Annotated in this window: 40 protein-coding genes and 1 riboswitch (1 of these 41 only partly in view); of the genes, 18 read left to right on the top strand and 22 right to left on the bottom strand. The window is 66.4% G+C overall.

Going from position 1 to position 42,467, the window contains the following annotated elements; all coding sequences use genetic code 11:
- From YWC_RS0120150 to YWC_RS0120165, 4 genes are all read right to left on the bottom strand, one after another.
- Positions 1 to 1,310 carry the 5' portion of a hybrid sensor histidine kinase/response regulator gene (locus YWC_RS0120150; RefSeq protein WP_027867014.1) on the bottom strand. The gene continues 286 nt to the left of window position 1, outside the view, so the window shows 1,310 of its 1,596 coding nt (coding positions 1–1,310); it begins with the start codon at positions 1,308 to 1,310; the stop codon falls past the left edge of the window.
- Positions 1,311 to 1,314: 4 nt separating this feature from the next.
- A complete protein-coding gene (locus tag YWC_RS0120155) occupies positions 1,315 to 2,130 on the bottom strand; it encodes an alpha/beta fold hydrolase (RefSeq protein WP_027867015.1) in 816 nt (271 codons plus the stop codon).
- Between the two features lie 113 nt (positions 2,131 to 2,243).
- A complete protein-coding gene (locus YWC_RS0120160) occupies positions 2,244 to 3,590 on the bottom strand; it encodes a hemolysin family protein (RefSeq protein ID WP_027867016.1) in 1,347 nt (448 codons plus the stop codon).
- A gap of 59 nt (positions 3,591 to 3,649) precedes the next feature.
- Positions 3,650 to 4,558, bottom strand: a complete 909-nt coding sequence (locus YWC_RS0120165; protein WP_027867017.1) for a LysR family transcriptional regulator — start codon at positions 4,556 to 4,558, stop codon at positions 3,650 to 3,652.
- 159 nt (positions 4,559 to 4,717) lie between these two features.
- Here YWC_RS0120165 and YWC_RS0120170 point away from each other — a divergent pair, with 159 nt between their 5' ends.
- The 4 genes from YWC_RS0120170 (at position 4,718) to YWC_RS0120185 (ending at position 7,813) form a co-directional block, all read left to right on the top strand.
- The gene (locus tag YWC_RS0120170) at positions 4,718 to 5,764 is read left to right on the top strand and encodes a DUF475 domain-containing protein (RefSeq protein WP_027867018.1); all 1,047 of its coding nucleotides are present in this window, start codon (positions 4,718 to 4,720) and stop codon (positions 5,762 to 5,764) included.
- A gap of 114 nt (positions 5,765 to 5,878) precedes the next feature.
- A complete protein-coding gene (locus tag YWC_RS0120175; RefSeq protein ID WP_027867019.1) occupies positions 5,879 to 6,454 on the top strand; it encodes a TerD family protein in 576 nt (191 codons plus the stop codon).
- 55 nt (positions 6,455 to 6,509) lie between these two features.
- Positions 6,510 to 7,205 (top strand): TIGR00266 family protein, encoded by a 696-nt coding sequence (locus YWC_RS0120180; protein ID WP_027867020.1) that lies wholly within the window; start codon positions 6,510 to 6,512, stop codon positions 7,203 to 7,205.
- Positions 7,206 to 7,228: 23 nt separating this feature from the next.
- On the top strand, positions 7,229 to 7,813 hold the full coding sequence (locus YWC_RS0120185) for a TerD family protein (RefSeq protein ID WP_027867021.1): 585 nt from the start codon (positions 7,229 to 7,231) through the stop codon (positions 7,811 to 7,813).
- Positions 7,814 to 7,864: 51 nt separating this feature from the next.
- Here YWC_RS0120185 and YWC_RS31725 read toward each other — a convergent pair whose 3' ends face one another.
- Positions 7,865 to 9,934: a PAS domain-containing sensor histidine kinase gene (locus YWC_RS31725; protein WP_051306601.1), complete on the bottom strand. Its 2,070-nt coding sequence runs from the start codon at positions 9,932 to 9,934 to the stop codon at positions 7,865 to 7,867.
- A gap of 186 nt (positions 9,935 to 10,120) precedes the next feature.
- Here YWC_RS31725 and YWC_RS0120195 point away from each other — a divergent pair, with 186 nt between their 5' ends.
- The 3 genes from YWC_RS0120195 to YWC_RS0120205 are packed head-to-tail and all read left to right on the top strand — an operon-like array spanning position 10,121 to position 12,662.
- Positions 10,121 to 10,519 carry a GntR family transcriptional regulator gene (locus YWC_RS0120195; protein WP_027867022.1) on the top strand — a complete coding sequence of 133 codons (399 nt, stop codon included), beginning with the start codon at positions 10,121 to 10,123 and terminating at the stop codon, positions 10,517 to 10,519.
- Entirely contained in the window at positions 10,516 to 11,265 is a 750-nt protein-coding gene (locus YWC_RS30125; protein ID WP_036215152.1) for an ABC transporter ATP-binding protein, read from the top strand. Before YWC_RS0120195 ends, YWC_RS30125 begins: the two co-directional genes overlap by 4 nt.
- Positions 11,262 to 12,662 carry a hypothetical protein gene (locus tag YWC_RS0120205; protein WP_027867023.1) on the top strand — a complete coding sequence of 467 codons (1,401 nt, stop codon included), beginning with the start codon at positions 11,262 to 11,264 and terminating at the stop codon, positions 12,660 to 12,662. The genes YWC_RS30125 and YWC_RS0120205 overlap by 4 nt, the downstream gene beginning before the upstream one ends.
- 7 nt (positions 12,663 to 12,669) lie before the next feature.
- Here YWC_RS0120205 and YWC_RS0120210 read toward each other — a convergent pair whose 3' ends face one another.
- From YWC_RS0120210 to YWC_RS0120230, 5 genes are all read right to left on the bottom strand, one after another.
- On the bottom strand, positions 12,670 to 13,560 hold the full coding sequence (locus YWC_RS0120210; RefSeq protein ID WP_027867024.1) for a bile acid:sodium symporter family protein: 891 nt from the start codon (positions 13,558 to 13,560) through the stop codon (positions 12,670 to 12,672).
- 172 nt (positions 13,561 to 13,732) lie between these two features.
- A complete protein-coding gene (locus YWC_RS0120215; protein WP_156923812.1) occupies positions 13,733 to 14,707 on the bottom strand; it encodes a hypothetical protein in 975 nt (324 codons plus the stop codon).
- A gap of 50 nt (positions 14,708 to 14,757) precedes the next feature.
- On the bottom strand, positions 14,758 to 16,023 hold the full coding sequence (locus YWC_RS0120220; protein ID WP_027867026.1) for a GGDEF domain-containing protein: 1,266 nt from the start codon (positions 16,021 to 16,023) through the stop codon (positions 14,758 to 14,760).
- Between the two features lie 123 nt (positions 16,024 to 16,146).
- On the bottom strand, positions 16,147 to 17,907 hold the full coding sequence (gene ggt, locus YWC_RS0120225) for a gamma-glutamyltransferase (protein WP_027867027.1): 1,761 nt from the start codon (positions 17,905 to 17,907) through the stop codon (positions 16,147 to 16,149).
- Positions 17,908 to 17,926: 19 nt separating this feature from the next.
- Positions 17,927 to 18,328: a hypothetical protein gene (locus YWC_RS0120230; protein WP_229413148.1), complete on the bottom strand. Its 402-nt coding sequence runs from the start codon at positions 18,326 to 18,328 to the stop codon at positions 17,927 to 17,929.
- A 181-nt stretch (positions 18,329 to 18,509) separates the two neighbouring features.
- Between YWC_RS0120230 and pstS the strand changes: the two genes are divergently transcribed.
- The gene (gene pstS / locus YWC_RS0120235) at positions 18,510 to 19,547 is read left to right on the top strand and encodes a phosphate ABC transporter substrate-binding protein PstS (protein WP_027867029.1); all 1,038 of its coding nucleotides are present in this window, start codon (positions 18,510 to 18,512) and stop codon (positions 19,545 to 19,547) included.
- A 59-nt stretch (positions 19,548 to 19,606) separates the two neighbouring features.
- Positions 19,607 to 20,245 (top strand): winged helix-turn-helix transcriptional regulator, encoded by a 639-nt coding sequence (locus YWC_RS0120240; protein ID WP_027867030.1) that lies wholly within the window; start codon positions 19,607 to 19,609, stop codon positions 20,243 to 20,245.
- A gap of 1 nt (position 20,246) precedes the next feature.
- On the opposite strand, the gene YWC_RS30130 is transcribed toward YWC_RS0120240, so the two are convergent.
- Entirely contained in the window at positions 20,247 to 21,764 is a 1,518-nt protein-coding gene (locus YWC_RS30130) for a CocE/NonD family hydrolase (RefSeq protein WP_036215155.1), read from the bottom strand.
- A gap of 144 nt (positions 21,765 to 21,908) precedes the next feature.
- On the opposite strand from YWC_RS30130, the gene YWC_RS30135 reads away from it, so the two are divergent.
- Together YWC_RS30135 and YWC_RS0120255 are read left to right on the top strand one after the other, a co-directional pair.
- Positions 21,909 to 24,638: a bifunctional diguanylate cyclase/phosphodiesterase gene (locus YWC_RS30135; protein ID WP_051306602.1), complete on the top strand. Its 2,730-nt coding sequence runs from the start codon at positions 21,909 to 21,911 to the stop codon at positions 24,636 to 24,638.
- 4 nt (positions 24,639 to 24,642) lie between these two features.
- Positions 24,643 to 24,834, top strand: a riboswitch (yybP-ykoY riboswitch).
- The gene (locus YWC_RS0120255) at positions 24,835 to 25,398 is read left to right on the top strand and encodes a manganese efflux pump MntP (protein WP_027867031.1); all 564 of its coding nucleotides are present in this window, start codon (positions 24,835 to 24,837) and stop codon (positions 25,396 to 25,398) included. It abuts the riboswitch before it with no gap.
- Between the two features lies 1 nt (position 25,399).
- Here the strand turns inward: YWC_RS0120255 and YWC_RS30140 are convergent, their stop codons facing one another.
- Together YWC_RS30140 and YWC_RS0120265 are read right to left on the bottom strand one after the other, a co-directional pair.
- Positions 25,400 to 25,942, bottom strand: a complete 543-nt coding sequence (locus tag YWC_RS30140; protein WP_051306603.1) for a gluconate 2-dehydrogenase subunit 3 family protein — start codon at positions 25,940 to 25,942, stop codon at positions 25,400 to 25,402.
- Positions 25,939 to 27,660 (bottom strand): GMC oxidoreductase, encoded by a 1,722-nt coding sequence (locus YWC_RS0120265; protein ID WP_051306612.1) that lies wholly within the window; start codon positions 27,658 to 27,660, stop codon positions 25,939 to 25,941. Before YWC_RS0120265 ends, YWC_RS30140 begins: the two co-directional genes overlap by 4 nt.
- Positions 27,661 to 27,801: 141 nt before the next feature.
- Here YWC_RS0120265 and YWC_RS0120270 point away from each other — a divergent pair, with 141 nt between their 5' ends.
- From YWC_RS0120270 to YWC_RS0120285, 4 genes are all read left to right on the top strand, one after another.
- Positions 27,802 to 28,119 carry a hypothetical protein gene (locus YWC_RS0120270; protein WP_027867033.1) on the top strand — a complete coding sequence of 106 codons (318 nt, stop codon included), beginning with the start codon at positions 27,802 to 27,804 and terminating at the stop codon, positions 28,117 to 28,119.
- A 138-nt stretch (positions 28,120 to 28,257) separates the two neighbouring features.
- Positions 28,258 to 29,817, top strand: coding sequence for a TerC family protein (locus tag YWC_RS0120275; protein ID WP_027867034.1), 1,560 nt, complete (start codon positions 28,258 to 28,260; stop codon positions 29,815 to 29,817).
- Between the two features lie 31 nt (positions 29,818 to 29,848).
- A complete protein-coding gene (gene htpX, locus YWC_RS0120280; protein ID WP_027867035.1) occupies positions 29,849 to 30,721 on the top strand; it encodes a protease HtpX in 873 nt (290 codons plus the stop codon).
- The gene (locus YWC_RS0120285) at positions 30,718 to 31,335 is read left to right on the top strand and encodes an exopolysaccharide biosynthesis protein (protein ID WP_051306604.1); all 618 of its coding nucleotides are present in this window, start codon (positions 30,718 to 30,720) and stop codon (positions 31,333 to 31,335) included. Before htpX ends, YWC_RS0120285 begins: the two co-directional genes overlap by 4 nt.
- On the opposite strand, the gene YWC_RS30145 is transcribed toward YWC_RS0120285, so the two are convergent.
- The 5 genes from YWC_RS30145 to yghU all read right to left on the bottom strand — a co-directional run bounded on the left by YWC_RS30145 (position 31,332) and on the right by yghU (position 36,908).
- Complete coding sequence (locus YWC_RS30145) at positions 31,332 to 34,235, bottom strand: response regulator (RefSeq protein WP_051306605.1); 2,904 nt, start codon at positions 34,233 to 34,235, stop codon at positions 31,332 to 31,334. The two genes, YWC_RS0120285 and YWC_RS30145, sit on opposite strands and share 4 nt — an antisense overlap.
- Positions 34,236 to 34,317: 82 nt before the next feature.
- Entirely contained in the window at positions 34,318 to 34,533 is a 216-nt protein-coding gene (locus YWC_RS32955) for a hypothetical protein (protein WP_156923813.1), read from the bottom strand.
- Between the two features lie 207 nt (positions 34,534 to 34,740).
- Positions 34,741 to 35,328, bottom strand: coding sequence for an exopolysaccharide biosynthesis protein (locus YWC_RS0120300; RefSeq protein ID WP_229413149.1), 588 nt, complete (start codon positions 35,326 to 35,328; stop codon positions 34,741 to 34,743).
- Positions 35,329 to 35,490: 162 nt separating this feature from the next.
- Positions 35,491 to 35,970 carry a VOC family protein gene (locus YWC_RS0120305; protein ID WP_027867038.1) on the bottom strand — a complete coding sequence of 160 codons (480 nt, stop codon included), beginning with the start codon at positions 35,968 to 35,970 and terminating at the stop codon, positions 35,491 to 35,493.
- Between the two features lie 101 nt (positions 35,971 to 36,071).
- Entirely contained in the window at positions 36,072 to 36,908 is an 837-nt protein-coding gene (yghU, locus tag YWC_RS0120310; protein WP_027867039.1) for a glutathione-dependent disulfide-bond oxidoreductase, read from the bottom strand.
- Positions 36,909 to 37,015: 107 nt separating this feature from the next.
- Between yghU and YWC_RS0120315 the strand changes: the two genes are divergently transcribed.
- Entirely contained in the window at positions 37,016 to 37,441 is a 426-nt protein-coding gene (locus tag YWC_RS0120315) for a GNAT family N-acetyltransferase (protein ID WP_027867040.1), read from the top strand.
- Between the two features lie 188 nt (positions 37,442 to 37,629).
- On the opposite strand, the gene rpoH is transcribed toward YWC_RS0120315, so the two are convergent.
- From rpoH to ftsY, 4 genes are all read right to left on the bottom strand, one after another.
- Complete coding sequence (rpoH, locus tag YWC_RS0120320) at positions 37,630 to 38,520, bottom strand: RNA polymerase sigma factor RpoH (RefSeq protein WP_036215164.1); 891 nt, start codon at positions 38,518 to 38,520, stop codon at positions 37,630 to 37,632.
- A gap of 477 nt (positions 38,521 to 38,997) precedes the next feature.
- Positions 38,998 to 39,912 (bottom strand): permease-like cell division protein FtsX, encoded by a 915-nt coding sequence (ftsX, locus tag YWC_RS0120325; protein WP_027867042.1) that lies wholly within the window; start codon positions 39,910 to 39,912, stop codon positions 38,998 to 39,000.
- Entirely contained in the window at positions 39,909 to 40,571 is a 663-nt protein-coding gene (locus YWC_RS0120330) for a cell division ATP-binding protein FtsE (protein WP_027867043.1), read from the bottom strand. Before YWC_RS0120330 ends, ftsX begins: the two co-directional genes overlap by 4 nt.
- A 15-nt stretch (positions 40,572 to 40,586) precedes the next feature.
- Positions 40,587 to 41,726: a signal recognition particle-docking protein FtsY gene (gene ftsY, locus YWC_RS0120335; protein ID WP_027867044.1), complete on the bottom strand. Its 1,140-nt coding sequence runs from the start codon at positions 41,724 to 41,726 to the stop codon at positions 40,587 to 40,589.
- A 24-nt stretch (positions 41,727 to 41,750) separates the two neighbouring features.
- Here ftsY and YWC_RS32960 point away from each other — a divergent pair, with 24 nt between their 5' ends.
- Together YWC_RS32960 and YWC_RS32200 are read left to right on the top strand one after the other, a co-directional pair.
- Positions 41,751 to 42,167 carry a hypothetical protein gene (locus YWC_RS32960; protein ID WP_156923814.1) on the top strand — a complete coding sequence of 139 codons (417 nt, stop codon included), beginning with the start codon at positions 41,751 to 41,753 and terminating at the stop codon, positions 42,165 to 42,167.
- Between the two features lie 126 nt (positions 42,168 to 42,293).
- On the top strand, positions 42,294 to 42,467 hold a 174-nt coding region (locus YWC_RS32200; protein WP_169728140.1), incomplete at its 3' end, for a helix-turn-helix domain-containing protein.

The raw sequence follows: 42,467 nt of genomic DNA on the forward strand, positions 1-42,467 counted from the left end.
CTGTGGGCCGCGCGCACCTCGCAGCCGAACAGTTCCAGCGCCATCAGGAGCATCTCGGCGGCGTCGGCATTGTCGTCCACCACCAGGATGCGCGCCGGCGCAGGCAGGGGCGCCGCCGCCGGTTCCGGCAGCGCGGCAAGCTGGGCGAGCGGCAGGCGTACCGTGAAGCAGCTGCCCCGGCCTTCGCCCTCGCTCTCGGCGGCGATGCTGCCGCCATGCAGGTCCACGATGCCGCGCACCAGCGACAGCCCGATCCCCAGGCCGCCGCGAGAACGCTGCAGCGCCGGCTCAAGCTGCGAGAACATGTCGAACACGCTCGCCAGCGCGTGGCGCGGCAGGCCGATGCCGTTGTCGCGCACCGCCAGCAGCGCCATGCCGTCGTCGATCGCGAGCGAGAGCGCGATGCGCCCGCCGTCGGGGGTGTACTTGGCGGCGTTGGTGAGCAGGTTGACCACCACCTGGTTGATGCGCGTGGGATCGGCGTCGACCGTGACCGGATGCGGCGGCAACTCGACCGACAAGCTGTGCCCGGCCTGCTCCATCAGGCCGGCGGTGTCGCACACGGCGGCGCGCGCCAGCAGGGCCAGGTCCACGGTCTCGCGCCGCAGTTCCATCTTGTCCTGGGTGATGCGCGAGACTTCCATCAGGTCGTCGACCAGGTGGGTCAGGTGGTGCAGCTGGCGGTCGAACACCGACAGCAGGCGCGCGCTGGTGTCCTCCGCCATCGTGGAATGGCGCATCACCTCGAGGGCGCTGCGCAGCGGCGCCAGCGGGTTGCGCAGCTCGTGCGAGAGCGTGGCCAGGAATTCGTCCTTGCGCCGGTCGGCCTCGGACAGCGCGGCGTTCAGGGCCTGCAGCTGCAGCTCGGCGCCGCGGCGCGCTTCCAGCGCTTCCTCGGCGGCGCGGCGCGCGTTGCGCAGCTCGCGTTCGTAGGACTGGCGCTCGGTGGCCATGAACAGGGCCCACTGGTCGCGGATGGCATCGCCCATCGGGCCGGCTTCGCGCCGCCGGACGATGTTGACCAGCATCGGCAGGCGGGTGCCGTCGCGGTGGCGCAGGTCGATCTGCAGTTCGGCCACCGAATCGCGCGCCTGCAGCACCGGCTCGCAGTGCGTGTGGTGGAACAGGCGCGCGCCGACGGTCATCAGGTCCTGGATGCGCACGATCCCGGCCAGTTCCGGCAGCGTGAAGCCCAGCCAGGCGCAGGCGGTCGCGTTGGCGTGCAGCAGCAGGCCGTCGGCGTCGGCCAGCAGTAGGCCGCAGGGAGCGTCGTCGTACAGCGCGTCAAGGGAAGTGGCGGCGCTGTCCATGGCTTCAGTCCAGGGTGGCGGCCAGGAAGGCGTCGATCGCGCGCGAGCTGGCGGTCGGCGCGCTCATGTGCGGGCAATGGCCGATGTTGTCGATCACGTGGAGCTGGGAGCGGGGCAGGTGCCGGGCCAGGTGCTCGCCGGCGCTGCGTGGGGCGATCAGGTCGTCGCTGCACTGCAGGATCAAAGCCGGCGTCGTGGAGCGGGGCAGGTCGGCGCGGTGGTCGGACAGGAAGGTGACGCGCGCGAAGTGCTTGGCGATGTCGGGATCGTTGCGGCAGAAGCTGTCGGTGAGTTCCTGGCGCAGGGCAGGGCGGTTGGGCGCGCCCATGATGGCGGGCGCCAGGCTGCTCGACCAGCCCATGTAGTTCGCTCCCATGGTTTCGAGCAGTTCGGCGATGTCCTCGCGCTCGAAGCCGCCGACATAGCCGGGATGCTTGCTCAGGTCATTGATATAGCAGGCCGAGGGCGCCACCATCACCTGGGCCACGAAGCGGCCCGGATCCTCGATGGCGGCGAGCATGCCGATCATGGCGCTCACCGAGTGGCCGACCAGGATCACCGGCCCGGTCGCGAATTCGTCGAGGATCTCCAGCAGGTCGCCGGCATAGCCGTGCAGGCCGGCGTAGCGCGTCCGGTCGTAGGCGGAGAGGTCTGAGCGGCCGCTGCCGACCAGGTCGTAGGTGATGACGCGAAAGCGGTTTTCGTAGACGGGCGCCAGGTAGCGCCACATGACCTGGTCGCAGCCGAAGCCGTGCGAGAACAGCATGGTGGCCCCGCCCTGGCCGGAAACATGCACGTTGTTGCGTACTTGCAGGGACATCATGGCTCCTCGTGGTCGCTACCGCCGGGAATCCCGTCGTCCACGAGTATGCGTCAGGAGTATTGCAAGCGCAACAACTTTGTATACTTCAATGCTGGAAAGGTTTCAAGCCTTCAGTCGCGTTCGTCGTGCCCGTCCTCGCGCTCGCCCTTTGGAAAGACCTTCACCAGGAGGATGCGCGGACCGTTCATCTTCTTGACCACCACGTCGAACTGCGGGAAGCCGATGCGCTGCCCCTGCTTGGGGATGTCGCCCAGCTTGGCCATCAGGAGGCCGCCCACCGATTCGACGTCGTCCAGGCCCATCTCCTCGTTGTCGATGTCGATCCCGAGCAGGCGCTCGAGCGAGAAGATCGGCAGGCTGGCCTTGCCGATCCAGGTGCCGTCGGGCTGGGACATCCAGTCGTTCTCGTTCATGCGGAACTCGTCGCGGATCTCGCCCACCATGGCGCCCAGCAGGTTGTCGAGCGTGATGAAGCCGACCGGTCGCTTGCCCTTTTCGCCGATCAGGGCGAAGTGCGGGGCGCCGCTCTTGAAGCGCCGGAAGATGTCCTGCGCCTTGGTGCGCGCCGAGATGGTCTCGACCGGGCGCAGGTGCTGGGTCAGGTCGGTGATGGCGCGCCCGGCCTGCTGGGTGAAGAACAGGTCCTTCAGGTGGATCACGCCCAGCACTTCCTCGCCTTCCTCGTCGAAGTAGGGGTAGCGCGAGAAGCGGTTGCGGCGCACCGTCTCCATGTTTTCCTCGAGCGAGCGGCTGGCATACAGGGCGCTGACCTCGTTGATCGGCCGCATCAGGTCGGACACGGCCAGCTGGGTGAAGTCGAGCGACTGCGCCAGGATGTTGCGTTCGTCGTTCGTGAATTTCTCGCCCGGCGCGCTGGTGTTGGAGCGCAGGATCATCTTCAGCTCGTCGGTCGAGTAATGGGTGTCGTGGCTGCCGCTGCCGGCAAGGCCGGCCACGCGCAGCACCATGTTGGCGCTGGCGTTGAGCAGGGCAATCGCCGGATACATTGCCCAGTAGAAGGCGTACAGCGGGATGGCGCACCACAGCGCCACCTCTTCGGGCAGGCGGATGGCGAGCGACTTGGGCGCCAGTTCGCCCACCACGATGTGCAGGAAGGAGATGACAGAGAAGGCCACCACGAAGGAGACGCCGTGGATCAGCTCGGGCGAGGTCACGCCCAGCAAGGCGAATACGGGTTCAAGCAGGCTGGCAAAGGCCGGTTCGCCGACCCAGCCCAGGCCCAGCGAGGCCAGGGTGATGCCGAGCTGACAGGCGGAGAGGTAGGCGTCGAGCTGGCCGTGGACCTTGCCGAGGATGCGTCCGCGCAGGCCGGTGGTCCTGGCGATGGCGTGTACGCGGGTCTTGCGCAACGTGACGATGCTGAATTCAGCCGCCACGTAGAAGCCGTTCAGCGCCACCAGGAACAGGGCTAGAACGACGAACAGAAAGTTTTCCATTGAAGAGATTTAGTTAAAAAATGGCAATAGCCGACATCATTGTACCGCTCATGCCTTCCTCATGTGCCGGCCAATACCCCCTTGTGCACTGCGGACAGGATGGCTTCGACGGCCGGATGCTTGATCTTGCGCTCGTTCGAGATCGCATAGAAGTGCTCGCGCACCTGCGGCACCCGCCCCACCAGCAGCGCGTTGAACTGCTCCTCGAGGTCGTGGACCAGGGCGGCCGGAGCGAAGAACAGCCCCAGTCCGCGCCGGCCGAAGGTGTTGAGCAGGGCATTGTCCATGAACTCGCCGACGATGTCGGGACGCACGCCCTGCAGCTCGAACCATTCGTCGATCTTGCCGCGCAAGGCATTATTGCGGGTCGGTAGCAGGAAGGGCGCGCCGTTCAGCGAGCGCGGGAAGTCCGCGCCCCAGTCCTTCACCAGGCCGGGCGCGCCGACCACGATGGTCTCGCTGTCGCTCAGCAGGTGGCTGAACACGCGCAGCGTCGTGCCCGAGCGCACCGCGCGGTCGGTCAGCACCACGTCGAGCTTGTGCAGGGCCAGGTCGGCCAGCAGTTCGTCGAATTCGCCTTCGTAGCAGACCATGCGCACCGGGCGCGGCAGCTGGGTGGCGATTTCCAGCAGCCGGTAGGCGGTCAGCTTGGGCAGCGAATCGGAAATGCCGACCGTCAGGCGGGTGCGCGCGCTATCGGACTCGGCCAGCGCTTCCTGCATCTGCTCTCCCAGAAGGAAGATCTGGTCGGCGTAGGACAAGGCCAGGCGCCCGGCCTCGGTTAAAGTCAGTCTCCGGCCCTGCTGGGTGAACAGGGACTTGCCGAGGGACAGTTCGAGCTGTGCCAGCTGGGTACTGACGGTCTGGATCGCCAGGCCCAGGCGTTCGGCGGCGCGCGTGATGCTGCCTTCCTTGGCGACGACCCAGAAGTAGTACAGGTGGCGGAAATTCGGAGGCGTATGGTTCATATCTTCTGTTTTTGCGAAGTAATTCTTCGATTATCTTCGCTTTTTCAATATTCGCCCAGCCCTCATACTGCGTAGGTCTTCTGGACGAAAAAAGATACTGACACAACAACTCATCGCATATTCAAAAAACTTAACTGAAAAATAAGGGGAAACGACAACATGAAGCACTTTACGTGGTCATTCATCGTGACCGCAGTCTGTATGGCATTGGCAGGCTGGTGGGGTTACGACCATGGTGGCGTCGCCGGCATGATAACGGCGCTGGGCGTGACGGCAATCCTGTCGGTCATGGAAGTCTCACTGTCTTTCGACAACGCGGTGGTGAACGCCTCGGTGCTGAAAGGCTGGGACGAGTTCTGGCTCAAGCTGTTCCTGGGCCTGGGCATGATCATCGCCGTGTTCGGCATGCGCCTGGTATTCCCGCTGGTGATCGTCGCCGTGGCGGCCGACCTGGGCATGATGGAGGTCTGGAACCTGGCCTTGACGAATCCGAAGGAGTTCTCGGGTCACCTGACCGAGCACCATGCGGAAGTGGCGGCCTTCGGCGGCATGTTCCTGCTGCTGGTGTTCCTGAACTTCATGCTGGATGACGAGAAGGAAGTGCACTGGCTCGGCAACATCGAGCGCAAGATCGGCTCGCTCGGCAAGGTGTCCTCGATCTCGGTGCTGGTGGCGCTGGCTGCGCTGATGTACTCGACCAGCTGGATCGCCGAAGGCCAGAAGATGATCGTCCTGATCGCCGGCCTGTGGGGCATCGTGGTGTACATCGGTGTCGACATGATTTCCGGCCTGCTCGAAAAGAGCGAGTCGGATGCGGGCAGCGACGTGGGCGAGATGGTCAAGCGCGGCGGTATCGGCGGCTTCCTGTACCTCGAAGTTCTGGATGCATCGTTCAGCTTCGACGGCGTGATCGGCGCTTTCGCGATCACCAGCGACGTCGTGATCATCATGCTGGGCCTGGCGATCGGCGCGATGTTCGTGCGTTCGATGACGGTCTACCTGGTGCGCCAGGGCACGCTCGACGAGTTCGTCTACCTGGAGCACGGCGCGCACTATGCGATCGGTATCCTGGCCGTGATCATGCTGGTCAGCATGCACATGCACGTGCCTGAGCTGATCACCGGCGGCGTTGGCCTGGCCTTCATCCTGGCCTCGCTGTGGAGCTCGATCCAGCACAAGAAGAAGCACGCGGCACTCGAAGCCTAAAACAAGGGGCAGGCCTGGCCTGCCCTGCAAGAACCGCACGGCGAGTGGCAGAACACCAGCTCGCTGTGCTACTACCCCCGGTGTTCAGAAGTATTTTTTAGGAGAGTCACAATCATGGCAATCAGTCTGCAAAAAGGCGGCAACGTCAACCTGTCGAAAGAAGCTCCTGGCCTGACCCAGCTGAAGGTCGGCCTCGGTTGGGACACCCGCGCCACCGATGGCGCAGCGTTCGACCTCGACGGCGCGGTGTTCCTGCTGAACTCGTCGGGCAAGGTGCGTTCGGATGGCGACTTCATCTTCTACAACAACCTGAAGTCGGCCGACGGCTCGGTGGTCCACTCGGGCGACAACACCACCGGCGCAGGCGAGGGCGACGACGAAACCGTGTCGATCGACCTGAGCAAGGTGCCGGCGGACGTCGACAAGGTCGTGCTGGCCGTGACCATCCACGACGCCGAAGCGCGCCGCCAGAACTTCGGCATGGTCGGCAAGGCCTTCATCCGCTGCATCAACGCCGCCAACAATAGCGAGATCGCGCGCTACGACCTGTCGGAAGACAGCTCCACAGAAGCGGCGATGATCTTCGGCGAGGTGTATCGTAACGGCGCCGACTGGAAGTTCCGCGCGATCGGCCAGGGCTTCGCGGGCGGCCTCGGGCCTCTCGCCAAGAACTACGGCGTCAACGTTTAAATAACAATGCTCGCGGCCCGCGCCAGGTGCGGGCCGCTTACGAAAGGAAGTCCACATGCCAGTATTTACCGTGACCGGGGACGTCGATCCCTTCCTGCATGTCTCGATGCGGCGCGGCGAAACCATCTATTGCGAATCGGATGCGATGGTGATGATGGAGTCGACGCTCGACCTGAAGGGCAAGATGAAGGGCGGCCTGGGCAGCGCGCTGATGCGCACCTTCGCCAACGGCGAGTCCTTCTTCCAGCAGCACATCGAGGCGACCCGCGGCGACGGCGACTGCCTGCTGTCGCCGACCCTGCCGGGCGCGATGCAGACCATCGACTGCGGTCCGAACCAGTACATCATCAGCGACGGCGCGTTTGTCGCCGCCACCTCGGGCGTGGACCTGAAGGTGCGCACCCAGAGTCTCGGCAACGCCCTGTTCGCGCAGAGCGGCGGCTTCTTCGTCACCGAGACGACCGGCAGCGGCCAGGTGGTGGTGTCGGGCTTCGGTTCGATGTCGATGCTGGAGGTGGAACCGGGCAAGGACGCGATCATCGACAACTCGCACGTGGTCTGCTGGGACAGCGGGCTGCGCTACGAGATCTCGATCACGACCGGCCAGAGTGGCGGCTTCCTGGGCAACCTGATCAACAGCCAGACCAGCGGCGAGGGCATGGTATTGCGCTTCTCGGGCAAAGGTCGGGTGTATGTATGTTCGCGCAACCGGATGGCATTCAAGGCCTGGATGCAGACGCCGGCGCGCTGAAGTTAACAACAAGGGAGAACGATATGTCAGTAAACCTGAGCAAGGGCCAGAAGATTTCGCTGGACAAGGAAGCCGGCGGCGCACTGAGCCGCGTGACGATGGGCCTGGGCTGGGACGTGGCCAAGTCGAAGGGTTTCTTCGGCTTCGGCGGCGGCGCCGGCCAGCCGGTCGACCTGGACGCATCGGTCGTGATGTTCGACGAATCGAACCGTCCGATCGACGTAGTCTGGTTCCGCCAGCTCAAGAGCAAGGACGGCAGCATCACCCACACCGGTGACAACCGCACCGGCGCCGGCGACGGCGACGACGAGCAGATCCAGGTCGACCTGTCGCGCGTGCCCGCCAGCGTGAAGGCGCTGGTGTTCACCGTGAACAGCTTCACCGGCCAGAACTTCTCGACCGTGGAAAACGCCTACTGCCGCCTGCTCAATGCCGGCAACAACCAGGAAGTGGCGCGTTTCAACCTGTCGGTGCAGGGCTCGCACACGGCCCAGATCATGGCCAAGCTGTACCGCCACAACGGCGAGTGGAAGATGCATGCGATCGGCGAAAACGGCTCGGGCCGTACCTTCGACGACCTGATGCCGCTGATCACGCCGCACCTGTGATCGTCGCGTTGACGTATTGAAGAGCCGGGGCTTGCCCCGGCTTTTTTGTATTCACGCCAGCGGCAGCCAGACGGTAAAGGTGCTCCCCTTGCCCGGTCCGTCGCTGTGCGCCTGCACCTCGCCGCCGTGCAGCGCCACCATGGTCCGCACCAGCGCCAGGCCGATGCCCAGGCCGCCCTGCGAACGGTCCGGCGTCCTTTCGGCCTGGGTGAACAGGTCGAACACCTGCGGCAGCAGCCCGCTATCGATGCCGATGCCGTTGTCCTCCACGCACAGCCGCACGCGCTCACCGATGCGCTCCGCGCTGAGAAAGATCGTGCCGCCGCTCGGGGTGTACTTGGCGGCGTTGTTGAGCAGGTTGGCGATCACCTGCACCAGGCGCGTGGCGTCGCCATGCACCCGTGCCGTGGCCAGCTCCGGCGCCACCTCGACCGTCAGGGCATGGCCGCGCGCGGCGACCAGCGGCCGTGACTGTTCCACCGCATTGGCAAGCACCGGCCTGATGCCGACCAGGGCCTGGTCGAGCTTGATCAGTCCGCGGGTGACACGGGACACGTCCAGCAGGTCGTCCACCAGTGAGGTCATGTGCCGCACCTGGCGCGCGATCACGTCGCTCGATGCACGGATGCGCTCCGGACTCGTGGAAATCTTCAGCAGTTCTGCCGCAGAGGAGATCGGTGCGAGCGGATTACGCAACTCATGGGCAAGCATGGCCAGGAATTCGTCCTTGCGCCGCTCCTGCTCGCGCAGCGAACCGTACAGGCGGGCGTTCTCGAAGCCGTTGGCCGCGATCGAGGCCAGTTGCACCAGAATGGCTTCGTCCTGTTCGGTGAAGTCTCCATGAACCTTGTCCGACGCCTGGATCAGGCCGATGTTGTGCCCCTGTCGGTTGATGAGCGGCACCGCCAGCCAGCCGCGCATGGCCGGATGGCCGGCGGCATGCCGGCCAAAACCCTTCCAGGCGGGGTGCGCCTCCAGTTCCGCCTGGGTGAGGCGCATCGGCGTATTGGTGCGGCACACCTCGGCGTAGATGCCGCTGCCCTCGGTACGGGCGTCGAAGGCGCGATACGCCGCATATTTTTCCGACAGGGACACCGCATTGATGGCCTGTGTCCAGTTGTCGCCTTCCGTCAGGGAGACGACCGCCTGGTGGACGTCGAGAAGCGCACGGACCTCCTGCACCAGCACCTCGGCGATGTCGGGTACCGACAGGACCGTGTGCAGCGTGCGCGACGCGCTTGCCACCTTGGCCAGCAGGGCCGACTGGCGCTGCTCGCGGTCGAGCCGCCCGGCCAGGGCCTCCTGTGCCATGACGGTGTCGTGGATGTCGCGGTTGGCGCCGACCCATTCACGCACGCCACCCTGTCCATCGAGGATGGGGATGCCCTTGACCGCGGTCCAGCGGTACACGCCGTCGGCGCGGCGCAGGCGGTATTCGGTCTCGTAGACCGAGCGGCTGGCGACGCAGTCGATCCATATCCGGTAGGCGCGCTCGCGGTCATCCGGATGGACTGCGTCGAGCCAGCCGAATTCCTTCCATTCCTCGTAGGTCTGTCCGGTATACGCGCGCCACGAGGGCGAATCGTTCAGCACGCGCCCGTCGGAGGTATTGGTCCAGACGATCTGCGAGCTTGCCATCGCGAGCGTGCGAAAACGCTCCTCGCGCTCGCGCAATGCCGTCTCGGCCTCGACGTGTTCGGTGATGTCCTCATGCATCAGCATGACTTCGACGACGCGTCCCTCGCCATCCTTGATGGGGTGAGCGCGTGCGGTGACCCAGCGCGAGCGTCCGGGCACACCGATCGCAGTCGTATCGTAGTGGATCGCCGGGATGGTGACGGATTCGCCGTCCAGGGCGCGCCGGAGATAGGGCGTGATGCCCGCCTCGACGACCTGAGGATCGCGCAGCACGTTGTACTCCCTGCTCAGCACGTGGCGTTTCACCTCGCTGCCTTCGTAGATGTGCCACAGCGTTTCCCAGGCCTTGTTCACCCGGATGGTGTAACCCTCCGGGTCGAGCAGCTGGATGCTGCCCGGCCCCTGCTCGAACAGTTCGCGGAAGCGGACCTCGGGATAGGTGGGGGAGGCGGCACTCAGGCCCGTTTCTGGGGTGGAGTACATGGTTCGTTGTTCGTGTCAGGTAGGTGCGCAAGCCGCGGTGCTTGCGGATCCGGCTGCGCATGATGTCACAGTTTTGTTTGTGATGGGACATATACGTATTGCATATCTTTACGCCGGAGCGTTGACAGCGAGAATTCCCGAGGGTAGTGTATTACTCAATTAATACACGTATACGGCCTACACACCATGGCAGTCCACACATCCCAGCTGTTTTCGATCACGCCCGGCTCGACCGAGCCGATCTACCGCCAGCTCGTCGAGCAGGTGCGGCGCCTGGTGGCCGGCGGCCAGATGGCGCCCGGCGACGAGCTGCCGTCGGTGCGCGACGTGGCATCCAGCCTCGCCGTCAATCCCATGACCGTCTCGAAGGCCTATGGCCTGCTCGAGACCGAAGGCCTGCTGGCGCGCCGGCGCGGCCTCGGGATGCTGGTGGCCGAGCGCCCGCGCAGCAGCCGCAGCCAGGCCGAGCGCATGGCGCTGCTGCGCCCGACCCTGGAGCGCGCCGCGCGCGAGGCGCGCGAGCTCGAACTCGACCCGGACACCGTCCTGAATCTTTTCACCCACCTCTTGAAGGAAGCATCGTGACCGCACCCATCATCCAATTGCGCGACGTAGCCAAGCACTACGGCAGCAGCATCGTGTTAAGTGGCCTTCACTGGGACATCGGGCAGGGGCAGGTCATCGGCCTGCTGGGCCGCAACGGCGCCGGCAAGTCGACCCTGATGGAGTGCCTGCTCGGCCTGCGCGAGCTTGACGCCGGCAGCGTGCGCCTGTTCGGCGAGGACGTGGCTGCGCTGTCCGAGGCGACCCGCGCCCGCATCGGCTACGTGCCGCAGAAGCACGGCCTGTTCGAGTGGATGACGCCGCTGCAGATGCTGGACTACTTCAAGGCCATGTACCCGCGCTGGAACGCGGTGAAGGTCGAGGCCTTGCTGGAGCGCTGGGGCTTCGGCCCGCTGGAACTGGGCAAGCCGATCGGCCGCCTGTCGGGCGGCCAGCAGCAGCGCCTGTCGATCATCCGCGCGCTGGCGCACGACCCGGAACTGCTGGTGCTGGACGAGCCGGTGTCGGCGCTGGACCCGGCCGGCCGCCGCGCCTTTCTTTCCGAGCTGGTGGACGGCGTGATCGAGCGCGGCACCACGGTGCTGTTCTCGACCCACATCCTGACCGACCTGGAAAGGGTGGCGCTGGACGTCGCCTTCCTCAAGGACGGCCGCATTGCGCTGCAGGGGCCGCTCGACGATCTGCTGGAAGGAGCGCGCAGCACGACCGACGGGCGCCGCGCCGAGCCGCTCAGCCTGGAAGACCTGTTCATCGAGGTGACCCAATGAACGCGGCGATGACTGCGCGCCTGCGCGACTACCGGATGCTGTGGCGCGCCGCGGTGACGCATGCGAACCCGCGCATGTCGGGCGTGATCCGCTGGGGCGCGATCGTCATCGCGATCGTCTTCGCCGCCGCGCAGGCGGTGAACGAGGGGCCGCGCGCAGGCCTGGCCACGCTGTGGAGCGCGGCTTCCGTGCTTCTCCTGCTGAACTGGGCATGGCGCTTCATGCCGGGCGCCATGAAGCTCAATACGCCGGTGAATGCCTGGCTGGTTCCGCAGATGCGCCGGCGCCTGGTCGAGCTGTCCTGCCTGGTGTGCCTGGCCGGTATCGCCGGCTTCGCCAGCGCGCCCCATGCCGATACGGGCGAGCTCGGGTTCTGGTTGTTGTGGCTGGTGATCTTCGTCGCGGGCATCGGACTGGGCGCGGCAGGACACCGGGCGGCCGAACCGATCATCACGGCGCTGTGCTTCACCTGGTTCCTGGTGGAGTGGCTGCCGGAAGACCTGGTCGCGCTCCTGTCCCATCCTGTGGCCATCGTCCTGGCGCTGCCCATCTATGCAGGCGTCATCGTGGCGGCGGTAAGCGCCATGTTCCCGCAAGGAGGCGAGCGCCACTGGGAGATGGTGGCCAAGCGCCTGCGCTGGGTCGCCTCGTCCGGCCAGCCGGATCCGCTGATCGAGCAGGTGGCCAGCAAGCAGACCAGGGGCTGGTATGGCAGGACGCTGCGCCGCGACAGTGCAAGGCGCGACGGCCGGCGCCTGGCGCTGCATGCGCTCGGCCCCACCCGCCACCTGGCCGAAACCGTGGCGGTGCTGGCCGTCCTGGCCGTGGTCGTGATCTGTACCGGCATCCTCGCCACCTGGCGCGCCGATCGCGAGGTCACGGCGGGCATCGGCTGGCTGTTCGCCTGCACGCTGCTGGTCGTTCCTCTCCTGCACAGCGTGCGCCTGGCCCAGCTGCCGGCGGAACTCGCTGCCGAACAGGGGCTGGTGCGGCTGGCGCCCGCCATGCCGGGCGGAGCGGCAGCGTTCAACGTCCAGCTCGGCCGCAGCCTGCTGCTGCAGGCGCTCGCAGGCTGGGCGCTGGCCACCGGCGCCGCACTGCTGCTGGCGGCCCTCGGGCAGGCGGGACCGGAGGCGCTGCTGCGCGTGCTCTGCGTGGCCTGCATCATCCTGCCGGCGGTGGCGGCCCCGCTGCGCAATCACGCCAGCCGGACCGGCAGCGCCGCCAGCGCGGCGGCAACGCTGCTGCTGGTGTCGATGCTCAACGCATTGAGCGGCATCCCGGCGCTGCCGGTAGCCGCCCTGGCCAGCATCGGCCTCACGGTGGTGGTCGTGGTGCGCGGACTGCGCACGATGCGGCGCGCGCCCTGCGCCTTCCCGGCAGGGCGTATCGACTGAAGAAGCCTCAGGTGGAAGCCGGCGCCGCCGCGCCGGCGGCCTGCTTGCGGCCGAGGATCAGGAAGCCGAAGGCGGTGGCGAACACGTACATGCTGACCGAGTAGATCGCCGCCGGCAGCATCAGCTGGAAGTCGCCCAGCACCGACACCGCCACGAAAATCGCCAGCGTGGAGTTGTGGATGCCGATCTCGTAGCCGATCGCGATGGCGTTCGGCTTGTCCAGGCCCAGCATGCGCGGCACGTAGTAGCCCAGGCCCAGGCTCAGGATGTTGAAGAGGATGACGGCCAGGCCGATCGAGGCGAAGGAGCTCGTGATGGCCGTCCATTCCTTGGCGATGGCGATGATGGCGAGCAGGGCCAGCACGGCCATCGAGAAGCGCTTCATCGGCTTGTCCATGCGCGCGGCGAAGCTAGGGGCGCGGCTTTTCACGAACATGCCGATCGCCACCGGGATCAGCACGATGACGATCACCTCGATTACCTTGGCGGTCTGCATCGGCACCACTTGCCCGCTTTTCGCGAAGGTAGCGATGGCGAAGTTGGCGATCAGGGGCAGGCTGACGATCGACAGCACGGTGTTGATCGCGGTGAGCGAGATGTTCATCGCCACGTTGCCGCCGAACAGGTGGCTGAACAGGTTGGCCGAGACGCCGCCCGGGGATGCCGCCAGCAGCATCAGGCCGACCGCGTACACCGGCGCCACGCCCAGCCCGACGATCAGGCCGTAGCAGATTGCCGGCAGCACCATGGCCTGCAGGACCAGGGCCAGCACCACGGCCTTCGGGTGCTTGATGAGGCGGCGGAAGTCGGCGAGGGTGAGGGACAGGCCCAGCCCGAACATGATCAGCGCCAGCGCGCCGATCAGGAGGGTGGGCAACAGGGTGATGAAGTTGCTCATGCGTTGTCTCCGTTATTGTCGTTGTCGTTGTGGCGCTCGCGCAGGCACGGCAGCCGTCTTGACAGTGTAGTACCTTGCTGAGCTGTACAGACAAAAAAATGCGGCGGCACCGGATGGAGACGGCGCGCCGCACGAAGGCGTGACGGGAATCGCACGCATGGAGACGGGGTGGCTACTGGAGCGCGCTTGCCTCCTCCAGCACGGCATGCCAGTCGATGTTGTACAGCACGCCGATCAGCCGCCCGGCATTGCCGACCGGGTCGATGCGCTTCTGTACGAGGTGCAGCTCGCTGGGGATGAAGGCCCCGACGTAGACGGTCATGAACTGGATGTCCGAGCGCGGCCGCGCATCGTCGAGCAGGTCGGGGTTCACCTGCGTGTCGTCGGCCGGACCGACGAGCAGCGGGCGGTCGGTATTCGGGATCACGAACATGTAGCCGTGGCGCAGCACGGTCATGCCCTTGTAGCTGCCGGACGAGCGGCGAGAGCCGATTTCTTCCGGATTGTTCACGGTGATTTCGAGGACCGGGCCCTCTCCAGGGGTGTGGAAGCTGCCGTCCGGGTAGCGCTTCGTCTTCGGGTCGTCCAGGCTGATCGGACGGGCAAGCATCGAGATGTTGGCCACCAGGGGCCGCTTGCCGCCGTCGTAGCCGAAATCGGCGCTCCAGGTCAGGCTCGCGCCGCGGATGCCGACCAGGGCCGGATGCGCCATCACCCGCGCGATGATCCGTTCGAGCCTGCGCTGCAGCAGGGCGTAGTCCGCCCCCTTCTTGCTGGCGCCGAACTTCGAAGGCACGGGCATGATCCAGCCCGGCGCGTCGAGTTCGGGCGTGCTGCCGCGGGTCACGGCGTCCGGTCGGCTCCAGTAGTCGATGATGTAGTCGGCGTGGAAGGGTTCGCCGTTCTCCAGGCGCATGCGCTGCTCCCTGGCGCCGGCGCGTACATGGGCGGGCCTGGCGGCCGGGGCGGCCGGGGTCGCCGCCGCCGCGGCCTTCGCCGTCGCGTGCCTGGCCGCCGCCTGCACGGTGTCGCCCACCACTTGCTTGGCCAGCTTGTCGAGGAAATCGCTGGCCGCTGCCGGCTGCGCCGCGGCGAGGGTGGCGCAGAGCATTGCCAGCAGGGCAGGGGAAAAGCGTCGCTGAGTCATACCGGTCCGTAGTGTGGATTGTCCGGTACGCACTCTAGCGCTGCGCTGCGCTAGAAAACAGCCCCCGTCGTGGGGGCGGTGTCCGGCGCCGCGCCGGCGACGCTGCCGGCAGCGCCGTGCATATTCGGCGCAGGGCCCGGTTCGGCGCGCGCGAACGACAGCATGCCGCGGCCGCCATGCTTGGAGGCGTAGAGGGCGTCGTCGGCGGCCTGCATCACGCCCTCCAGGGCGGCGCCGTTCAGCGGGAAGCCCGCGGCGCCGATGCTGGCGCCGACCGCGTTGTCGGCCATCCCGGGACGCATGGAGGGGTAGAGGCAGTCGATCAGGCGCCGGCCGACGCTGGTGATTTCGTTGCGCGAGAACTCGCCGTCCATCAACACCACGAATTCGTCGCCGCCCACGCGCGCCAGGAATTCGCCGCTGCGCAAGACCGACTGGAAGCGCCGCGCCACTTCCTTCAGCACCTCGTCGCCGGCGGCGTGGCCGTGGGTGTCGTTGACCTCCTTGAAGCGGTCCAGGTCGATGGCCAGCAGGGTGAAGGGCTTGCCGCTGCGCTGGCTCCTGGCCACCAGGCGGCGCGCCCAGCGGTCGAAGTAGCGCCGGTTCGGCAGGCCGGTGAGGACGTCGTGCGAGGCTTCCATGGCCAGGCGCTTGGCCAGCTCGTTGTTGCGGCGCGCAGCCGCCGACAGCGAGCGCCAGGCATGCACCGTCATGGCAACCACGGTCGACAGCATCAGCACCAGGATCATGGCGGCGCGCAGCAGGCGGCGGTTGAAGTCGTCGATGAGCGCGTCGCGGACCATCCGCAGCCGCGCCACCTCGTCCTGGATCAACCGGCGCGCTTCGCGCATCTTGCTGCGGCCGAAGCCCTCGCGCACGATGGCCAGGGCGGCGGCATCGTCGCCGCGCTTCTTGAGCTGCACGGTGCGCTCGATCTCGTCGAGCTTGCTCTCCGTGACCAGGGCCAGCTTGCTCACGTTGGCGAGGAACTGCGCATCGTGGTAGCCGGACTGTTCCGCCTGCGCCAGGTTGTCACGGACGCTGCCGCGTCCGAGCTGGTAGGGTTCGAGGTAGGCCGGGTCGCCGGTGAGCAGGAATCCGCGCTGCCCGGTCTCGGCATTGAGCAGGTTCATCAGGACGTTGCGGACCTGGATGCGCGCCACGTCGTTCTGCCTGAGCTGGCCCATCGCGTCGCGCAGGTCGACGACCTCGCGGACGAAGAGGATGCTCATCGCCGTGATGAGCACGAACGCGAGGACCAGGGTGAGGGTACTCCGGCGGATCGGCAGGGTGGGCACGACGTAGGAGGTGGACATGACAATATGAACAGTGCTAATACTCGTATGTTATCTCAATGTAAGATCATTCCTACATGAAACTGTATTTTTCCCAAGAAAGATTTTGAACATGTAACAAACGCCCAACGCCAGGGGAGCTTGCTAATGTCCGCGGCGCTGCACCAGGGCCGTGCCGACCCCGTGGCGCTTGCTTTCGCTGACCGCGGTGACGGTGCCGTCCGGGTTGAACACCAGGGCATTCGCGGCGCCGATTTCTTCCGGCTCGGCTTCCCAGCGGTGGCCGAGGCGCTCGAGCGCGCGCGCTTGCCCGCTGCCGGCGAAGCCCGGCTCGATCGAGGTGGCCTCGCCGTTGCGCTCCGAGATGCGCGGCGCGTTCACGGCCTGGTCCATCGGCATGCCGAGGTCGATGTAGTTGAAGATGGTCTGCAGCACCGTCGTGATGATGGTCGAGCCGCCCGGGCTGCCGATGGTGAAGGCCGGCTTGCCGTCCTTGAGCGCGATGGTCGGCGCCATGCTGGAACGCGGGCGCTTGCCGGCTTCGGGCACGTTCGGGTGCGGGCCGCTGAAGTCGAAGTCGGTCAGCTCGTTATTCAGCAGGAAGCCGTAGCCCGGCACGACGATGCCGCTGCCGCCCCAGGATTCGATGGTGAAGGTATACGACACCACGTTGCCGTCCTTGTCCGAGACCGTCAGGTGGGTGGTGTGGGCGTTTTCCAGCTGGAGTTTGGCCGATTGCGGGGATACGGCCTCCCGGCGCAATGGCACGCTCAGGTCGCGCTGGTAGCCGTAAGGATCGCCCGCCGCCACGGTGCGTGCCGCCTGCGCCCCGATCAGCTTGCGCCGCTGGGCCGCGTATTCCTTGGACAGGATGCCGGCCACCGGCGCGTCGATGTATTCGGGGTCGGCCAGGTAGGCGTTGCGGTCGGCGAAGGCCAGGCGGCTGGCCTCGATGTACAGGTGCTCGGCCTGGGCGCGCGGCAGCTTCTTGAGGTCGTAGCCTTCCAGGATGTTCAGCGCTTCGGCCACCGTGGCGCCGCCGCTGCTGGGCAGCGGCATGCCGACGATCTCGTAGCCGCGGTAGGTGCTGCGCAGCGGCTGGCGGATACGCGCCTCGTAGTTGGCCAGGTCGGCCATCGTCATGCGGCCGGGCCGTGCGCTCTTGCCGGGAGCCAGGGGCGGCTTGTTGACGGCATCGACGATGGCGCGCGCGAGCGGCCCTTCGTAGAAGGCCTTGACGCCGCCCTCGGCGATCTCGCGGTAGGCCCTGGCCATGCCCGGATTGCGGATCAGGGTGCCCGGCTGCACGGCCTTGCCATTGCGCAGGTAGAGCGCACTGGTCGGCGCGTATAGCTGAAATTTTCTTTCATTTTGCGCCGTCAAATGACTGAATATTTCAGTCACCGTGTAACCCTTGTCGGCGACCTCGATGGCCGGCGCCAGCACCTGGCTGAAGCGCATCGTGCCGTAGCGCTCGAGCGCCTCGTGCCAGCCGCGCACGGTGCCGGGCACGCCGACCGAGGCGCCGCTCGCCACCGCCGTGTCGAAGTCGATTGGCTTGCCGTTCTCGAGGAAAGCCTGGGGCGTGAAGCTGGCCGGGGCCGTCTCGCGGTGGTCGATGCTGATGACGCGCTTGTCCTTGGCCAGATAGATCAGCATGAAGCCGCCGCCGCCGATGCCGCAGCTGAACGGATCGGTGACGCCCAGCGTGGCCGCGGCCGCGACCGCCGCGTCGACGGCATTGCCGCCCTTGTTCAGGATCGCCATGGCCGACTGCGAGGCCTGCTCGCTGATGGTGGCGACCGCGCCGCCGGTGCCGGTGGCCACCGGCGTCTTCGCCGTGGCCGCGGCTGGGTGCAGGACGATGGACAAAGTCAGCCCGCAAGCGAGCAGGGTCGCCTTCATGGGATCTTCCTTCGAGCGCCTAGTAGGCGTACATGTTGAAGGTCACCGGATACGAGCTTGGTGCGGCGCCCGCGATGCCGCGCGGCGGCTGCGGGGTCAGGTGGTCGAGCTGGATGAGCGAGCCGCGCAGCGCCGGCGACATGTAGCCCGGCCGCCCCGGCACCAGGTAGAAGCCCTGCGCCACGTTACCGATGCGCATCGTGAAGCGGTAGGCCAGCTGGCCTGGCCAGATGCAGCGCGCATTGTCCGGGCAGCGGCTGTCTTCCGCGCCTTCGTAGGTGATGGTCAGGCCTTCGCCCAGCGGCAGCACCTGGCGCTCGGTCAGGGTGTAGCGCGCTTCGGGCAGGCGTTCGGGGGCGGCACAGCCGGCCAGCACAGCGGCGGCGCAGCCGAAGGAGAGAACACGGAGCAGGGGATGCATGCGATGTCCACCGGGTTGTTTTTTTGGAATCCTCATCATAGCAAACCTGCCCGCCGCGGTCGCGCACGTGCAGTCATGGAAGGGTCACATTGCGGTCACATTGTTGTCACATCGGCGCACTAGACTTTGCCACGTGGTCCAAAACACACCTCCATCAACCAGGAATAGGAATAAGAAGCCAATGTTCAAGAAGATCCTCGCCGCAGCCGCCACGACTGCCGCCGTGTTCGCGATGTCGACCTCCCACGCCGCAGACATGACCGGCGCCGGCGCGACCTTCCCGTACCCGATCTACGCCAAGTGGGCCGAGTCGTACAAGGCTGCCACCGGCAATGGCTTGAACTACCAGTCGGTCGGTTCGGGCGCGGGCATCAAGCAGATCAAGGCCAAGACCGTGGACTTCGGCGCGTCGGACATGCCGCTGAAAGCCGAAGACCTGGACGAAGCCGGCCTGATGCAGTTCCCGGCCATCATGGGCGGCGTGGTCGCCGTGGTCAACGTCGAAGGCGTACAGCCGGGCCAGCTCAAGCTGACCGGCCCGGTGCTGGCCGACATCTACATGGGCAAGATCACCAAGTGGAACGCGCAGCCGATCGCCGCGCTGAACCCGGGCGTGAAGCTGCCGGAGGCCGACATCACCGTCGTGCACCGCGCCGACTCCTCGGGCACCTCCTTCCTGTTCACCGACTACCTGGCCAAGACCAGCCCGGACTGGAAGAACAGCATCGGCGCCGGCACCACCGTGAAGTGGGCCGTGGGCGTGGGCGGCAAGGGCAACGAAGGCGTGGCCGCCAACGTGCAGCGCATCAAGGGCGCGATCGGCTACGTCGAGTGGGCCTACGCCAAGAAGAACAAGCTGGCGCACACCCAGCTGAAGAACAAGGACGGCGCCTTCCTGCAGCCGGACGACGAGGCCTTCAAGGCCGCCGCTGCCGGCGCCGAATGGACCAAGGCCCCGGGCTTCGGCGTGGTGCTGACCGACGCGGCCGGCAAGCAGAGCTGGCCGATCACGGGCGTCTCCTACATCCTGATGCACAAGACCCAGGCCAATGCCGCCAAGGGCCTGGAAGTCGTGAAGTTCTTCGACTGGGCCTTCAAGAACGGCGCCCCGGCTGCCGCCGAGCTGGACTACGTGCCGATGCCGGCATCGGTCGTCAAGCTGGTGCAGGCCAACTGGAAGGCCAGCCTGAAGGATGCATCGGGCAAGGCGATCTACTGATCTCCTGACTCCGTCACGATTCCGGCAGCTGGGCTGCCGGATTTTCTTTGGACCCCATGATGACAACGGCTAACACGATCGTCCTGGTCGTCGACGACAAGCCGGCCATCGCCGAGCTGCTCAAGTATTCGCTGCACGAAGACGAGTGGGTCTGGCACAGCGTGCCGAGCCTGGCGCAGGCCTGGGATTTCATCGGGCGCGAACGCCCCGAACTGCTGCTGCAGGAATCGATGCTGCGCCAGGAAGGCGGCCTGCGCCTGCTGGCGCGCCTGCGCGGCGATCGCCGCCTGCGCGAGAAGCCGGTGATCCTGCTCGCTGCCGAATGCACGGACGGCGAACGCACGGCGCCGCCCCCGCTCGCCGAATTCATCCCCCAGCCGCCGCCGGACGAAGCGCCGGACGAGCGCCTGCTGTGCCTGGGGCGCCTGGTGCTCGATCCGCTCAGCTGCAGCGTGCGCGTCGGCAACCACAAGGTCGAGGTGCGGCACGCCGAATACCGGCTGCTGCGCTTCCTGCTGTGCCACCCGGGCCAGGTGTTCTCGCGCGCCCAGCTGCTCGAGCAGCTGTGGGCCTCGCACGACAGGCTCGACCAGCGCACCGTGGACGTCCACGTGCTGCGCCTGCGCAAGGCGCTGGGACGCGCCAAGTCCCTGCTCAAGACCGTGCGTGGGGCCGGTTACATGCTGTCCGCGGCCTAGCTCAGTTTCCGGCGCGCAGCGCCTTGATGCGCGCCACCGCGTTCAGCTGGTTCTTGTCCACCGCGACCGCCTTCTCGTAGGCCGCGATCGCCTGTTCCTTCTCTCCCAGCGCCTCCCAGGCCTCGCCTTCGCTGTCCCACGCGTTACCGTATTTCGGCTCGATATGGGTGGCCAGCTTGAACAGTTCGACCGCGCCGCGCGCATTCTTCCCGCCCAGCAGCTGGTAACCCAGGGTATTGAGGTTGAGGGGACTCAGCGCGAAGTCGGCGGATGCCTCGCGCATGCGCGCATGGATGGCCTGGGCATCGCGGTAACCGGCTGCGGCGAAGGCACGCAGGAAGCCCGCTTCGCTCGGCACCGTGGCGGCTGCCGGCTGGAAGCGCATCGCCATCACCTGCGGCGCGATGCCGTTCCTGGCGGGCGACTGGCGCAGGAAGGCCATCGCCTTGTCGTCCTGCTTCAGGTAGGCATCGAGGAAACGGTGCACGTACAGGGCGACGGCGCGGTAGGCCTGCTCGACGTCGGCGCGCCGGTAGTCGCCGAATTCGTCGTCGCGGGCCAGGCGGAATCCGTACAGGGAACTGAAGTGCCCGTGCTGCATCGGGTGCATGGTGCCGAAATAGACGTCCGAATACTTCATGCTGTTGAGATAGCTCGCGACCGGCCTGTTCTTCTTCTGTTCGAGTTCTTCGAAGGGCAGGGAAGCGGCGCCCAGGGACAGCATCGGCACCGCAGTGCGCGCCGGCCGCACGTCGCCGGCGGCGCTCCAGATCTTCTCGTAGAAGCGGATCGAACCGTCCAGGCTCACCAAGGCCTTGATGCGGCTCGAGCGCGCGGGGGCGAACACGTTGGACAGGCCGCCCCAGCTGAAGCCCACCACCGCGACCTTGTCCATGTCGGCCTGCGGCAGGCTGCGCGCACCGTTGACCAGGAAGGCGATGTCCGCCGCCTGCGCTTCCACGCCTTCGACATCGTCGGTCATGACGATCGCGCGTGCGCCCAGGCTGCGGCTGGCGATGACCACGTAGCCCTGGCTGGCCAGGTACTCGCACAAGTCCAGGTTCTCGTCCGCCGGGGCGGCGAAACTCGGCGCGTAGACCAGCACCGGGTACTTGCCGGCGGCGGGGACGGCGTCGCGCACGGCCAGGGTCGCGGCTTCGTACCAGGACTTCTGCGGACCCGCCAGCCAGGCGGCCCGCTGCTTCGCGCTGTCCGCCGCCGGCAATCCGAAGTTCACGTCGGACAGGGCGGCCTGGCGATAGTCCACGACCCGCATCGGCGCGGCGCCGGTGCGCTTGGCCGGATACCAGACCAGGGCCTGGATCGGCCGCGCCGGCGGCGCGGCCACCGGCTTGCCGAACGCGTCGACCTGCTCGTCCATGGCACGGCTGTAGTCGTAGTGCTGCACCACGCGCAGGCCGACCGCGTGGGGGCCGGGCTCGGGCGTGAGGCTGGCTGTGCCGGCGTAAACGGGGACATGGGCGCTGGCGGCCAGGATCAGGATGGCGAACTTTTTCATCGGGTTCAGGAGGCGTTGGAAACGACGCTCATGCTACGGTCAGTTTGCCGCTGAAAATGCGCGGTTTGTCACTTTGCCTATGTCATCGGGATGACATGTTTGCTAAGTAGACTTGCGGCAACTTTGCATCTCGACCCAGCCTGCATGAGCATCCACGCCGCCGTCCGCACCGCTTCCCGCACCAACCGCTATCTCGTTTTCATCTGGCCGCTCCTGGCGCTGCTCCTGTGCGCGGCGCTGTGGATCGCCACCGTCCTGCGCGCCGAGGCCGAGCGCGCGCGCGCCGACACCCAGGCGCGCAAGGACGCCGGCGCCTATGCCGAGGCCTACGAGCAGTACATCACGCGCTCGGTCGGCCAGATGGACCAGGTCACGATGCAGCTGAAGTTCAGCTGGGAGAAAGGACGCGACCCTGGCCTGCTCGACGAACTGCGGCGCGACGGCATGTTCACCGACGCCGCCTTCGGCGTGGTCGCGATCGTCGACCGCGACGGCATGGTGCAGGCCTCGACCCGCCCCGCGCTGCTCGGCAGCGACCTGTCCGCCGCGCCGTATTTCGTCCAGCACCGCAACCACATCTCGACCGCCTTGCGCGTCGGCGCCGCGCCGCCGCGCTTCGTCAAGGAAGGCGAGGGCGGCGAAATGGTACTGTTCACCCGCCGCCTCGACACCCGCGACGACGAATTCGACGGCATCGTCCTGATGGCGGTCGATGCGCGCTACTTCACCTCCTTCGTCAGCCCGGCCACGCTGGGTGCGGGCGGCGTGGCGGCGCTGGCCGGCAGCGAAGGGCGCCTGCGCGCCGAGCAGCACAGCGACGGCAGCGCCTTCCGCGACGGCGGCGCCAGGCTGCTGCCGGCGCGCGCGGACCTGTGGGCGGGCGACCACGGCGTGCGCCTGGTGCAGGGGCAGGATGGTTTCGCTGACGGCCAGGCGCGCGTGCTCGGCTGGCGCCACTCGAGCGCCTATCCGCTGGTGGCCCTGGTCGGCCTGTCGCATGCCGTCGCCCTGGACGCCGCGCAGGCGGCCTGGGTCGACAGCCGCAACCGCGCCATCGCCATCGGCGCCTGCCTGCTGCTGTTGGGAGGCATCGGTTCGGTGCTGGCGCGCCGCGCGGTGCTGCGCGAGCGCGAGCAGGAAGAAGTGCAGCGCGCCTACCGCACCGCCACCGAAAGCGGCAATGACGGCTTCTACATGGCCGCCGCCGTGCGCGACCGCGAGGGCGACATCCTCGACTTCCGCATCGTCGACTGCAACGAGCGCGGCGCCTTCTTCTACGGGCTGACGCGTGCCACGCTGGTGGGCAGCAGCCTGTCGCAGGTCGACAGCGCCCTGTTCGGGGAAGCGCTGCTCGACACCTACCGCAAGGCGATGGACAGTGGCTTTTACGAGGACGACCGCCGGATGCCGCTCGACAACCGCCTGAACATCAGCTGGGGACGCCGGCGCCTGGTGCGGGTCGGGAACGGGCTGGCGGTGACGCTCCAGGACATCAGCGAGCGCAAGGCCCACGAGACCCAGCTGGAGCGCCTGGCCAACGAGGACGTGCTGACCGGCCTGGCCACGCGCCACGCTTTCCTGGCCGCGATGCCGGCGATCCTGGCGCAGGCGCGCGGCAGCGAGGCCGGCCTGGCCTTGCTGTTCATCGACCTCGACGAATTCAAGCAGGTCAACGATACCCACGGCCACGCCACCGGCGACCTGCTGCTCAAGAGCGCGGCGGGACGCCTGCTGTCGCTGCTGCGCCCGACGGACCGGGTGGCGCGCTTCGGCGGCGACGAGTTCCTGGTGCTGCTGCATCCCTGCGAGGGCGAGCGCCAGGCCGCCTCGGTGGCGGCGCGCATCGTCGAGGCCTTCGGCGTGCCTTTCCTGATCGGCGACGAGCTGCACGCGGTGGGCGCCTCGATCGGCATCAGCATGTTCCCGCGCGACGGCCAGGACGCCGAGACCCTGGTGCGCCACAGCGACATCGCGATGTACGCCGGGAAGAACGAGGGCAAGGGCCAGTACCGCTTCTTCGACCCGGCGCTGTCGAACGGCTTGACCGCGCGCGCCCGGCTGAAGCAGCGCATGCTCGAAGCGATCGAGCACGACCAGTTCCTGCTGCACTACCAGCCGCGCGTGGACGCCCGCAGCGGCGAGCTGCTGAGCATGGAGGCGCTGGTGCGCTGGCGCCATCCGGAACTGGGCCTGGTGGCGCCGGGCGAGTTCATCCCGCTGGCGGAAAGCACCGGCCTGATTCGCAACATCGGCGAGATCGTGATCGACAAGGCCTGCGCCCAGCTGGCCGCCTGGCGCGAGGCGGGAGCCCGGCTCGTGCCGGTCTCGATCAACGTCTCGCCCAAGCAGTTCCTGCGCGGCGGCGTGCAGCGCCACTTGAGCTGCGCGATGGCGCGCCACTGCGTGCCGGCCAGCCTGATCGAAATCGAGATCACCGAGTCGGCCATGATGGGCGACCACGACGACATCCTGGCCGAACTGGCCGCCCTGCGCGCCCTCGGCGTCAAGCTGCACGTGGACGATTTCGGCACCGGCTACTCTTCGCTGTCGCAGCTGCAGCGCCTGAAGATGGACGTGCTGAAGGTGGACCGCGCCTTCACCACGGAACTGGGCAACTCGAAGGAGGGCAGGGTGTTCTTCCAGGCGATCGTGTCGATGGCCCACGCGCTCGGCATGGCGGTGGTGGCCGAAGGCGTCGAGACCGAGGAGCAGCTCGACATCCTGCGCGGCCTGGACTGCAACGAAGTGCAGGGCTATTACATCGCGCGTCCGGTGCCGGCCGGCGAGATGTTGCAGATGATGGGGCGGCGCTTCCTGCTGGCGCAGGACGCAGCAGCGCCCGGTTCGCTTGCGCCGGAGGTTGTTTCCTTCTAGAATGCCCACACCCTGTGGGGAGTAGCCTCCTCCTGCGCAATGCGGGAGGGCCCGTGTCAACATACTCGCTTCGCTCAGTTTCTGATGCCGGAGCGTGGCGCGGGCGACCTAGCGGTTGGCGAGACCATCGGCCCATCCGCGCCATTGTCGGGCGTGCGGGTGCGCCTTTGTGTTTTTGTCCGACCGGAACCCCAGCATGACCTTCACCGCCCTCGTATTCCTCGCCCTCGCCATGTCGACCGACGCCTTTGCCGCGGCAATCGCGAAAGGCGCCGCCCTGCGCAATCCCGGCCTGCCGCAGGCGCTGCGGATCGGCCTGCTGTTCGGCTGCATCGAGACCATCACCCCGCTGATCGGCTGGGCCCTCGGCTCGCTGGCCGCCGACGCCATCCGCCAGTGGGACCACTGGATCGCCTTCTTCCTGCTGCTGGGCCTGGGCGGGCGCATGCTGTGGCTCTCCTTTGGCGACGAGGAAGAGGAAGAAGAGCGCGCCGGCTCGCAGAACTTCCTGGTGCTGGTGCTGACCGCGGTGGCCACCAGCATCGATGCGATGGCGGTCGGGGTCGGGCTGGCTTTCGTGGACGTCTCGATCGTGCATGCGGCGGTGGCGATCGGCATCGCCACCACCGTGATGGTCACCATCGGCGTGCTGCTCGGGCGGCGCCTGGGCGCGGCCGTGGGACGCAACGCGGAGCGCATCGGCGGGGTGGTGCTGGTGCTGGTCGGCACGACCATCCTGATCGAACACCTGTCGCAGTGAGTCAGGTCGCCCAGCGCCTGTCGCCCTTCGCATACCGGATCCGGCGATACGTGCCCGGCACCGGATCGTAGCGCAGGGCCTGGGTAGCCCCGATTTCCGAGGTCAGGTAGCCGTGCACGGTCAGGCGCTTGAGCATGGCGACCATGCCGGCGCCGGCCGGCTCGAGGCTCCAGCGGGTCAGGAAAGCCAGCTTCTGCGCCTCGCTCAGCGCGCCGAAGCCCTTGCCATGTTCCTGGGTGCAGGCTGCCTCCAGCGCATCGAGCCCGCGCACGAAGGCGTGCGCCTCCTCCAGCGGCCAGCAGGTATTCACCGTGGCGAGCATGTACAGGCCGATCGCCGCCGCACGCGCTCCGCCAAGGCCGGGTGTCGCCGGCACGATGGTCTCGCCCAGGTCGTCGAGCAGCAGCACGTCGCGCGCAGCGAGCGCGCTGCGCTGGGCGTCGCGCCGCAGGACAGGCAGGCTGCAGCCGCCGGCAAGGCCGGCGCCGCCCAGCGCCATGGACAGCAGCACGCGGCGGCGCCGGCTGTCCGGCGGCGCGCTCACAGGTTTCCTTTCTTGAGCTGGTCCACGGCGAAATGCGCGGCCCGGGCGGTCAGCGCCATATAAGTGAGCGAAGGATTCGCGGTTCCGCTCGAGGTCATGCAGGCACCATCGGTGACGAAGACATTCGGCGCACCCCATACCTGGTTGTGGTCATTGAGCACCGAGGTGCACGCATCGCGGCCCATGCGGGCCGTGCCCATTTCGTGGTTGCGCAGGCCCATGTTGTCGTGCGCCTCGTGCGTGGTGATGTTGGTGAAGCCCGCACGTTCGAACATCTCGCTGCCCGCGGCCAGCATGTCGCGCGTCATCGCATGCTCGTTGTCGCCAAAAGCGGCGTCGACGTCGAGCAAGGGCATGCCCCAGGCATCGCGCAGGCTCGGGCTCAGGCTGACCTTGTTGCTGTGGCAGGGCAGGCATTCGCCGATGCCGCGCATGCTGATCTGCCATGGACCGGGATCGCGCAAGGCTTCCTTGAGCTCCGCTCCCAGGCCCGGGGGCGTAGCACGCGGCGTGCGCGTGCTGCTGCCCTGGTAGGCGAAGCCGCGCAGGAAAGCGCTGCTGCGGTCGGACCCGAGATTGCGAAAGCGCGGCAGGTAGACGCCGCCGGGACGGCGCCCCTGGTAGTACTGGTCCTGGAACATCGGAATCTCGGCGCCGATCGTGGCATTGCAGTTATGGTCCATCAGGTTGTGTCCCAGCTCACCGCTGTCATTGCCCATGCCCCGGGGGAAGCGGCTGGAGGTGGAGTTCAGCAGGATCAGCGTCGTGTTCAGGGTCGACGCATTGACGAAAACGAGCTTCGCAAAATACTCGGTACTCGCCCTGGTGTTCGCGTCGATGACGCGCACGCCCCTGGCCTTGCCGCTGGCGGGATCGTGGATGATGGATTCCACCACCGAGTGCGGGCGGATGGTCAGCAGGCCGGTCCGGGCCGCCGCCGGCAGGGTCGCGCTATTGCTGCTGAAGTAGCCGCCGAATGGACAACCGCGCACGCACAGGTTGCGGTTCTGGCAGCTGCCGCGGCCGAGGTGCGGCACCGACAGGTTGGCCATGCGCGCGATGATCAGGTGGCGGTCTCCATAATGCCTGGCGAGCTGGCGCTTGAAGTGCTCCTCGACGGGCGTCATCGGCAGGGGCGGCAGGAATTCGCCGTCCGGCACCTGGGACAGACCATCGCGCGTGCCGCTGACGCCCACGAATCGCTCCACATGGCTGTACCAAGGGGCGAGGTCGCGATAGCGGATTGGCCAGTCGACGGCGATGCCTTCCCTGGCGTTGGCCTCGAAATCCTGCTCGCTCCAGCGCTGGGTCCAGCGCCCCCAGGTCAGCGAGCGCCCGCCCATCTGGTAGCCGCGGATCCAGTCGTAAGGGCGGGTTTGCACATACGGGTGTTCCTTGTCCTTGACGAAGAAGTGCTCGGTCGCTTCCTGGAAAGAAGCATGGCGGCTGGCGATCGGATTGTCTTCCCGCATCTTGCGGCTCAGCTGATTCCGGTTGGGCAGCTCCCACGGTGCACTCAGCGCGGTCGGATAGTCCGCGATGTGTTCCACCGTCCGGCCGCGCTCGAGGACCAGGGTGCGCAGGCCCAGTTCGCACAGCTCCTTCGCCGCGAAGCCGCCACTGATGCCCGAGCCGATCACGATGGCATCGTAGGTATGGACATCGGCTGCCTTGATGTTGAGTGCCGGTGCGGCGGGGGAGGCTGGGGTCGTGTTCATCAAACGTTTGTCGTCGGGAAACCTGATGCAGTGTACGGCCTTGCCGCCCTCGGGAAAAGCGGATTCTGCCGCCTTTTCCCAGCCGTGCGGGCAGCGTTCGGCCGCGTGATATACTGGCATCGTCATGCTTTCCCCCATTGTATGAGACGACTCTTCGTCATATTCCTGATCCTGCTGTTCCCGCTGAACGTCCTGGCGCTGTCGATGTCCGTGTCGACCGCGCAGCCCGATGGCACGCACACGCATGCGAGCATGACCAGCAGCGATGCCTTCCAGGGCAACGCCAACGCCGACATCGATCCCGACGAGCCGCCCTCGGTGGCCGACCTGCATGACCTGGTGCACCAGGACACCCGCCTGAACCTGGCGGGCCTGCGCGCCGCCGCGGTCCCGCAGCACGCCGCGCCGCCTTACCGCCTCTCCCTGCCGCCCCCCGACAAGCCACCCCGCCGCGCCTGACGCGGGAGCGTGGCTCCCCTCCTGTCGTCCGTCCGGTTCGCCCTGGACGGCGCCCGCGCGCGCCTGCCTGCCTCCGGACTTCTTCCACCTGCCCTAGCCGGTGGACCCCGCTTCTTCACGTTTATTAAGGCAAGCAAGATGGAATGGCTAATGGACCCCTCGATCTGGGTGGGTTTGCTGACCCTGGTGTTCCTGGAAATCGTCCTGGGCATCGACAACCTGATTTTTATCGCGATCCTGGCGGACAAGCTGCCGCCGCACCAGCGCGACAAGGCCCGCCTGCTGGGCCTGTCCCTGGCCATGGCCATGCGCCTCGGCCTGCTGACGATCGTCTCCTGGCTGGTCACCCTGACCACGCCGCTGTTCTCGCTCGGTTCCTTCAGTTTCTCCGGGCGTGACCTGATTCTTCTTATCGGTGGCCTGTTCCTGCTGTTCAAGGCCACGGTCGAGCTGCACGAGCGCATCGAGGGCGTGGTCCACGTCCAGTCCGGCAACAAGGTGTATGCCGGCTTCGCCGCCGTGGTGGCGCAGATCGTGGTGCTCGACGCGGTGTTCTCGCTGGACGCGGTGATCACGGCGGTGGGCATGGTCGACGAACTGTGGGTCATGATGGCGGCCGTCATCATCTCGATCGGCGTCATGATTCTGGCCTCGAAGCCGCTGACCCGCTTCGTCAACGCACACCCGACCGTGGTGGTGCTGTGCCTGAGCTTCCTGTTGATGATCGGCCTGAGCCTGATCGCCGAGGGACTGGGCTTCCACATCCCGAAGGGCTACCTGTACGCGGCGATCGGCTTCTCGGTGCTGATCGAGACCTTCAACCAGTTCGCGCGCCGTAACTTCCTGAAGAACGAGGCGCGCCTGCCGTTCCGCGAGCGCACCGCCGACTCGGTCCTGCGCCTGCTCGGCAAGCCTCGCCATGCCCTCGAAGAGGCGCCGGAGGAAGCGCGCGAGCCGGACGACAGTTTCGCCGTCGAGGAGCGCAACATGGTCAGCGGCGTGCTGACCCTGGCCGACCGCTCGATCCGCTCGATCATGACGCCGCGCGCCGAGATGTCCTGGGTGAACCTGGAACAGGACGCAGCCACCATCCTGCAGCAGCTGCAGGAAACCCCGCACAACCAGCTGCCGGTCTGCCGCGGCGACGTCGACCGGGTGGTGGGCGTGGCCCGCACCAAGGACCTGATCGGGGCGCTGCTGCTCTACGAGCGCATCGACGAGGCCGACCCGGCGCTGCTGCGCAAGCCGATCTACCTGCCCGACACCGCCGGCGTGCTGCGCGCCATGGACACGCTCAAGCGCGCCCGTGGCCAGCTGGTGCTGGTGGCCGACGAGTACGGCGTGGTCCAGGGACTGTTGACGCCGATCGACCTGCTGGAAGCGATCGCCGGCGAGTTCCCGGACGAGGACGAGCAGCCGGCGATCCGCGCGCAGGGAGCGGGCCGCTGGGAGGCCGACGGCAGCGCCGACCTGCACCTGCTCGAGCAGGTGCTGGAGTCCGATCGCCTGGTGGACCCGGACGCCGACTACAGCTCGCTCGCCGGCTACCTGCTGGCGCGTTTCGAAACCCTGCCGGCCGCCGGCCAGGCGATCGAGGCCGACGGGCTGCGCTTCGAGATCCTGGCGGTGGAAGACCGGCGCATCCTGCGCGTCGCGATCACGCGCCTGGACCTGCAGGCGCAGGACGCCGCGGGCTGATTCTTATCTATTTTGTTTTTGAAGGAAAACCATGAAACGCATTGTCCTGTTCCTGGCCACTAACCTGGCCGTCGTGCTGGTCCTGAGCGTCAGCGCCAGCCTGCTCGGCGTCAACCGCTTCCTCACCGCCAACGGCCTGGATCTCCCCATGCTGCTGGCCTTCGCCGCGCTAATGGGCTTCGGCGGCGCCTTCATCTCGCTGTGGCTGTCCAAGCCGATCGCCAAGTGGTCGACCAAGGCGCGCGTCATCGCCCAGCCGGCCAATGCCACCGAGGCCTGGCTGCTGGACACCGTGGCGGAGCAGGCGCGCAAGGCCGGCATCAAGATGCCGGAAGTGGCCGTGTACGAGGGCGAGCCGAACGCCTTCGCGACCGGCGCCACGCGCAACGGCTCGCTGGTCGCGGTGTCCACGGGCCTGTTGGCCTCGATGTCGCAGGAGGAGGTGGAAGCCGTGCTGGCGCACGAGGTGGCGCACATCGCCAATGGCGACATGGTCACGCTGACCCTGGTCCAGGGCGTGGTCAACACCTTCGTGGTGTTCCTGGCGCGGGTGGTCGGCTATGCCGTCGACCAGATGCTGCGCCGGAACGACAGCGAACAGTCGGGCCCGGGCATCGGCTACATGGTCACGGTGGTGGTGTGCGAGATCCTGTTCGGCATCCTGGCCAGCATCATCGTGATGTACTTCTCGCGCCAGCGCGAATTCCGCGCCGACCGCGGGGCTGCCCGCATCCTGGGTCGCCCGCAGCCGATGATCGCGGCGCTGCGCCGCCTGGGCGGCCTGGCCGAAGGGGAGCTGCCGAAGAACATGGCGGCCTTCGGCATTTCCGGCAAGGGCGCGCTGTCGCTGTTCTCCAGCCATCCGCCGATCGAGGCGCGCATCGCCGCATTGCAGGCGCAATGACCGGCCCCGCCGCGGGAAGCGCGCTGTCGGCGGTGCTGCAGCGCCTGGCCGAGGAGGAGGGCGAGCGGGTCTCGATCGGCGACCTGCTCGCGGCCCTGGGCGACCGTGCGCTCGGCGCCCTGCTGTTCGTCTTCGCCTTTCCCAACGCGCTGCCGGCGCTGCCCGGCACTTCGGCCATCCTCGGCCTGCCGCTGGTGTTCCTGGCGGCGCAGCTGGCCTTCGGGCGCCGGCCCTGGCTGCCGCGCTTCATCGCGGCGCGTTCGATGCCGCGCCCGGCCTTCCGCGCGCTGGTAGGGCGCATGTACCCCTGGCTGCAGCGCGCCGAGCGCCTGCTGCGCCCGCGGGCCAGTGCGCTGGCCCTGCCGCCGATGGAATACCTGGTGGGCGCGGTGTGCCTGGTGCTGGCCGTGGTCGTGCTGCTGCCGATCCCGATGGGGAACATGCTGCCGGCTTTTTCGATCAGCCTGCTGGCGCTCGGCATTCTCGAACGCGACGGCTACTGGATCCTGGCCGGCCTGGCCGCGGCCCTGGCATCCGCGGCGCTGGTGTCGGGCGTGGTGATCGTGTTCGTCAAGATGGCGCTGTACGCGGTGGCGGCCTGGCTGCCGGCCTAGGCCAGGATCCGTTTCAGGTCGGCCGGCGTGAACGGCTTGGGCATCGTGATCGCCCCGATCTCGGCGGCTGCCGCCACCTGGCCGTAGCCGGTGGCGATCACGATTTTCAGTTGCGGCTGTCCGGCCTGCGCCTTCCTGGCCAGTTCGATGCCGTTCATGCCGGGCAAGCCGTAGTCCGTGATCAGGATGTCGTACTGGTTGCGCTCCAGCAGGGCCAGCGCATCCGCCGGGCTGGCGGCGCCGTCGACGCGCTGGTTCAGCAGCTCGAGCAGCGAGCAGGTCATGCTCAGCACGTCCGCATCGTCGTCGACGAACAGCACGCGCCTGGTGGCCGCCAGCTTCTCGACGCCGGGCGCCGCAGGCGCCGCCGGGGCCACGTGCTGCTTCGACAGCATCTGCCGCAGCTTGCGCGCCAGCTGTTCGCGTGCGTAGGGCTTGGACAGCAGCTGGACGCCGGCATCGAGCTTGCCGTCGTGGACGATGGCGTTCTGCGTGTAGCCCGAAGTGAACAGCACCTCGATGCCGGGATGGAGCGCGCGTGCCTGGCGCGCCAGTTCCGGGCTGCGCATCGTGCCGGGCATGACGACGTCGGTGAACAGCAGGTCGATCGGGATGCCGCTATTAAGGATCACCATCGCCGCCGCCGCATTGTCGGCTTTCATGACCTTGTAGCCCAGGCTCCTGAGCATCTCGACCACCGTCGCCTGCACCGCGGGGTCATCCTCGACCACCAGGATGGTCTCGTCGCCGCCCGTGACCGGACCGCTCTTGAGCACCGGCTCGCTGGTTTCCGCCTGGTAGGAGCGTGGGAAGTACATCTTGATCGTGGTGCCGTGTCCCACTTCGCTGTAGATCTTGAAGTGGCCGCCGGTCTGCTTCACGAAGCCGTAGGCCATCGACAGGCCAAGGCCGGTGCCTTGCCCTTCCGGCTTGGTGGTGAAGAAGGGCTCGCAGGCGCGCTCCAGCGTTTCCCGGCTCATGCCGCAGCCGTTGTCGGACACAGCGATCATCACGTACTGCCCGGGCGTGAGGTCGTGGTGCAGGGCCACATAGTCGTCGTCGAGCAGGGCGTTGCCCAGCTCGATGGTCAGCCGGCCACCGTCGGGCATGGCGTCGCGCGCGTTGATGGCCAGGTTGAGGATGACGTTCTCGAGCTGGTAGGGATCGACGCAGGTGTTCCACAAGCCGCCGCTGCGGATGGTCTCGACCGCGATCGTTTCACCGACTGCGCGGCGCAGCAGCTCGTCCATCTGCTGGACGATGCCGGCCGGGTCGACCACGCGCGGCTGCAGCGGCTGGCGCCGTGCAAAAGCGAGCAGCTGCGCCGCCAGCTTGGCGCCGCGTTCCACCGCGCCGCTGGCGGTGTCGAGCTGCTTCAGGGTCCGTGCATCGCCCGTTACGCCGTCGCGCAGCAGCTGCAGGTTGCCGCCGATGACCTGCAGGATGTTGTTGAAATCGTGGGCCACGCCGCCGGTCAGCTTGCCGATGGCTTCCAGCTTCTGAGCGTGCTGCAGCGCGGCCTGGGCGGTTTGCAGCTCCTCGGTACGGGCCTGCACCAACTGCTCGAGCTCGCGCTGGTATTTCTGCACCTCGTCCTGCGCCAGCTTCTGCCTGGTGACGTCGTTGCCCTGCACGAAAATGCCGACCGACTGGTCCTGCGCGTTCAGGATGGGCTGGTAGACGAAATCGATGAAACGGGTGACGATTTTCGATGGCGTTTCCTTGAGCTCGAGCTGGACGCTCTGGCCGACCACCGGCTTGCCGGTCTGGTAGACCTTGTCCAGCAGCTCGAAAAAGCCTTGGCCTTCGACGTCCGGCAGGACCTCCCTGATCGACCTGCCGGCCAGCTCACGGTTGCCGACCAGCCTGCGGTAGGCGCCGTTGGCCAGGTCGAACACGTGCTCCGGACCCTTGAGCACGCAGATGAAGCCCGGCGCCTGCTCGAACAGGCTTTGGAAAAAGGCATTGCTGATCTGGAGCTCGTTGGCCAGCGCCAGCGCCTGCCGGGCGTCTTCCAGCGCGCGGGTGCGTTCGCCGATGGTCCGTTCCAGCTCGAGCTGCTTCTCGCCCAGCGAGCGCGCGCCCAGCACCTGCTCGGTGACGTCGCTGCCCTGGGAGACGATGCCCAGCACCTGGCCGTTCTCGTCGAAGATCGGTTGGTAGACGAAGTCGATGAAGCTGTCGACCTTGCCGCCGCCGGCCGATTCCACCGTGATCGGGACGGCGCGGCCGACATAGGGCTTGCCCGAGGTGTACACGCCGTCGAGCAGCTCGAAGAAACCCTGGCCTTCCAGCTCCGGCAAGGCTTCGCGCACAGGCTTGCCGATGATGTCGCGCAGGCCGGCCAGGCGGTGGTGGGCCTCGTTCTGCAGCTCGTAGATATGGGTGGGACCGCGGAAGAAACAGACAAAGCCCGGCGCCTGCTCGAACAGGCGCAGCAGGTGCTGGCTCTGCTCGGTGCGCGCCTGCAGCAGCGCCTCGCGGGCCCGCTCCTCGCGTTCGCGCGCCTCACGCGCCCTGGTGATGTCGCGCGTGACCTTGCCGAAGCCGATCAGGGCGCCGTCATCGTCGTACAGCGGGTCGATCACCACGTGCGCCCAGAAGCGCGAGCCGTCCTTGCGCACCCGCCAGCCGGTCGCTTCGAAGATCCCGGTCGCGCGCGCGGTGGCGAGCGCCTGCGCCGGCACCTCCATCTCCTGGTCTTCAGGAGTATAGAAGCAGGCAAAGGATTTGCCGATGATCTCCTCCGCCGCATACCCCTTGGCCCGCGCCGCGCCGGCGTTCCAGGTAGCGACCCTGCCGTCCGGCGTCAACATGAAGATCGCGAAGTCGCGGATCTTGGCGACCAGCGTCGAGGTCAGGTTGGCTTCGAGCGTGGAGAGCTCCGGGGTAGCGGACATGGCGATCCTTGAAATACAAAGTCTTGTATTCTAGAGGAAACAAATGGTCCTGCCGCACGCGATTCGCATGCGCACGTTTTGCTCAATGACCTGGCCTGGGCGTCCTGCGGCGGTCACGCTGGCGGAAGTAGTGCGGCGAGCACAGTACCCTGAGCGCCACCGGCCGTGGTACGCCGACCTCTTCCATGAAGAGCAGGGCCGGATGGATACCGTACCGGGCACACAGTTTCAGCCCCTCGTCGACTTGACTGGCGGTCAGGACGTCGGTACGTGCATCGTTTCTGCTTTGCTCAACCATGTGCTCCTCCATGCGAGCGAAGGATGCTAGCAGAGCTGTAAATGCACTTAAAGTAAATTCTTAAGACTTTGCACTAAGTTGATGTTTTGGTGGCTAATCTGCAAAACTTAATGCTTTGGTATTGCGCAGCCTTGCAACAGAAGTTAGTGCCGGCTTGCAATGCAAACCGGCCAGCCTGATGCCGGCCTGTGGAGAGAGGAAGGGTGCTCAGCCGGCCATGCGCTGGAACAGCTCGCGCAGGGCGAGACCGCCGCCACCGATGAGCAGGCTGAAATACAGGATGGTGACGACGTTGCTGATGTGACCCAGCAGTACGCTGACGCCGTCGCGCTGCAGCAGGCCGATCGCCAGGAAGAGCAGGGCAACCGCAGGGAAAGTGTTGCTGAACGGGATCAGGCCGAAGGGCATCATCAGCAGCACGGCGCCCAGGATCAAGCCGGCGTTGTTGAGATGCTGGATCGAGCCATTCGCCACCAGCCACTGGATACGATTGGGCTTGCACACGCGTTCGATCCGGTACAGCCAGGGCAGCGCCTTGCGCAGCGCCGGGCGCAGCTTGCTGGTGGAGATCGTTCGGTGCTTCAGCTTTGCCGGGACCCAGAGTTCGCGGCCGAACAGGCGGCTGACGCCGATTAGCAGGATCGCGGCGCCGAACACGGTGCTCACACCGGGAATCGATACCGGAATCAGGAAGACCAGGGTGAGCAGGGCGGTCAGGATCAACAGGCCTTCGTTGCCGACGCGGCGGATCAGTTCGCTCAGGGTGATGCCGCCAGGCGGCAGGGAGCGGACCATACCGCGAAGTTTCTTGAAAACCGGTTCAGCTTGCATGGGTTCTTTCATCGTGCTTCTCATGGTTCCTGGCGGGAAGGCAAGAGTATAGTGCAGGAGCGCATGCTTCCGCCGCCTGAATGGCGGCAAGCGGGCCAAACCCGCAGGCCGCTATTCCTTCTCCGTTCAGCCGCGCCGCGCAGCCTCGATTGCCGCCACGTCGATCTTGCGCATCATCATCATCGCTTCGAACACGCGCTTCGCCACGGCCGGGTCGGGGTCGGCGATGCCTTCGCTGAGCACGCGTGGGGTGATCTGCCAGGACAGGCCCCACTTGTCCTTGCACCAGCCGCAGGCGCTTTCCTGGCCGCCGTTGCCGACGATGGCGTTCCACAGGCGGTCGGTTTCTTCCTGGTCATCGGTCGCGATCTGGAAGGAAAAGGCTTCGGTATGGGGGAAGACCGGGCCGCCGTTCAGGCCGATGCAGGGGATGCCGGCCACGGTGAAGGCGACGGTCAGCACGTCGCCCTGCTTGCCGGCCGGATAGTCACTCGGTGCGCGGAAGACCTCGCCGAGCGCGCTGTCGGGAATGGTCGCCGCGTAGAACTGCGCCGCTTCCAGCGCCGTTCCGTTGAACCAGAGGCAAATCGTGTTCTTGCTGACCATGGCATCTCTCCCATCGTAGGCACATCGTTTGGAATGTCGCGGGCCAGCATAACGCAATCGCGCGCGTCTTCCTCGCTTGCCACGGTCTTCCTTACGGAAGATCAGTCCAGGTCGGAAGCGTCGTGACGCTCGGGAACCTGTTCATCCGGATTGCCGCGCACCCGGTTGACCTTGCGGCCGCGGACGACGGCCGGGCGCGCCGCGATCTCGTCGGCCCAGCGGCGCACGTGCCGGTACTCGTGCACGGAGAGGAATTCGCCGGCATCGTACAGCTCGCCGCGCACCATGCCGCCGTACCACGGCCAGATCGCCATGTCGGCGATCGTGTACTCCTTGCCGGCCACAAACTGATTGTTGGCCAGCTGGCGCTCGAGCACGTCGAGCTGGCGCTTGGTTTCCATCGCATAGCGGTCGATCGGATACTGCAGTTTCTCCGGCGCATAGGCATAGAAGTGGCCGAAGCCGCCGCCCACGAAAGGTGCCGACCCCATCTGCCAGAACAGCCAGTTCATGGTCTCGGCGCGCGCCGGACCATCTTTTGGCAAGAAGGCGCCGAACTTCTCGGCCAGGTAGACCAGGATGGAGCCGGATTCGAATACCCGCAGCGGTTCGTCAGCGCTGCGGTCGACCAGGGCCGGGATCTTGGAATTCGGGTTGATCTCGACGAAGCCGCTCGAGAACTGGGCGCCCTCGTTGATCTTGATGAGCCAGGCGTCGTACTCGGCGCCGCTGTGGCCAAGGGCCAGCAGCTCTTCCAGCATGATGGTCACCTTCACGCCGTTGGGCGTGGCCAGCGAGTACAGCTGCAGTGGGTGCTTGCCGACCGGGAGCTCGGCCTCGTGGGTCGGGCCGGCGACCGGGCGGTTGATGTTGGCGAAGGTGCCGCCGCTGGAGGCGGGCGGGGTCCAGACTGTGGGTGGGACGTACTGGTCGGTCATCGGGAACTCCATTGGTATCTGGTGAAAACGCATTCTAGCCGGCGTCCCCCGGCGACAGGTATACTCGACGCCACCACAGGGAACAGCTTGGAAAGGAGATCGCAGCGGTGATCCGGCAGATTGGCAATGATGACATGGACCAGGTGCTGGACGTCTGGCTGCGCGCATCGATCCAGGCGCACGCTTTCATCGGCGAACAATTCTGGCGCGCCCGGCTCGACGACATGCGCAGCGTATACCTGCCTGCGGCCAGCTCCTGCGTGTTCGAACGCGAGGGTGCCCTGGCGGGCTTCTATAGCGTGTACGCCGACGCCCTGGCCGCGCTCTTCGTGGATCCAGACAGCCAGGGCGCCGGCATCGGAAGCCTGCTCCTCGCGCATGCCAAGACCGGCCGCAACCGGCTCGACCTGAGCGTGTACTCGGCCAACCACGCAGCGCGCCGCTTCTATGAAAGGCATGGCTTCGTCGCGCTCGAGGAACGTCCCGATGCGCATACGGGGCATCCGGAAACTCTGATGCGCTGGCTGGCCTAGCCGGCCCTGATGCAACACAACCGACTAAAACATCAGGAAACCATGGGGGTCAGGTCTGACATTCGGACACGAGCTCGAGCGTTACTCCAGTGTTGTATTGCTCAGTCCGTGTCTACATGTCAGACCTGACCCCGACTTGAAAAAAGAAAACCCCGCCGGGGCGGGGTTTCTGTCGGGGCAGGCAGGGCTTAGATGTAAGCCGCCAGCGCACCTTTCATCTTCTTGAGCGCAGCCGATTCGATCTGGCGGATACGCTCGGCCGACACGCCGAACTCTTCGGCCAGCGTGTGCAGCGTGGCGCCCGAACCGTCGTCGTTGGCCAGCCAGCGCGCTTCGACGATGCGGCGCGAACGCGGGTCCAGCTTCGACAGCGCGGTCTCCAGGCCTTCCGAGTGCAGGCGGTCGCGCTGCTCGGCTTCCAGCACGCGGGTCGGCTCCTGCTGCTCCGACGACAGGTAGGCGATCGGCGCGAATTTGTCGTCTTCGTCGTCGGTCGGCGATTCGAGGGCGATGTCGCGGCCCGACAGGCGGGTTTCCATCTCGATCACTTCTTCGCGCTTGACGTCGAGCATCTTTGCCAGCTCGTCGACCTGCGTCGGGGTCATGGTGTCCAGGCCCACTTTGTTGCTACGCAGGTTGAAGAAGAGCTTGCGCTGGGCCTTGGTCGTGGCGACCTTCACCAGGCGCCAGTTCTTCAGGATGTATTCGTGCATCTCGGCCTTGATCCAGTGCATCGCGTACGAGACGAGGCGCACGCCCTGGTTCGGGTCGAAGCGCTTGACCGCTTTCATGAGGCCGATATTGCCTTCCTGGATCAGGTCGGCGTGCGGCAGGCCATAGCCGAGGTAGCCGCGTGCGATCGACACGACCAGGCGCAGGTGCGACAGCACCAGCTTCTGTGCAGCGTCCAGGTCATTCTTTTCCCGGAGCGACTTCGCCAGCGATACCTCTTCCTCGTGAGTCAGCATCGGCAGGCGGTTGACGGCAGAAATGTAGGCATCGATGTTGCCCAGATTGCCAGTGAAACCCAGTCCCAGAGCACGACTGCCGGCCGGAACCAATGCGGATTGTGCGGACATTTTCAATTTCCTCGTAATAGACTTACTGCATCCCAATGTGCCACCGACCCATGCCGCGTGACACCAGCGTTACTGCTTGTTACTTGGATGCTTTCCTTGATTTCGCTGTATTCGAGACATATATTAGCACTCTCCATGTGTGAGTGCTAGGCAGGCCATCGATTTATCGAAATCGATTAAGTTTGGCTAAAGTATTGCCCGTGGGAATCAAAATCGCGCCGTTTTAACTGTAGTGCAGGCGACTCTAATTCAGTTGATTTAGCTCAAAAGTGAGCAAAAAACTGCTGGAAAACGTGTTACAGACAGGTTAAAGGCCTGGGAGGCGGCCTTCTGTTGGATGGCGCACATTCGTCAAAGCCGGCCTGTAGGAATAGCGCTCGTGTGAGCGTAGGGTGGCGCGGGTCAGCAGTTTGAAGCGGGGAGCAAGGTGGGACGCGCGGCCGGCTCAAGCGGCCCGCGCGCCCAGTCAGGCTTGCCCTATTGCACGCGCGCCAGGTGCCGCTGCACCGACAGCATCGCGCCGATCAGACCGAGGCCCGCGCTGATCGCGAGGACCCCGGCGGTTTCCAGTGCGCCGAGCGGCGCCAGCTGGAATTCCGATGCATACAATCTTGCAAAGTCCGCAATCGCGCCGTTCAGCGGCTGCAGGGCCAGCACCACGGCGCCGAGCGCCACCGCGCCCGCGCACAGGCCGAGCAGGCCGCCGGTGTAGTAGAAGGGGCGGTGGATGAAGTTGTCCGTGGCGCCCAGCAGCTTCGACACGTTGATTTCTTCCTTCTGCGTCAGCACCTGCAAGCGGATGGTGTTGAACACCACCGCGATCACCACGATGCCGAGCGTGACCGCCAGCAGCAGCAGGGCCAGGCGCAGGATGGCCAGCATGGCGGCCAGGCGCTTCACCCAGGCCGAATCGACCTGCACCACGTCCACGCCGGGCAGCGCGCGCAGCTGTTCGGTGATCGCGTCGACCTGGCTTGCCGCGCTGCTGCCGTCCAGGCGCAGCTTGAAGCTGTCCGGCAGCGGGTTTTCGCCCAGCGTGTCGATCACGTCGCCCAGGCCGCTCCCGGCCTTCATCGCGGCCAGCGCTTGCTCGCGCGAGATGAAGTCGATGTCGGCCTTGCCGCCGCCGGCCGCGATCGCGCGAATGCGCGGCTGCAGGGCGGCCGCATCCTCGCGCGTTGCCTCGAGCTTCATGAAGACGCTGATCTCCGGGTCGACCGAGAGCTGTTCGGACAGCGGACGCACGTTGTCGAGCAGGGTGATGCCGGCAATCGGCAGCATCAGGGCGAAGGCGACGACGAGCACGTTGAACAGGAAGCTGCCCGGCGATTTGCGCACCGTGGACAGGGCCGCTCCCAGGGCGAAACGGTGCTGGCGGATCCAGGGGCTCATGCGGCATCTCTCACCAGCTGGCCATGCTCGAGACGGATCACGCGCGCCGCCGCACTGTCGAGCACCTGCTCGTCGTGGGTCGAGATCACGCAGGTGACGCCGACGGCGTTGAACGCGCGCAGCGCGTCGAGCACCTTGTCGGCCGCCACGCGGTCGAGGTTGGCGGTCGGCTCGTCCGCCAGGATGATCTGCGGGCGGTTGACGATGGCGCGCGCCACCGCCACGCGCTGCTGCTCGCCGCCGGACAGTTCCAGCGGCATCGCCCTGGCGCGCTCGAGCAGGCCGACCTTGTCGAGGGCGGCCCGGGCGCGCTGCTCGGCCTGCTGCCGCGGCGCGCCGGTGACGAGCAGGGGCAGCATGACGTTGCCGAGGATGTTGCGGTCGTTGAGCAGGCGCTGGTGCTGGAAGATCAGGCCCAGGTTACGGCGCAGGAAAGGAATGCCGGCCCGCTTGAGGCGGCCGATGTCCTGGCCGTTGACGGTGACCACGCCGCTGCTGGGCCGCTCGACGGCGGCCACCATCTTCATCAGGGTCGACTTGCCCGCGCCGGACGGGCCGGCCAGGTAGACCAGCTCGCCCTTGCCGATATTGAGGGAGACGTCGCGCAGCGCGTAAGCGTCAGGGGAATATTGTTTGGAGACGGACTGGAATTCGATCATCGATGGTCCGTTCCTTCAACCCAGCAGCGCTTCGACGAATTCTTCGGCGTTGAACGGCTGCAGGTCGTCCAGCTTTTCGCCCACGCCGATGAAGTACACCGGCACCGGGCGGGTACGCGCGATCGCGGCCAGCACGCCGCCCTTGGCGGTGCCGTCCAGCTTGGTGATCACCAGGCCGGTCAGCTGCAGGGCGTCGTCGAAGGCCTTCACCTGGGCCAGCGCGTTCTGGCCGGTGTTGCCGTCGATGACCAGCAGGGTCTCGTGCGGGGCGCCGTCCATGCCCTTGCCGATGACGCGCTTGATCTTCTTGAGTTCTTCCATCAGGTGCAGCTGGGTCGGCAGGCGGCCGGCGGTGTCGACCATGACCACGTCGGTGCCGCGCGCCTTGCCCGACTGGACCGCGTCGAAAGCGACGGCGGCCGGGTCGCCAGAGGCTTGCGAGATCACGGTGACGTTGTTGCGCTGGCCCCAGACCATCAGCTGTTCGCGCGCGGCGGCGCGGAAGGTGTCGCCCGCGGCCAGCAGCACGGACTGGTCGAAGCGCTGCATGTGCTTGGCCAGCTTGCCGATGGTGGTGGTCTTGCCGGCGCCGTTCACGCCCGAGATCATCATCACCAGCGGTTCATGGCGGCCCAGTTCGAGGGGCTTCTGCAGCGGCGCCAGCAGCTCGATCATGAGTTCCTTGAGCGCGGCCTTGACCTGGGCGGCGTCGAGCAGCTTGTCTTCCTTGACCTTGCGGCGCAGGGCGCCCAGCAGGTGCTCGGTGGCGTCCATGCCGGCATCGGACATCAGGAGCGCCGCTTCGAGCTCCTCGTACAGGTCCTCGTCGATGCGCGCACCGACGAACAGCAGCGACAGGTTGCTCGAGGTCTTGGACAGGCCGGCCTTCAGGCGCGCCATCCAGGAAGTTTTCTGATCCGCGGCGCTGGTCGGGCGTTCCGCGGTTTCCGGGAACAGTTCGCCGATATCGGCTGCGACGGGTGGTGCGGTCGGCGCGGCCGGCGCGACAACGGGCGCGGCGGCTGGTGCGACCGGCGGCGGGCTGACCGGTGCGTCCAGCGCACCCGGCACGAACATCGGCGCCGCTGCGGGCGCGGCCTGGTCCGGCGCCGAGACCTCGGTTTCAGGCTTCTTTCTCTTGAAGAAACTAAACATAAATGGGGGCGATTCCTGCGCACGATGCCGGCTGGCGCCGGCGATGAAAAAAGTAGCGAATATTTTACCAGAGCAGCAAGACGCCACCCGGAATGGCTGGTATCGGCGCTAGAAGATGCGTGGAAGGAACTCTTTGTTGTGTTATTGCTGAAACCGACTGGTTACTCAACAGTGCGTATCTGGAAAACGACGGCGACTTGCGTTAAATTGAACAGAGAGAGAAAACCACAAAATACAACGGGGCACACCGTGAAAATTACCAATTTTCTGAAGCGCCTCATCTATGGCGACAACGCCACGGATGGCAGCGCCGCGAACATGCGCAACATTATCGTGTGGGCGTTCATCGCCCTCGTCGCATTGTTCCTGACCAGTCCCGAGCAGGTCAGTTTCTTCGACCAGCCGATTCCGCTGCCGGCGGAGCTGGGTTTGGGACAGTAGGGTGGGCGGGTCTTGTATGGCACAGGGACATAGGTAACAGTCGTCTAGAGACATAGGTAACACCTTTTATGATCAGCGCACGACCAATAACTGGAGCGTGCGATGCCTTGGAAGGAGTGTTCCCGGATGGCCTCTCGTCTCGAATTTGTGGTGCTGGCAAGCGCACCAGAAGCCAACGTCAGCGCCCTGTGCCAGGCATTTGGAATCAGTCGCAAGACGGGTTACAAATGGCTTTCCCTGTTCAAAGAACAGGGAAAGGACGGGTTAAATGACCGGTCCCGCCGCCCGCATAACTCGCCC

Source organism: Massilia alkalitolerans DSM 17462 (genome assembly GCF_000427785.1).
Taxonomy (GTDB): domain Bacteria; phylum Pseudomonadota; class Gammaproteobacteria; order Burkholderiales; family Burkholderiaceae_D; genus Telluria; species Telluria alkalitolerans.

Coding starts and splice junctions, on each gene's coding strand:
- YWC_RS0120215 (WP_156923812.1), bottom strand. CDS start 14,707: ATGACTCAGCGACGCTTTTCCCCTGCCCTGCTGGCAATGCTCTGCGCC.
- YWC_RS0120255 (WP_027867031.1), top strand. CDS start 24,835: ATGACCTTCACCGCCCTCGTATTCCTCGCCCTCGCCATGTCGACCGAC.
- YWC_RS0120165 (WP_027867017.1), bottom strand. CDS start 4,558: ATGAACCATACGCCTCCGAATTTCCGCCACCTGTACTACTTCTGGGTC.
- YWC_RS32960 (WP_156923814.1), top strand. CDS start 41,751: ATGCCGGCTGGCGCCGGCGATGAAAAAAGTAGCGAATATTTTACCAGA.
- ftsY (WP_027867044.1), bottom strand. CDS start 41,726: ATGTTTAGTTTCTTCAAGAGAAAGAAGCCTGAAACCGAGGTCTCGGCG.
- YWC_RS0120330 (WP_027867043.1), bottom strand. CDS start 40,571: ATGATCGAATTCCAGTCCGTCTCCAAACAATATTCCCCTGACGCTTAC.
- YWC_RS0120175 (WP_027867019.1), top strand. CDS start 5,879: ATGGCAATCAGTCTGCAAAAAGGCGGCAACGTCAACCTGTCGAAAGAA.
- YWC_RS0120205 (WP_027867023.1), top strand. CDS start 11,262: ATGAACGCGGCGATGACTGCGCGCCTGCGCGACTACCGGATGCTGTGG.
- YWC_RS0120300 (WP_229413149.1), bottom strand. CDS start 35,328: ATGGTCCGCTCCCTGCCGCCTGGCGGCATCACCCTGAGCGAACTGATC.
- YWC_RS0120155 (WP_027867015.1), bottom strand. CDS start 2,130: ATGTCCCTGCAAGTACGCAACAACGTGCATGTTTCCGGCCAGGGCGGG.
- ftsX (WP_027867042.1), bottom strand. CDS start 39,912: ATGAGCCCCTGGATCCGCCAGCACCGTTTCGCCCTGGGAGCGGCCCTG.
- rpoH (WP_036215164.1), bottom strand. CDS start 38,520: ATGTCCGCACAATCCGCATTGGTTCCGGCCGGCAGTCGTGCTCTGGGA.
- YWC_RS30130 (WP_036215155.1), bottom strand. CDS start 21,764: ATGAAAAAGTTCGCCATCCTGATCCTGGCCGCCAGCGCCCATGTCCCC.
- YWC_RS30135 (WP_051306602.1), top strand. CDS start 21,909: ATGAGCATCCACGCCGCCGTCCGCACCGCTTCCCGCACCAACCGCTAT.
- YWC_RS0120195 (WP_027867022.1), top strand. CDS start 10,121: ATGGCAGTCCACACATCCCAGCTGTTTTCGATCACGCCCGGCTCGACC.
- YWC_RS0120210 (WP_027867024.1), bottom strand. CDS start 13,560: ATGAGCAACTTCATCACCCTGTTGCCCACCCTCCTGATCGGCGCGCTG.
- YWC_RS0120285 (WP_051306604.1), top strand. CDS start 30,718: ATGACCGGCCCCGCCGCGGGAAGCGCGCTGTCGGCGGTGCTGCAGCGC.
- YWC_RS0120240 (WP_027867030.1), top strand. CDS start 19,607: ATGACAACGGCTAACACGATCGTCCTGGTCGTCGACGACAAGCCGGCC.
- ggt (WP_027867027.1), bottom strand. CDS start 17,907: ATGAAGGCGACCCTGCTCGCTTGCGGGCTGACTTTGTCCATCGTCCTG.
- YWC_RS0120275 (WP_027867034.1), top strand. CDS start 28,258: ATGGAATGGCTAATGGACCCCTCGATCTGGGTGGGTTTGCTGACCCTG.
- YWC_RS30145 (WP_051306605.1), bottom strand. CDS start 34,235: ATGTCCGCTACCCCGGAGCTCTCCACGCTCGAAGCCAACCTGACCTCG.
- YWC_RS0120230 (WP_229413148.1), bottom strand. CDS start 18,328: ATGCATCCCCTGCTCCGTGTTCTCTCCTTCGGCTGCGCCGCCGCTGTG.
- pstS (WP_027867029.1), top strand. CDS start 18,510: ATGTTCAAGAAGATCCTCGCCGCAGCCGCCACGACTGCCGCCGTGTTC.
- YWC_RS0120185 (WP_027867021.1), top strand. CDS start 7,229: ATGTCAGTAAACCTGAGCAAGGGCCAGAAGATTTCGCTGGACAAGGAA.
- YWC_RS32955 (WP_156923813.1), bottom strand. CDS start 34,533: ATGGTTGAGCAAAGCAGAAACGATGCACGTACCGACGTCCTGACCGCC.
- YWC_RS0120180 (WP_027867020.1), top strand. CDS start 6,510: ATGCCAGTATTTACCGTGACCGGGGACGTCGATCCCTTCCTGCATGTC.
- YWC_RS0120305 (WP_027867038.1), bottom strand. CDS start 35,970: ATGGTCAGCAAGAACACGATTTGCCTCTGGTTCAACGGAACGGCGCTG.
- YWC_RS0120270 (WP_027867033.1), top strand. CDS start 27,802: ATGAGACGACTCTTCGTCATATTCCTGATCCTGCTGTTCCCGCTGAAC.
- YWC_RS0120160 (WP_027867016.1), bottom strand. CDS start 3,590: ATGGAAAACTTTCTGTTCGTCGTTCTAGCCCTGTTCCTGGTGGCGCTG.
- YWC_RS0120220 (WP_027867026.1), bottom strand. CDS start 16,023: ATGTCCACCTCCTACGTCGTGCCCACCCTGCCGATCCGCCGGAGTACC.
- YWC_RS0120170 (WP_027867018.1), top strand. CDS start 4,718: ATGAAGCACTTTACGTGGTCATTCATCGTGACCGCAGTCTGTATGGCA.
- htpX (WP_027867035.1), top strand. CDS start 29,849: ATGAAACGCATTGTCCTGTTCCTGGCCACTAACCTGGCCGTCGTGCTG.
- yghU (WP_027867039.1), bottom strand. CDS start 36,908: ATGACCGACCAGTACGTCCCACCCACAGTCTGGACCCCGCCCGCCTCC.
- YWC_RS31725 (WP_051306601.1), bottom strand. CDS start 9,934: ATGTACTCCACCCCAGAAACGGGCCTGAGTGCCGCCTCCCCCACCTAT.
- YWC_RS0120265 (WP_051306612.1), bottom strand. CDS start 27,660: ATGAACACGACCCCAGCCTCCCCCGCCGCACCGGCACTCAACATCAAG.